Raw genomic sequence first — 57671 nt, 5'->3', positions numbered from 1 at the left:
TGGTGGAGATCAAACTCGTAAAGATAAACTTCTAAACAAGCAAAAAGCCGGTAAGAAGAGAATGAAAGATGTTGGTAAAGTTTCTATTCCTCAAGAGGCATTTATGACAGTATTAGATTTAAATAAGGGAAAAGGTTAAAAATAACAATATTTTTTAACCTTTTTATATTTTTTTTGCAATTTTTGAAAATATTTTTCTATAATTTATTGAAAACGTTTACTGCATATTGTGATAAGTGTATCATTAGTACTATATTAAATATTAATTAATACATGGGGGTATTAAATTATGAAATTGAAGTATTTTTTAGCTGTAGCTATTGCAGCACCAGCAATTTTTGTAACAACATCTGTAAGCGCTGATTCTGTTGATAATGATTCAGCGGCAACACAAGCCACAACGATTGATTCAACAACCAATCAACCATCAACAACTCAAGGTAACGTAGTTGTTTCAACTGGTGATGGTTCATATATTTTAGGTGATAATAGTAGTGCACAAGCTTCTACTGCTGCTTCTACAAGTACAATTGCAGAAACAGAAACTAGTCCAACTACATATTTTGTAGTAGCTCCTGAATATACAGTTTGGGATAAGCCATATGATTCAACAGCAAAGGCAGTTGCTTCATTAAAGGATTATGCTAAAACAAAATTCACAGGATTTGGTGAAGCTACTGGTCCTAATGGTAATAAATATATTCACATAACAAATAACGATAATATAACTGGTTGGGTTTACTCTGGAGCAGTAACATCTACTGATCCAGCAGCACCAGCAGCTCCAACAACAACTGATAAAATAATCAACACTGCAAAGAAAGTTACTGACGTTAACAACTCTGTATCAGGAGCCTTAGACTCAGTAGTAAAGGGTGTTGATTCTGCTCAAGCAGTTGTTCAAGAACCAGGAAAAGTTATTACAAGTGCTATCAAGACACCACTTGATAATATAACATCTATTAACTCAAGTATTTCTGGAACAATTGATAGTATCTCAAAAACAAATACATCAGTAACTTCTGGCATTTCAGGAGCTATTAACGGTGTAACATCTATCAATAATTCAGTTGTATCTGGTGCAACAAGTGTAATTGATGGTGGAACAAAAATTATTAATAGTGCAACTGGACTTGTAGGAGCACTTACTCCTAATTTATCTGGAATCGGCTCAGGTATAACTTCAGGAATTAGTACTATAGGAAAAATAATTTCGGGTTTAGCAGGACTTGGAGCATAAAAAAAATAACCCATTAAGGGTTATTTTTTTTATGAAGAAAAACCATTTATATGTTTAGATTTAAAATTCCAAGCATCTTGAATTATTTTTTCAATATTTTCATTTTGAGGTTGCCAACCTAAAATTTTTCTTGCATTAATACTATCTGCAATAAGGGTACTTGGATCGCCAGGTCTTCTATCACCGATATTTGATTTTATATCCATTCCAGTAACTTTTCCAGCAGCTTCTAAAATTTCTTTATTAGAAAATCCATTTTGTGAACCCAGATTGAAGATTTTACTATTATTGCCATCTATAAGATATTCCATAGCTAATCTGTGAGCTGATGCTAAATCCATAACATGAACGTAATCGCGTACATTTGTACCATCTTTAGTATCATAGTCGTCACCAAAAATAGTAATTTCATCACGTTGGCCAGCTGCAACTTGTAAGATGATTGGGATTAGATGTGTTTCCGGTCCGTGATCTTCACCGATTGAACCATCTTCTTTAGCACCGGCAACATTAAAGTATCTAAGAGCTACAAATTTGATACCATAAGCAATATCTGACCATTTCATAATTTTTTCCATGGCTAACTTACTTTCGCCGTATGGATTTGTTGGCTCAGTTGGATCAGATTCTTTGATAGGAATTTGCTTTGGTTCACCATATGTTGCTGCAGTTGAAGAGAAAATGATTCTCTTAACATCAAAATCTCTCATGACTTCTAGCAATGAAATCATACCAGCAACATTATTATCAAAATATTTAAGTGGATCTTTCATTGATTCAGGTACAATAGAGAAAGCAGCAAAATGAATTACATCGGTAATATTTTCCTCTTGAAAAACTCTATTTAGGAAAACTTTATCACGAATGTCGCCTTGATAAAATTTTGCTTTATTATTTATTGCTTCTTTATGACCGGTTTCTAGGTTGTCAGCTACTACTACATCGTAATCGTTATCACATAAGTGATCTACAGTGTGTGAGCCAACATATCCGGCACCACCTAAGACAAGAATACTCATAATTTACCTCCGTTATTGTATAATTTTATTATAATGTTATTACAAGAATAAAGTTAGCACCTTTAAGCAACCTTAAATTATCGAAAATTGAATTAAATTATACCAGAAAATCTATTATAGTATTATAAATAAGTAGGTGAATTAAATGAGAAAATTTTTTACAATACTGGTAACTACAATCGTATTAGTATTCGCATTAATACTTATTTTTAATGCGCCTGTAAAACAGTATCTAGTTGAGCAAATGTCCAATAGAGAGATGAATTCTCTTTCAAAAGAACAGATTGCTAAAAATGAGAAGAAAAGTGGCGAGTTTGATTTTTCAAAAGTAAAACCACTAACAGCTGCTCAAGTTGCTAAAGCAAGTGTCTCTGGTGAAGTTACAACAATTGGTAAACTTGCAGTACCTTCAGTTGGTATGAAGTTACCCATCGTCAAGGGAATGGGTGACGCTGAACTTTCAGCTGGTGGTGGAACCATGAAGGAAGATCAAAAAATGGGGAAATCTAATTATGCCTTAGCAGGTCACTACATGACAAAAGATGGTGCATTATTTTCTCCGCTTGAAAAAGCACAAATCGGTGATTTAATCTATATAACTGATATGAAAAAAGTTTATGCATATAAAATTGATTATAAACAGAAAGTAGCTCCGACAGCTGTATACTTGTTGAATGATACTAAGGGAACACCGATCATAACAATGATAACCTGTGCCGATGGAGGATCAAATAGGTGGGCAGTTCAGGGTAAGTTAGTCTCTAAGGAAAAAGCAACAGATAAAAATTTAGAACTATTTAAAAAATAAGTCATTCGGCTTATTTTTTTTTAATTTATATTGATATAATGGGTACCAGTAGGTGATAAATTGATAAATAAAGTATGGAAAAAAAGAAAAGAATTATCATCAAATGATATAGATGATTTTTCTCAAAAATTTCAACAAAATAAAATTGTATCCGAATTATTACTAGAGAGAGATTTTAATAATCCTGAAGTAATAACTGAATTTCTTAATCCAGATATTAATGGATTACAAGATCCTTTTGGTCTTAATGATATGGATAAAGCATTAGAGTTAATTGATGATGCAGTAGAAAATCAAAAAAAGGTTGTTATATATGGTGATTATGATGCCGATGGAGTAACAAGTACATCGATTATGTATCTCACATTGAAAAAGATGGGATTAACACCAGAATTCTATATTCCAGACAGATTTCAAGATGGTTATGGTCCAAATTTAGAAGCATACAAAAGAATTGTTGAACGTGGTGTAGATTTATTAATTACCGTTGACAATGGTGTTAGTGGAAAAGAAGAAATTAAATTTTTGAAAGATCAGGGTGTATCTGTACTAATTTCAGATCATCATGATTTACCAGACGAATTACCAGAAGCAGACGCCATTGTTCATCCTCGTATTCCTGGATTTGAATATGTTTGTCCTAATTTATCAGGAGCCGGAGTTGCATTTAAGATTGCTGATGCCATTTTAGGAGAAGAAGCAATAGAGTTAATTGATTTGGCAGCAATAGGAACAGTCGCTGATTCCGTTGATCTTTCAGGGGAAAACAGAATCATAGTTGCTAATGGACTAAAACAACTTCAAAAGAGCACCAACTTGGGAATTAGTACTCTTGTTAAAAGCATGAAAATAAAGCCCAGTGACATTGATGAGGAAACAATAGGTTTTCAAATTGCACCTAGAATAAATGCTTTGGGAAGAGTAGAAAATGCTAGTTCAGCAGTGGAATTGTTCACCACAAGTGATGCAAATTTTTCTAAAGAATTAGCAGATGAAACAGAAGAAGTAAATACTCGAAGACAAGATCTAGTTGAAATTGCTTATAATGCATCTTTAAATCAAATTGATGACCAAATTGATAATCCAGTATTAGTACTACATGGAGATGATTGGCATCAAGGCATACTAGGAATTGTAGCAAGTAGGGTTGTTGAACTCACTAATAAACCTACATTAGTAATGTCACTTGATAAAAATGAAAATCTATACAAAGGTTCTGGAAGAAGTCCAGAGGGATTTAATTTATTTGAAGCAATGAATAAATATCGCAAACTGTTATCTAGTTTTGGAGGTCATTCTCAGGCCTGTGGATTTTCCATTGATATTGATAATTTAGAAGAATTTCAGGACAAAATACAAGCAGAAGTTGCTAATCAAAAATTTGATGTTACTGCTGATCTTGAGAAAATTTATGATTTAGAGTTACCTGTTAATCAACTAACTTTAGAAATCATAGAATCAATTTCAAAGTTAGCACCTTTTGGATATGGAAATCCAAAGCCTGTCATTCAGTTGAAAAATGTAACAATTGATCAACCCCAAGCAATTGGTAAAGATAAGAGTCATATTAAATTTTTTGCAAAGCAGAATGGTCATCAAGTTGGCTCGATTGGATTTAAAATGTTTAAAGAGGTTCAAGAAATATCTAATCAATCTTGTGACGTATATGGCACTTTAGGAATTAATGAGTGGGCAGGTAAAAAAAATCTGCAGTTAATGGTTCAAGGTGTCGAAGTTTCTCAATCAGGAATTAAGATAAAAAATCTCAAAGAAACATATATAGACTATCGTAATAAACAGTTATCTAAGCCATTGTTAGAACACTTTGATTCAATTGTTTTCTTCAATGACGTATATCTAGAATCCGCAAAGAAAAATTCCATTGATGTTAATTTAGCTAAATACGATCAAGATTTCAGTGATCAAAATATTTTAATATATGATCGTCCACATGATCTTGACTTGTTGAAACATTTTGTAGAAAACAATAATACTTCACATACTGCATTGTATTTCCATACTGATTTGATTCAAAGATATGCTAAACCAGATGAGATAAAGATGAAAGAGTTACTTAAGTATATCTACACACACGAAAGAATAAATACAGCTTCACTAGACGAATTAGCAAAGTATTTAAAAATTGAAAAGAATAATTTAGATTTTTATTTAAATGTGTTTTTTGAATTAGATTTTGTTAGAATAGAAGATGGTTTTGTTGAAAAAGCAAATTCTTCCAAACAGAGAAGTCTCCAAGAATCGCAGGCATTTTTAAAACGATTAAAGAGAAATGATGTTGAAAAAATATTAATTGAATCTAATTTTGATGATCTATTAGTTTGGTTATCTGATTATGATTGTCATTGTTAAATTGAATGGAGAAATTTGATGACTATTGACTTTAAGAAATATGTTGCCAACGTTCCAGACTTTCCGGAACCAGGAGTATTATTTCGTGATATTTCACCACTAATGCTAGATGGTGAAGCGTACGCTGCAGCTACAGAAGAAATTGTTAAATACGCAAAAGAACGTGGAGCAGAGTTAATTGCTGGTCCAGAAGCACGTGGGTTTATTGTGGGATGTCCCGTGGCAAATAGTATGGGCGTAGGCTTTGCCCCGGCAAGAAAAAAAGGGAAACTACCTAGAGAAACAGTATCTGTTACATATGATTTAGAATATGGACAGGGATCACTGTATATGCAAACTGATGCTATTAAACCAGGACAAAAGGTTTTAGTAGTAGATGATTTGATGGCAACAGGTGGTACATTAGCTGCAACTATCAAGTTGATTGAAAAACTGGGCGGTGAAGTAGTTGGTACAGCCTTTATGATAGAATTAATGGACCTACATGGCCGCGATAAAATTAAAGACTATGATATGTTTACATTGATGAAATACTAAAATGTCGCAAGGCATTTTTATGGAAGATTGGCAGAGTGGTAATGCAGCGGATTCGAAATCCGCCGAGCGAATATACGTATTCGTGCGCAGGTTCAAATCCTGTATCTTCCTTATAAACTATAAAAAAGTACTATAGCTGTAGGGGCTACGGTACTTTTTTATTTCTGTGACTACATTTTATATTTTATCTAAAGCATTAAGTATTTTTTATCACTATTCTCAGTAGCGTGTTCATATATATTCATTGTGACATTAACGTTTGAATGACCCAGACGTTTTTGAAAATCTTTAGGGGTAATAACACTACTAGCCCTAGGTGGTGCATTAGGATTGGTCTATGAAACATCACAGACTGAAAGCAACAAGGCAGATACTTCAAGTTGGCAACCAACAGATGAACAAGTAAATAACAAAGGAAAAGAGGACTAACCAATGGATTTAAATACAATCAATAAAACATATGCTCTAACAAGCAATCAAAGTGATAGTAGAATTGCAGAAAACGTTTTATTATCCTACATGAGTCTGGTAATGACTCAGATAGAAAGAACGAACGAGCTGTTAAAAATGAAGCCTCTTACATGTATGATAATTTTGGTAATGCATATACAACTCATTTCGTTGGTGCTTATGATACGAAAGAAAAGATTTATCAAATTGGAGAACCTGGCTATGTATTTTGGGGAGCATTAAATGCTAATTCATACGCACTGGTTCAAATTGAGTTTGCACGTTCTACTAGTCCAGAAACTTTTAAAATTGCTTATTGAGCATATATTAATTTAGCTAGATATTACGCTAATTTATATGGTATTCCATTAACTTTAGACCAAGGAGGGGTTAATACTCCAGGTATTAAAATTCATTCATGGGTCACTAAAAACTTTGGTGGAGATCACGTTGATCCATATCCATACTTCGCGGAAATGGGAATTACTAAAGATCCAATAGCAAAAGACTTAATGAATGGAGTTGGATGAACAAGTGGCAAAAGAAAATACAGTAAATAATATAGTTAAAGTAACAAATAATCATTTTAAAGCATTTACTACATATGATAAAAACGGTAATCCTAACATGGGTACAGATATCACACCTAGCTCAGAATGGGTATCAAATTCCATTGTGGCACTTACAAATGAAAACTTGCCATTCTATCAAATAGCTACTAATATCTTTATTCCTCAAAAGATTACTAATTTTAAAGATGTTTTAGTGATTAATTTACCTAAATCAGAGCATGCACACACTGTTAATGACTTAGGTGAAAAAACAGAGGATAAAGTGGATAATTAACTAGTAGGTGGTTCTTCATGGAAACATGATGGTACTCTATATCCAATGAAGAATTGAGTACTAGCGTATAAGATTGCTTCTAATTTATATTTACCTGTTCAGTTTACTCAAGGTTCTGGGTATACAGGAAAATAAAATATATTAAAGCTGGAATATAGAAATTAATTATAATTAATGTTAGAGTTTTATATGCGATCCCCCCGGTCGCATGTTAAATCCCTATACATATTTGTATATAAATAAACCCTTACTCAAATCGAGTAGGGGCTTTTTTATTTAAATGTAACAAATATTTAATTTGATATAATCTATAAAAAAGGGCACAATGCAGGTGTTACATAAGGAGGATATTAACATGAAAAAATCTTTTAAGATATTACTTGCAGGATTTGCAATTATTATGCCATCAGTAGGCGCTTTCGGCTTAATGACACCGACAGTTGCTAATGCCGATATTACAGGATCAGAAATAGACCCAGGATTTTCTAGACCAACTATTAGTAATCCTAGTATCGATATTCCTACTGTAGATAAAGATTGGGTCAATGTACCTATTACATCAGTTGTTATTGTTAAAGATGGTCTTTCAGCATCAGTATTTGACTATAATGGTCATGCGATTGGAGAAGTTGCTCCACAAAATACTGCATGGTTTACAGATCAACAACATACAAATCAAAATGATGGAAAAGTGTATTACAGAATAGCTACAGATAAGTATATTCTTGCCGATCAGGTCAATATATAATAGCTATGATTTTTGATAAATATAAAAGAGCCTCTACTAATTAGGTTTAGTAGGGGCTTTTTAAATTATATTATATACTTTTATTGATGTAGGAATGAAATAAGAAATGGAGGAATAAATAAAATATAATCGAATATAATATGAGCTATTATACCACCCCAGAGTGAATCTGCTCGTTTCCATGCATAGTTGAATGGTATTCTAGTTAAACCAATTACAATGATACATTGATAAATATTCCAATTGTAAGTAGGTAAGTGAATTAATCCGAAAATAACTCCTGTGATAATCGATGTAATAAAGAAAGTTTTGTTATAATTTAAATTCGAATTTTTTTTAAGCATATAAATGATTATTGGAATTGTAAGAGCAGCAATGACTAATTCTTCACCAATTAAGGAAATCCATACAGTAGAAATAGTATAAAGTTTATCTTGTAATTGTCCTTTTAAAAGTATATCTGCTATAGAGTTTTCGTTTGAAGTATTATTTAGAACTATTTCGCCAAATTTAGATGTACCTATGGACAAAAGAAATGATAGAATTATCATTCCTAAAATAAATAACCAACTTCCATTTAAAGGTTTTCTCAGTAAGTTTTTCAATCCATTTTTACCAAACATTAAATATAGAGATAAACCACCAGAAATTGGTAACCACAAAAAATCTAATGGTAATTCAAATGTTAGACCAAGAAATCCTATTATTAATATAATTGGGGTTAAAAGAACACCACGTTTTGATATAACTTTATTAAATATTAAATTTTCCATTTATTTCCACCCTAATAGTTATCTTAAAATATTTGCTTCAACATTTGACATGTTAACGTATAGTTCCCCTTTATATCTTAAAAGTGTAGTACCATCACTCATCGTTACTTTAACATCTGAATAGTGAAAAATATTATCGGGATTAATTATCATCAACGGACTTATTCCACTAAGAGTTTGTACATCAGTAGGTTTTGATATTATATATAAAAAATTACCCGTTTGAATGTTTGTCACATGTGGAATAATATTTTGATTTGAATTAGATTTCTGAATTTCCGCCATAGGGATAGTATCAGCATTAGCAATTGTTGGAGTGAAAATTCCAAAAGCCGATAATGGTAGAACTAAACTGGCTAGTATATTTGTAATATTTTTTTTCATAATAAATATCCTCCTGAATAAGTTAAGTTTACCATAGTAAAATATATTTGAATATATATCATAATTATGTAAAATGGCTTAATATTTTTTATTTCAAATGGTATTTAAAGATAAAATAAAATTGCATATAAAAAAACGATTGAAGGGGAAATACTGATGAAAGTGTTATGTTTTTTAAGTTCACATAAGAAAAATGGTATAACTGGAACTGCTTTAAAAATATTATTATCTAATTTATCTGAAAATTGTAAATATGAGGTGATTTATCTAGATGATTATAAAATAGAACCTAATAAGAAAAACGAAAGCAGTATCGTACTTGAAGAATTGTATTCTAAAATGAAAAAAGCTGATGCTTATGTATTTGCTGCTCCGACATATTGGAGAGAACTATCAGGACTTATGAAACATTTTTTTGATTGTTTAAGGCCAAAAATAGTTCATTTTAAAAACAATGGTGATACAATTCCTGGAGATTTAAAAGGAAAAAAATATTTAAGTATTGTATCTTGCTATACCAGCAGTTTAGAAAATTTTTTCACAGGAGTAACAGATGATAGTTTTAAAACTATCGATCGAGTGATGAGTGCCGCTGGAACAGTAAAAATTGGTGAAGTTGTAATTACTAATACGTTTAAAAGAAAAACAATATCTAATAACAAAATTAAAATACTTAAAAAATATAGCAGAAAAATAGACTCAAAAAAGAAAAGGATAAATAATACAATGAAAAGATATATCCAATTATTTTTTATGATTTCAGTTATGTCATTAATTACAATGGCTATTCAAAAATTCTTTAGTAATATATTAAGTACTCAAAATTTTTGGATAAATTATTTAAGTTTCACTATTATTTTCTTTATTTTACTCTCGTTAATTTTACATTTTTTCACCTTTGTTAAGCATCGAAGAAGATAGAGCTTGATAGTTATTTAGTTAGAAATGTAATAGATAAGAACAATGCAAATGTTTTTACAAGCGGTAGAACAATTGAAGAAACTGTGAATAAATTTAAGACTTTATAATTAAAAGAGCCTCTACCTTAATTGGTAGAGGCTTTTTAGTTAAATTTAAAAAATATTCAATTTGATTAATCCAAAAAAGAGAACATAATGTGTGTTATAAAAGGAGATTTTAATTATGCTAAATATTGTTTATTTGTTAGACGGAAATGTTAAAAATGTAGCTGAGTATAAAAGTACCGATCAATTTGTAGCGAATCAACAGTTAGAAGTACCAGACTTTGAAGATTCATTAAAAATATTAAAAGTATCAATTGATGGTAAAACAGTCGATCTAGTTGATTCTACGATATCTGGACTATACAATTACTTAATAGAAACAAAATAATAGATATTATGATATATGAAATCCCTTTACCTTAATTGGTAGGGGCTTTTTTATATATTATAAAATGACTACAATTTGACTACATTTAACTTAGGTCTTTTGAACTTATTTGAGTAATGTAACTATATAGCGTATTAATAATTTACTGAAAGCTCAATTAATTTGTGCGTTTTGAGGTGTTATGATTTGTTTTGAGATTAACCAACAGGAAACCTGTATCTTCCATAATTTAAATGTTCATATACCTGTATAAATGGTATGTGACCTTTTTTTATTAAAAAAAATGATTATAAATTAAATTAATCTAATAATAAAAATTAAAATATAATTAATAATAAATATATATTATGAAAAAATTTAATTTTTTACATAAATACTGTTAAATTAACGATTATATTGTGGTAATATAACATCAACATAAAAAGAAACATCTGAATTTATTAAAAAAACTAATATAAGTTTTAATTCTTTTATATCATAAAAAGTAAAATTTTTTTTGAAAACAGAATATATTGATGTTATTTTTGTGAATCTGTAGAGCAAAAAGGTGGGGTTCCTTATGGGCTGGGTTTTTATTGGATTCATAATTCTATTACTCTTTTGCATTGGGGTGCTAATAAATAAGAGTGGAAGAGAATCACAGTTGATCTATCAAGATCGTAAGAAAGCTATAAAGAAGAAAAGATTCGAATACAGACTTCCTAAGTCACAATTAGTTATATTTTCTATAGGGGAAAAAATAATAGATATAACTACATTTACTTTTATAGTTGGATGTTTAATATATCAAGTAATGAAGTTGTCTAGTGGATATTCATGGACTGGACCTTTTATTATAATTTCATTTGGATGGATGGCATTTATCATTCTTTCTGCATGTTTGAACGTGGAGTACAAAGGTAATATACCGGACTTAAAGAAAGTTGTTATTATTCCCGTATATAATGAAGATCCAAAAATTGTTTCTGAAGTTTTAGATAGTATTATAAATCAAACCGTTCCGGTAGATTACATCGCTGTAATGGAAGATGGTTCTGATTTACAAAATAATGTTTCTGAATTAGTTAAGCAAAAGGCCCGTGAAGCTAACGTTAATATTTACTACAAATATATTGAAAATTCAGGCAAACGTGTAGCACAGTCGCATGCATTTAAGCGTTTTATGAACTATGCAGATGTTTTCATTACTATAGATAGTGACACTATCCTAAAAGAAGATGCGATAGAAAAGGGGATTCTACCATTTAACGATGACCGTGTAATGTCAGTTGGTGGAACATTATTGAATTACAATAGTACTAATTTTTTAACTAAGGTTACTGGACTGGGTTTTGTCTCGTCATTTACAAATGGACGTTCAGCTTGGTCTAAATGGAAGGCAGTTGCAGTTAATTGCGGAGGCCTAGCATTTTATCGAAAAGATGTAATTAATCAATTTTTAGATGATTATTTAAATCAAGAAATATTTGGAGAAAAAGTCAATTTTGGTGATGATCGCATGCTTACTCAATATGCATCACTATTGGGAGACACAGTTTTTCAAGAGTCATCAATTGGCTATACAATGTTACCCGAAAAGTTTAGTCATTTGACTCGTCAACGTGTTAGATGGTGGAAAAGCTTCTGGTGGGGCGGAGTCTGGTTATTAAAAAATCAGAAAATTTCTGAACCTGTCTGGTGGTTAACACTTACACAATATATTTCTTTTGTTCTTTATTCTGTGATTTTGCCTTTTGTTTTAATTATATTTCCAGTTTTAAATCAAAAGATACCTTTTGAAGTAGTATTTTACGTAATTATTTTATCTTATGTAAGAAGCATTAGAACTTTAAAAACTAATCCTTTGAATATGACTAAAACTAGACAATTTTTAGAATTTTTAATATTGGCACCATTGAGCACAATCATAAACTTTTATTTATGTTCAATGCTTCAAGTATATTCACTTTTAACACTAAGACAGTCAAAAAATTGGGGAACTCGTCAAAGTGTCGAACTAACTTTAGATCCAAATGGGGGAAATTAACATGGCACATAAAGTAGCTATTATTGGGTTAGGATATGTTGGATTAGCAAATGCATTAGCACTATCTCTAAAAAATGAAATTATTGGTTTTGATATTGATCAAGAAAAGATGAATTTATTAAAAAATGAAGTCTCAACACTGAAGGAATCTAGAGCTGTTGAAATCATTAAGAATAATGATAATTTAACTTTCACAGATCAATTTGTAGATACTATAGATACAGATTTTATGATTATTTCTACACCAACAAATTTTGATGTTGCAACAAGTGCATTTGATACACAATCAATTGAAGATACAATTGATAATGCATTGGAAATGAATTATCAAGGAACTTTTATTATAAAGTCGACTGTTCCAGTTGGTTTTACAGAAAAATTAAAGAAATCAAAGAATATAGAAAATATTCTTATGGTTCCGGAATTTTTAACAGAAAATCATCCAGTTTTTGATATTTTTAATACTTCACGAGTTATTGTGGGTGGGAAAGATAAGGAGTTATCAGAAGAAGTGGCAGAAATGTTCGTAGAAATCTCAGAAAAATCTCCATCAAAATTGGTTGGATTTTCTGAAGCAGAATCTATTAAACTATTTTCTAATGGATACTTAGCTATGCGAGTTGCATATTTTAACGAAATTGATTCCTTTGCAATGGCAAATGGTTTGGATTCTGAAGCATTGATAGATGGTATTTCGTTAGATCCGAGAATTGGTGAAGGGTACAATAATCCATCATTTGGATATGGTGGCTACTGTTTGCCTAAAGATACAGCACAGATGCGCATGGAATTCAAAGGAATTGAAAGTCCTCTAGTGGACAGCATTGTTGAATCAAACCATGACCGTAAAATTTTTATATCACAAGAAATTAAAAGTAAGAATTTACAAAAAGTTGGTTTTTACCGTCTAATCATGAAAAGTGGATCTGATAATTTCAGATCTGCAGCAATTATAGATATTTTGAATCAGGTTTCCAAAGATGTTGAAACAATAAATATCTATGAACCAATGATGACAGAAAAACAAATGTCTCTTCTTCCTGAAAATATTGTAATGATAGACGATTTGGAGAAATTCAAATCAGATTCTGAATTAATTGTTGCTAACAGAATTGATAATCATATAAAAGATATAGAAGCTAAGATATTTACAAGAGACATTTTTCATGTTAATTAAAGAGATCGTAAGATCTCTTTTTTGATTAAAATATTAAATAAAAAAAGCTAAGTGGATTATTTCCACTTAGCTTTTTATTTTAAATAATTTTTTGCAATTAATTTATAAATTTCAATGAAATCAAAATAATCTTTTTCTTCCATAAATTCATTTATTTGGTGTGCTGTTTCATTTCCAGGACCTAAAACAACAACATGAAGATTAGGATTTTCTTTGAAGAATTGAGATGCGTCTGTTCCACCTGGTGCACCTACAAGTAGTATATCTTCATTAAGAACTTCTTTTGCTGCAGATCTTACTTCAGCTAGAAATTCAGAATCTAGTGTTGTTTTAACTGGCCAGTTGCTACTTTGAATGATAAGTTCAAGATTCATTTTGGGATCAGAAGAATTAAGATCATCAACAATTTTTTGAAGTCCTGCAATTATTTTGTCATTATCATATTCTGGAATTGTTCTGATTTTTCCTTTTAATGTAGCAATATCAGGAATTGTATTTCTTTGGTCACCAGCATCAAATATCGTAACAGAAGGGGAATTATTACCTAAAATATCATCATTATATTCAATAATTTTATTAAAATACTCTTTTTCTTTATTGTAGAAAGTAACCAAGTTATCAATAGCATTGATTCCTAATTGAGGCATTGAGCTATGCGCAGAACGTCCATGGGAGATAACATCGTAATCAAGAGATCCTTTGTGTGCACAAAAAGCAGAGTGACGGCCATAGTCAGTTGGATTAGGTTGGGGAACTTCTAAAAGTCCACTTTGAATAAGCTTATGAATGGTTTCTATACTTGAAGCATTACTTGGCTCACCAACTATTAAAGCATCTAAATCGTTAGCAAATCCTTCTTTAGCCAATTGTTTTGAACCAATTTCTCCTAGTTCTTCACCAACAGTTGCAATAAACTTGATATTGCCATGAAAATCTTCGTCTTCGTGGCCAGTGAATCCAAGGATTTTTCCGTTACCCTTTGTTATAGAAGCAATAAGATTAAATCTGTTTTCATCAACTTTATCATATTCTGATTCAATTCCATGTTTCTCAAATAGTTCTTTTAGGTAATCAGCGACGGCTTTTTCATTTCCATTAACCGTTTTTATCCGAAGAACATCATCCAATATGTTTAATTTTTCTGACTGATCCATTATCTTTCCTTCAAATATTTATATTCCATATTTTAGTATTAATTAAAATTATTGCAAAAGTTTTATTCTGGTTGATCTACTGCAAAATCTCCAAATTCGCCATCTACTGATTTTGCTAAATCTTGAGGATTGATCAAAACAGAAAATCCAACTTTACCAGCCGATACTATTATTTTGTCAGCTGCTTTTGCATTATCATCAAAATAGATGGGATAATTATGTAAAGACCTAATTCCTACAGGACTATTTGCACCATGTTCAAAACCACTTGTTTTAATCAAATTCTTTAAAGGAACCATGCCAACTTTTTTATTTCCTGATATTTGGGCTAATTTTTTATAACTTAAGTGCATGTCTAATGGAATGACACCTACAATAGGTCCTGTTTTATTTCCTGTTAAAACTAATGTTTTATAAATTTTGTATCCGTCTTGCATAGACTTATCAGTAACACCATCAATCGTTTGAAACTCAAGTGGTGTATATTCAATGTTTTGTTTATCTAATATTTTTTCAACTAAGGTTTTAGAAATTTTTTTATTTTTTTTACTCATAGATTAACAATGCTCCTCTTTTCTTTTATAATAATAACATTAGATAAAAATTGAGGTAATAATCATGGGTCTATTTAATAAAAAGAAAAAAACCAGACTGGGTAATACCCAAAATGATTTTAGTAAGATGACTCAAGCATTCAAGAAGGATCCTGCAAAACTCCAAAAGGCACAAGAGTTATTTAAGGATAATAAAGATCTTCGCAAAAAATCAACGAAATATACGGATAAGAAATAACCTATCTATCATTAAGATAGGTTATTTCTTTATCAAAAAACTTAAACATTATTTTCACTTTATGATTGATATAAGAATTTTATATAGATATAATTAATATATAAATAACTTAAGAATAGAGGTGTTGATAATTATGATGACAATAAAAAATGAAAAACAAATTATTGACGCAAATATCTTCCTTGAAAGATTTTTGACATATAGAGATATATTTTCAGAGTACTTTAAAACAATTAAAGTAATAGACAGTGGTGAAGCTCTGACTTATGAAAATTATCAAAGGCTAGAAGACAATTATATTTGGAATGTAAAAAAACTTATGATTTTTTCAAGTTCATTTATACACAAATATAATCTAAAAGGATCAGATATTGCTAATAATTTAAATGAATATTTTGTGGTATTAATTGACGGTATGCAAGGTATCAACTTTGAAAGAAACACTGTTAATTATGAGCAAATAGAAGAATCAAAAAAACTAATAGAAGAAAAATCTATTAAATTTAGAGAATCTTTTAGTTTAATTCTTCAATAAAGACGTGAATACGTCTTTTTTTTGTTGTGCTTTTTTAGTAATCTATTAATAACACAAAAGGGGATGTTAATATGATTTGGAAAAAGATTAGCGTTCATATTCCTAAAGAATTTAATTATGAAATTATTACAAACATCTTTGAAGAATGCGGTGCAAATGGTACAGAATTTGTAGATTCAAATGTAGACTTTAATGAAGTTAATACATATTTTGAAGAACAAAATTTTGATAATAATTTTGTAGATAATTTAAAAGGAAAGATACAGGATTTGAAAAAGTATCAATTTTCAGTAGATGATATTAAAATTCTAGTATCAGATATGGACGATGCTGAATGGAAAGATTCATGGAAAGAGTATTATCATCCAGTACAAGTAAGCAGATTCTTGACTATTGTACCTAGTTGGATTGATTACCAACCAATTGATGAAAAAGAGAGCACTATTTTAATCAACCCTGGGGAATCATTTGGAGCGGGTACTCACCCTACAACATTTACATCTCTACAGGCACTTGAAACAATATTGGGTAATTCTCATTCATTATTCGATGTAGGTACGGGAACAGGTATTTTGGCAATCTATGCCAAAATGCTCGGAGTAAAGGATATAACTGCATTGGACATAGAAGATAATGCAATTGAAATGACCAAAAAGAATATTTCACTTAATCCAGATTGTAATGATATAAAGGTTTTGAAGAATTCTTTATTAGATGGAATTGATGAAACAGCTGATGTAATTGTAGCTAACATTTTGTACAACATATTAGAAATCTTCATTCCAGATATCGATAGCCATCTAAATGAAAATGGTTATGTAATTTTGTCCGGAATAATTATAGAAAAAGAGCAGTGGATTACTGATTTGATGAGTGAGCAAGGTTTTGTTGTATTAGAGAGCTTGCATTTAAATGGATGGACAACGTTAATTTGTCGCAGAAAAATAGAGATAGAGGCAGAAGATGGAGCAATACTTCGTTAATAATATTATAAATAGCAATCGGTACACAGTTGACGATAAGGATCTGTTCAAACATATTGCGGTAGTACTTAGACATCAAACGGGTGATGAACTATTTTTAGTAGATCAATCTAAAGCATTATTTAAAGCTATTATTGATCAGATCGATGTAGATGGAAAACAAATTATATTTGATGTTGAGAAAGATAATAGACCATCTACTGAAATGCCTGTAGACTTGATTGTTGCTTGTTCTTTATCTAAAAAAGACAAAGTAGAGTGGATTGCTCAAAAATCGACTGAATTAGGTGCAAAAAAAATAATATTATTCTCCTCAAAGTATTCAATTATGAATTGGAAGAGTAATATAGTAGAAAAGAAAATATCTAGAATAAATGAAATTGTAAAAAATGCTGCACAACAGTCCAAACGAAGAATAATTCCTGAAGTTATTTATTACTCTTCTATGAAAGATCTTTTAAAAGAATCTGCTGAAAGTAAAATTGTGGCATATGAAGAGTCAGCTAAAGATGGTGAACAATCTTTGATGGCCAAAGAATTAGCAAAAAAACCAACCTCAATAATAGGGGTTTTCGGTCCAGAAGGTGGTTTTGCACCTGAGGAAATAGATTTCCTCAAAGAAAGTGGATACACGGCTGCTGGTTTAGGACCACGTATCATGAGGGCAGAAACAGCACCAATGTACTTCTTATCTGCAATTTCTTTTAACTACGAATTACAACAATTAGGAGATAATTAGAATGAAAGATTTATATAACCGTCTAAGTAAGTCAAAAACTGTATATATGTTTTTAACAGCATTAATATTGGTTTTTATTTTGCCATTAATATTTACAGTATTTCATATCTCACAATCTGACCGTATTATATGGTTATTCTTTATTGTAAATATAATTTTTTCAGGCTTCACTGGATGGTTTGCTCATAAATATGAATTATCATTTTATAATCTAATTATTTTCCCACTAATATTTATTATTAGTGTCTTCATACAACATGGTCAATATGGTTATTATTTAGCAGGTATTTATTTAGTCATAAGTCTTTTGATTTATTTTGTATTTAATCAGAACAAAAATTAAATGAATGGGAAGTTTAATTTATGAAAAAAATAGACGATTATACACCCGAACAGGTTCTAGATATATGTAAAAAATATATGAATGAAGAGCATGTAGCGTTTGTTGATAAAGCATACAATTTTGCTGCGTATGTTCATAAAGAACAAAAAAGAGCTTCTGGTATTCCATATATAGTTCATCCAACTCAAGTTGCCGAAATACTGGCATCTTTGAAAATGGACCCATATACAGTTGCTGCAGGGTATTTACACGATGTTGTTGAAGATACAAATATAACACTTGGGGATGTTGAAGAACTATTTGGTGAGCAAGTAGCCACTATTGTTGATGGTGTAACAAAAATAAGTAAATTTAAATATAGCTCTCATCAAGAAGAATTAGCAGAAAATCATCGAAAAATGTTGCTAGCAACTTCCAAGGATTTGCGAGTTATCATGGTTAAACTGGCTGATAGATTGCACAATATGAGAACATTAAAAGCACTAAGACCAGATAAGCAAAGACGTATTGCAACCGAGACAATGGAAATATACGCTCCATTAGCTGATAGATTAGGTATTAGTAAAATTAAGTGGGAGCTTGAAGATTTATCACTTCTATATATAAATCCGCAACAATATTATCGAATTGTTCATCTGATGAACAGCAAGCGTGATCAACGTGAAGAATATATTGAAGAAGCTATAGATTTCATTAAGGGCGCTGTTAACGAATTAGGTATGAATTACGAAATCTATGGTCGACCTAAACATATATATTCAATCTATAAAAAAATGGTTGATAAACACAAGCAGTTTTCCGAATTGTATGATTTATTAGCTATAAGAATAATGGTTGATTCTGTGAAAGATTGTTATGCCATTTTAGGTTCAATTCACTCAAAATGGAAACCAATTCCGGGAAGATTTAAAGATTACATTGCCGTGCCTAAAGCCAATGGTTATCAGTCTTTGCATACCACAATTATCGGACCAGGTGGACAACCTTTAGAAGTACAAATTAGAACATTTCAAATGCACGAAGTTGCTGAATATGGTGTGGCAGCACACTGGGCTTATAAAGAAGGTAACTTTGAGGGTGCAAGTATTGATGAAAATGAACAAAAAATAGATCTATTTAGAGAAATCATTGAACTTCAAGAAAATTCGGAAAATGCTTCAGATTTTATGAGCTCTGTTAAAGGCGAAATATTTAACGATCGAGTTTACGTATTTACACCTCAAGGAGAAGTTGTTGAACTTTCAAAAGGCTCTGTTCCTCTAGATTTTGCATATCATGTTCATACTGAAGTTGGTAATCATACTGTTGGTGCAAAAGTTAATGGTCGTATGGTTCCACTGAATTATCAACTTAAAAACGGCGATATCATAGAGATGATGACTAGCAATAATGCAAGTCCAAGTCGTGACTGGATTAATACAGCTTACACATCACGTGCTAAAAATAAAATTAAACGTTACTTTAGAATCAAAGATCGAGAAAACAATATAGAACTAGGTAAGTCTTCATTAGAAAATGAAATTAAAGAAAAGAATCTTTCTAAAAGATATCTTGATAAAAGTCATTTAGACTCAGCAATGAAAATCTTTAATTTCACAGATATAGATGAACTCTACAATGCTATCGGTTATGGAGAACTTTCTGTTACTAACGTTATTCATAAAATAGTAAGTGAAGATCCAGAAAATAAAAAAGCTGCTGAACAAAAAGAGATTGATGAGAGAAGAATTTCTGAAGAAGAAACTTCTACAGCACAAACACCTAAAAAGGAATTCTCATCAACCAAAACTCCAGAATCTAACAAAGATTCAAGCATTAATGTGCAGGGTGTAGACAATTTGCTTACACGATTAGCTAAATGTTGTAACCCCATACCTGGTGATGAAATTGTTGGTTACATCACTAAGGGTAGAGGACTAACAATTCATCGTGCTGATTGTCCCAACATGCAAACAGAAGATGCAAAAAAGAGACATATGGCAGTAAGTTGGGATAATGTTACAACTGATAAGAGATATCTGGTCGAATTAGATATTTATGCATTCAACCGAAATGGCTTGTTGAACGATATTCTACAAGTTATTAATTCAACAACTAATACTTTGAATAACATCAATGGTCGTTTGGACACCAATAAAACTGCGGTTGTTCATGTGGTTGTTGGTGTGAATAATAAAGATCACTTAGATACTCTAATATCAAAAATTAAAATTATTCCAGACGTATATGAAATAAAGAGGACTGTAGATTAATGAAAGTAGTTATACAGAGAGTTAAATCTGCTAGTGTCTCAGTTGATAACAAAGTCCTTGGTCAGATAGATCAGGGGCTTTGTTTGTTGGTGGGATTCACAGATGATGATAATCAAGAAACAATCGAATACATTGCAAGAAAAATAGTCAATATGCGAATTTTTCAAGATCATGATAATAAAATGAATAATTCATTAATAACTGAAAATGGCAAAATCTTATCTATCTCTCAATTTACTTTACTAGCAGACACCAGACATGGTAATCGTCCTAGCTTTACTGAAGCAGGTAATTTTGAAAATTCAAAAGAATTGTACAATCGATTTAATGAAGAGTTAAGAAAATATGATATTAAAGTTGAAGAGGGAGAATTCGGAGCAGATATGCAAGTGTCAATTCTGAATGATGGACCTGTTACTATAATTTTGGAGAAATAATAATGCAATCAGCAATTGTTTGGGATTTTGATGGTACCCTTGCCGATAGTTATCCGGGAATGGTAAAAGCAACACAGTATTCATTGAAAAAAAACTTTGGAATAAATATTAGAGAATCAGATATAAAGTCAGAAGTAATAAAAACCTCAATCAGGGATTATGTCTCAAATTTACTTTTAGATGAAAATAAAGTTGCTGAATTTTATAAAGACTATCGTATTCAGGAAAAAAGCTTTCAAAATTTAATTAGATTATATCCAGATACTATTGAAACTCTAGATTATTTTAAAAAGGAAAATATTACTCAATTTATCTTCACACATAGAGATAAATCAATTTTTGAAGTTACAAAAAAATTAGGTATTGATGATTACTTTGAAGAAATAGTTAGTGTTTCAGATCATCACATTAGAAAACCAGATCCTGAAATGTTAAATTATTTGATTTCAAAATATGATATTCCAAGTCAAAAGCTATGGGTAATAGGGGATAGAAAAGTAGATATTGATTTTGGCAATTCTGTTAATGCAAAGACGATTCTAATTAGAAATAATGAGAAAACTAATTCTAACTATCAATTAAAAAATTTAACTGAAATAATGAGCATAATAAAAAAAGACACATTATAAATGTGTCTTTTTTTATTTGAAATATTGTTTTAATCCAGCAACAACATCACTGGCAATTTTTTCTTTGTAAGAATCTGATTTTATTTTTTTATAATCAGATTTTGTATTTATGTATCCTAACTCTAGTAAAACAGCTGGTTGGCTATTGTAATGTAAGACATAAAGATCTTTTTGTTTAACACCCTTATTGTCAATTGGTAATGTATTAAGTTGATTATCAATTGAAGTTGCTAGGTTTTTGTCTTTATCTGCATAGTAATAAGTAGTTACACCAGAACCATCATTGTTTGATTCACTAGAATCAAAGTGCAAACTTATAAAAGCATCAGCGTTTTCTTTACTTGAAAGACGAGCTCTATCACCAAGTGTCTTAGAATCATCACCTGATCTAGTTAAAATTACACGGGCACCAGTTTTTTCTAGTTCTTTTTTAATTGCCTTGGCATAGGCAAGGGTATATGTTTTTTCGTACTTACCATTTTCTGATTCAGCACCAACGTCATCGCCACCGTGACCAGCATCTATTACAATTGTTGATTCTGAGATTGTGGATGCAGCGGTTTTAACAGCACTTTTTGAACCGGAAATTGTTACTACCCAACTAGCAACATAACCAACAGATCCATCAGAATCTCTCACTTGATACCAGTCACCATCTTTACCTAAGTAATCAAATGTTTTTCCCACTTGAACAGTCTTCACTATTCGTCCAGAAGAATTAGGATCAATTCTTAATTTTGTATTTGCCTGAGTTACAGTAACAGTTTTTATATTAGAATTACTATTAGAAGATTTTTTATTATTACTTGAGCTCGAATGAGTCGAATCTGTTGTTTCAGAAGTATTTTCTATGAACTCACTCTTAACCCATGCAGCAGTACCTTTATATAGAATTTGTGTCCAATCAGATTCTTGGTATAGGATAGCAACTTTTGTAGATTGGTTAGCAGTTCCTAAAACATCGCTGGAGGCACTGGCAGACTTGAAGATAGTTGTGTTAGGCACTTTAATAATACCGACTTTATTAGTTGTTGAACTAACGTCAGTATTGTCTAGCAACCAACTGGCCACCCAACCAATCTTATCTCCAGCTAATCTAACTTGATACCATTTATTCTTTTCTGAAATAATTGTTAACTTGTCACCCTTTTTTACTTGTGCCATATTTGAATAGGATAGACCTGGTCCAACACGGACATTCACAGAATCTGATCCGACAACTACAGTATTAGCATTGGCAAGTACTACAGTTGAAACACTAGACACTAAAAGTAAGATAATAATAATGATAAACAATCTATATTTTTTAATTAATTTTACAATCTCTTCCATATGTTATATTTCCTTTAGGATTGCTTCTTAATATTAATAATACTATATTTTTCATAAAATTATTCACTGTAAATAAAAGATTTTATTCAATACTTGACAATCCTGATTAATTTAACTAAATTTAAATATATAAATACCGACAAATCAACTTACAGAGAATCTGATATTGGTGAAAACAGATAGTTGAAACTTGTGATGATTTTAAAGCGTATGACAGGCGTTAACTGTAGAAAAAAACTAGGTGGTACCGTGCAACTGCACCCTTGTCCTTTTATTTGGCAAGGGTGTTTTTTTGTGTGGTTATTAAAGGAGAACATAACATGAGATATCAAAAACCAAAGGGTACTATGGATATTTTACCTTCAGAATCTTATAAATGGGAATATGTTGAACAGGTAGCTAATGATATTTTTTTAAATTATAGATTTTCAGAAATAAGAACACCAATTTTTGAATCATACGAAGTATTTGAAAGATCTTCTGGGGATACATCAGATATAGTTTCAAAGGAAATGTATGATTTTTATGACAAGGGTGATCGCCACGTTGCTCTAAGACCTGAAGGTACAGCAGGCGTAGTTAGAGCATTTGTAGAGAACAAGTTGTATGGACCTGAAAATACTAAGCCTTACAAAGTTTGGTATAAGGGACCTATGTTTAGATATGAAAGACCTCAATCAGGTCGTCAACGTCAATTTCATCAATTAGGTGTGGAAGCATTTGGTTCTGATGCACCAGAGCTAGACGCAGAAATTATTTTAATGGGAATTCAATTTTTAAATAAACTAGGGATAAAAGATATTAAAGTATCTCTTAATTCTTTAGGCGATCCTCAATCCAGACAAGACTATCATGAAGCACTTGTTTCTTACTTTACTCCATTTAAGGATCAACTAAGTGATGACTCTAAAGTTCGTTTAGAAAAAAATCCTTTGAGAATTTTAGATAGTAAAGATAAAAACGACAAAGAGATAGTTAAAAATGCTCCTTCAATTTTGGATTATCTAAATGAAGAATCTAAAAACAGATTTGAATATCTTCAAGAACTATTAAAAGAAATGGATATTAAATTTGAAGTTGATTCTACAATGGTTCGAGGGCTAGACTACTATAACCACACGATATTTGAATTTATAACAAATGATGAAGCCTTTGGTAATAAAGAAATTACTATCTTGGCAGGTGGTCGCTATAATGGTCTTGTTGAAGAGCTCGGAGGACCTGAAACATCAGGAATTGGTTTTGGATTAGGAATGGAACGTTTGATGCTTCTACTTAAAGAAGAAAATATTCCTTCTCCATCACAGTTAGATGTTTACATAGTTACAATTGGAGAAGTTGCTAATAAGGCATCTGTCAAAATTTTAAAAAATTTAAGAGATAATAATATCTCTGCTGACAAAGACTATCTTGATAGAAAAGTTAAGGCACAATTCAAGACAGCAAATAATTTAAATGCTAGATACACTACTACAATTGGTGATGAAGAAATTGCCAACGACCTAGTGAATTTGAAAGACATGCAGTCAGGTGAAGAAATTAAAGTTTCAATATCCAATTTAGTAAAACAAATTAAGGGAGAGTAAATATGAAGACACGAACAGATTATTGTGGAAATATTACCGAAAAATACATTAATCAACAAATTACATTAAATGGTTGGGTACAAAAAAGACGTAATCTTGGAGGACTAATCTTTGTGGATCTCCGTGATCACAAGGGTATTGTACAACTAGTGTTCAATGACGAGCATGAAGAAGCATTGGCAATTGCTGATCAGTTGCGTTCTGAATATGTTATAAGTGTTGATGGAACAGTTCAGATGCGCGAAGAGAATAACCAAAATGATAATTTTCCATCAGGAAAAATTGAAGTAATTGTAGAAAATATTGAAATATTAAATAAATCAAAAAATACACCTTTCGAAATATTAGACGATATTGAAAGCTCAGAAGAAACTAAGTTAAAATATCGTTATCTTGATTTAAGACGTCCTGAAATGCAAAAGGCAATCAGAACAAGAGCTCAAATCAAGCATTCTGTCCACGAGTATTTATATGAAAATAACTTTATAGATATTGAGACACCTAATTTAACAAAATCTACACCAGAAGGTGCTAGAGATTATCTTGTTCCATCTCGTGTTTATCCAGGAAGTTTTTATGCACTACCACAATCTCCACAACTATTTAAACAACTACTGATGGTAGGTGGTTTTGATAGATATTATCAAATTGCACATTGCTTCCGTGATGAAGATTTACGTGGTGATCGTCAACCAGAATTTACACAAATAGATATGGAAACAAGTTTCATGTCAGCTGAAGAAATTCAAACCATGACTGAAGGCTTGATTGCCAAAGTTATGAAAGACGAAAAGGGAATCGACGTCAAACTACCATTCCCAAGATTACAGTATGATGATGCAATGGCAAGATATGGATCTGATAAACCAGATATTAGATTTGATATGGAATTGCAAGAACTAAATGATGTTTTTAAAGATAGCGAATTTAAAGTATTTAAAGGTGCTATTGATAATGACGGACAAGTTAAAGCAATTGTTGTAAAAAATAATGCTGACAAGTATTCAAGAAAGAATATCGAAGCTTATCAAGAACATATCAAACAATTTGGAGCTAAAGGTTTAGCATGGGCTAAGTTTAATGACGATGAATTATCAGGACCAGTTGCTAAATTTATAAAAGATCAAGAATCAGAACTTGTAGATCGTCTTGGTTTAGAGAATAATGACTTAATTCTATTTGTTGCTGACAGAGCTAAGGTAGTCGCTGATTCCTTAGGTTACCTTCGAACAGCAATTGCAAAAGAACTTGAACTATATGACAAAAACGAGTTTGCATTTGTTTGGGTCGTCAACTGGCCATTGTTTGAATATGATGAAGGTATCCAAAGATGGACTGCTGCCCATCATCCTTTCACTATGCCTAACGAGGAAGATGTACATTACTTAGACGAGGATCCTCATAAAGCGTATTCTCAAAGTTATGATATTGTTCTTAATGGTTATGAGATTGGTGGAGGATCTATCAGAATTCATGACATGGAAATTCAAGAGAAGATGTTGAAGGCACTAGATTTCACGCCAGAAAGTGCTCATGAACAATTTGGATTCCTATTAGATGCCTTAGAATACGGATGTCCACCACATGGTGGCTTGGCAATCGGATTAGATAGATTTGCCATGTTACTTTCAGGAAAAGAAAACATTAGGGATGTTATTGCATTCCCTAAAAATTCTAATGCTACTGAACCAATGACGCATGCACCAATGGCTGTTGCAGAAGAACAATTGGTTGAATTAGGAATTGATGTTGTAAAAAATTAACTAATGTAAAAAGACATTCTATGTAGAATGTCTTTTTTTTAGAGCAAAAACATGGAAACCTCTACGATAGAGACTATACTTATTATTAAACTAATTTGGAGGTATCTTGTTTATGACAAAAAAATATGAAAAAAATCTTAAAAATCTTAGTGAAGAATCAATTAAGGTTACTCAAGATGCTGCAACTGAAAGAGCATTCACTGGAAAGTATGATGATTTTTATAAAAAAGGTATTTATGTTGATATTACAAGTGGTGAGCCTTTGTTCTCATCTGCAAAAAAATATGATGCAGGTTGCGGATGGCCTTCATTTAGCCAACCAATTGGAAAACTAGTTGAAAAGAGGGATTCTTCATTTGGTATGGAACGTACTGAAGTTAGAAGTGGTGACGCTGATTCTCATTTGGGTCATGTCTTTACTGATGGTCCACAAGATGATGGGGGATTGAGATATTGTATTAATTCTGCAGCACTGAAATTTATTCCTTATGAAGAGATGGATGAAAAAGGTTATTCAGAATATAAAAAATACGTTGACGAGGGAGAGTGACAAATTATGAAAGAAGATACAGCAATATTTGCAGGAGGATGTTTTTGGTGTATGGTACATCCTTTTGATCAGCAACCAGGTATAATTTCAGTAAGATCTGGCTATACAGGTGGTCATGTAGAAAATCCCACATACGAAGAAGTTTCTACAGAAAAAACAGGACATACTGAAGCTGTAAAAATAACATTTGATTCAGATGTTATTTCGTATAAAGATTTAGTAGAAATATACTGGACAGTCACAGATCCAACAGACGCAGGTGGACAATTTCAAGATAGGGGAGATAGTTATAGACCTGTTATTTACTATAAAGACGAGGAGCAAAAAAATATTGCAGAAGCGTCAAAAAATAACTTAGTTAATTCAGGAAAATTTGACGAACCAATAGTTACACAAATTGAACCTGCAAAACCATTTTATGAAGCAGAAGAATATCATCAAGATTTTTACAAAAAGAATCCAGAAAGATATCAACTTGAAGAATCTGGTGGAAGAGAGTCATTTATAGAAAAACATTGGAAATAGTCTTATTTATTTTTAATTTTGTGATAATATAAACTACATAATTATCAAAGATACTTAAGGAGTATTAATTACCTATTATGGATGAAATCGATAAACTGATTACTAGACATCAAAACTTGTCAAAAATTTCAGTGGCAATAATTTATTCAATAACTGTTTCTATTGCTGTTAATATGTTTTGGTCACCAGGAGGAATCTATGGTTCAGGTATCACCGGTGCTGCTCAATTGATTTCAACCGTTACTTCAAAAGCACCTGTTCATTTGACAACAGGTGTTATGTTCTTTGCACTAAATGCTCCGTTGTTTATACTTTCTTGGCTTAAAATCGAACACAAATTTACGCTATTTACTGTATTTACAGTAGTCTGCGCCAGTTTAATGATGCACTGGGTACCATCTATGAAAATAACCGCTGACCCTATTATCTGCGCTATTTTTGGTGGGGTTGTCAACGGGTTTGGTACAGGTATGGCATTGAGAAACGGAATATCTACTGGTGGTATTGATATTCTTGGTATTATTTTACGTAAAAAAACTGGACGTAGTGTTGGTACGATTAATATGATGTTTAATATTGTCATTGTTGTACTAGCAGGTGCCTTGTTTGGTTGGGTTCACTCACTATATAGTGCTATCGGTATTTTTATTAATGGTCAAGTTATTGACTTCATTTATAATAAAGATGAAAAATTACAGGTTATGATTGTTACATCAAAGCCTAAAAAAGTCATTGCTGAGATTCAAAATGAAATGCGCCGTGGAATAACTATTGTTCATGATGTTGAAGGTGCTTATAAACATGAACAGAAAACTATTTTATTTACAGTTATATCAAGAAGTGAGCTAGGCGATTTAGAAACGGCCATGGATGATTCAGATCCAAATGCATTCGTAAGTGTTACAGATACAGTAAAAATTTTGGGTCGATTCTATCAAGCACATATCTATTAACAACAAATATATGGAGGAAATACAATGATAATTGGTTCCCATGTTTCAATGAAGGCTCCTAAGATGTTGGTAGGCTCTGCTGAAGAAGCAAAAAGCTATGAAGCTAACGCAATGATGATTTTTACTGGTCCACCACAGAATACTCGTAGAAAAGATATTTCAGAGATGAATATACCTGCGGGTAAAGAACTTATTGAAAAATATGGTATTGAACATGTTATAGGACATGCTCCATATATTGTTAATCTTGGAAATACTGTGAAACCAGAGAATTTACCATTTGCTATATCATTCATTCATGATGAAATTTTAAGAGCTGATGCACTAGGAATAGAGGCAATAAGTTTTCATCCAGGTGCTCATCTTGGAGAAGGTCCAGAAGTTGCATTAACTCAAATAGCAAAATCGTTAGATGAAGCAATTATTCCAGATCAAAAAGTTTCCATTGCAATAGAAACAATGGCTGGTAAGGGAACAGAAGTAGGAATTACTTTTGAACAGTTAGCTTCTATCTTAGATCAAAGTAAAAATAGTGATAAATTATCAATCACTTTAGATACTTGCCATATCAATGATGCAGGTTACGATGTTGTTAATGATTTTGATGGTGTCTTAAATGAGTTTGATAAAATAATTGGTTTAGATAAACTTTCAGTCGTTCATTTAAATGATTCTAAAAATGAACAAGGATCTCATAAGGATCGTCATGAAAACATCGGTTTTGGTACTATAGGCTTTGACGTACTAAATTATGTTGCTCATCATCCTCAACTAGAGGACATTCCTAAGATTATGGAAACTCCTTATGTAAAAGCAGACGAGAATGACAAAAAAGGGTTAGCTCCATACAAATTAGAAATTGATATGTTACGAAATCAAAAATTCAATCCTAATATGAAATCAGATTTATTTAAATAAAAAAAACCGACCTTATAGGCCGGTTTTTTTGAATCCATTTATATTTAATTGTTCCATAATCAAAGCAGCTGTTTCTTCTATAGATCTATCTGCAACATTTATTACAGGGCAGCCAATTTTTTCATAAATTCCATTTGAATAATCTAATTCTTTTTGAATTTCACTTTCATCTGAGTAGACAGTATCAGGATTCAATCCATATGCAATCATTCTTTGTTTTCTTATTTTCATCAAAACATTCATATCATTAGTCAAACCAATGATTCTTTTAGGGTCGACTTCCCAGATTTCTTTTGGAAGTTCAGAACTTGGAACCAATGGCAAATTGGCAACTTTAATATTTTGATTAGCTAAGTAAAGTGATAGGGGACTCTTTGAAGTTCTTGAAATTCCAAGTAATACAAGATCAGCCTCAAGCAATCCTTTAGGATTTTTACCATCATCATTATTAACAGTAAATTCCATAGCAGAAATTTTATCAAAGTAATCGTCATTCAATCTGTGAGTCAATCCCTTAACTCTAAGTGGTTCTTCATCCATTTTTTCTGCAACTGCATTAACAATTGGATTTAGAATATCAAAACATATTAAGTTTTCTTTCTTACAGAAAGAGTCAATTTGTTCATAGAATTCTTTTGAAATTATTGTATGAAGAACTATCGCATCTTTTTCTTTTGCAGAAGCCAAAATAGCATCAATCTTTTCTTTTGTAGTTACAAATGGATATTTAGTATAATTTACCTCTAAGTTAGTAAATTGTGCAAGAGCTGCATGGGCTACACTGTCAGCAGTTTCACCCGCAGAGTCTGAAATTACAAAAATATTTGCTTGTTTAGTCATAATACCTCTCCTTATTGTAAAAAAATGTTTGAACATTAACTTCTTTTTGATATAATAACATATGAACTGTTATACAAGTAATACAGTTACGTTTAAAATCGGAAGGAGGGATATCAAATGGCCAAAACTATCGTTCATGAAAATGAATCGCTTGATGATGCTCTTCGTCGTTTCAAACGTTCTGTTTCAAAGAGTGGTACTCTTCAAGAATACAGAAAACGTGAGTTCTACGAAAAACCAAGTGTTAAAAGAAAGCTTAAATCAGAGGCAGCTCGTAAGAGAAACAAGAAGCGCCGTTAATTAATTAGGTTAGAACATGTTTTATTATATGTTTTAACCTTTTTTTATACATGAAAACAAGTCAGATATGATATTATGGCATTAATAAATGGGAGGTATGGTAATTGACAGAAAATCTTGAACAATCAAATGACTCAATTTTTATTGATAAATCTCAAGATCCAGTTAGCATATTTGGGGTTAATGATAGTAACCTAAAATTGATAGAAGATGATTTAAAAGTAACAATTAATGCTTTCGGAGACGAGATCAAAATTTCTGGAAGTGAAAATAATGTTGTCATTACAAAGGAATTATTAAGAATATTATTAAAACTTACTGGTAATGGCATTACCATTGGTGCACCTGACGTTGTCAGTGGTCTAAAAATGGCAGAAAAAGGTACATTAGAGTATTTTGAAGATTTATACAAAGAGGAGTTAATTAGAGATTTTGCTGGTAGACCCATCAGAGTTAGAAATTTTGGTCAAAGACAATATATTAATGCCATAAATCATAATGACATAACTTTTGGAATTGGTCCTGCTGGTACTGGTAAAACATATTTAGCTGTAGTCATGGCAGTTTCTGCTTTAAAAGCTGGTAAAGTTAAACGTATAGTTTTAACTAGACCCGCTGTCGAAGCAGGTGAGAGCTTAGGATTTCTTCCTGGTGACTTAAAGGAAAAAGTAGATCCCTACTTACGACCAATTTACGATGCTCTATATGCTATTTTAGGTAAAGAACATACTGAGAGATTAATGGAACGCGGCGTAATAGAAATTGCACCTTTAGCTTATATGCGTGGACGTACATTAGATGAATCGTTTGTTATCTTGGATGAAGCACAAAATACTACCCGTGAACAAATGAAAATGTTTTTGACACGTTTGGGATTTGGCTCAACAATGATTGTAAACGGAGATATTTCTCAAATTGATTTACCAAGAAACGCAAAAAGTGGATTAGTACAGGTTCGTAGCATTCTAAAAAATCTCCCACATATTAAATTCGTTGAATTTACATCATCAGATGTTGTTAGACATCCGGTTGTGGCAGAAATTATAGATGCTTATGAAGAAGAGGAATAGCATGGAATTAGAAATCTTTAACGATGATAACCTTGTAGATCAAACTAGAGTCGACTGGATTGAAGAGCTAGTTCAATTCGCATCAAATAAACTTAACTTAAAAGATAATACTGAACTTTCAATTCATGTAGTTTCAGTTGAAGAAATTCACGAAATAAATAAAAAATACCGTAATGTAGATAGACCAACAGATGTGATCAGCTTTGCAATCAACGATGGTGATGAGGGGCTTGATTTTATTGAGAGTCAAATACCTGATCTACCAATTGATTTAGGTGATTTATTTATAAGTACAGATATTGTAGCGGAACATGCAGAAGAATATGAGCATTCATTTGATAGAGAATTTGGATATACTATTGTTCATGGTATTCTCCATCTAAATGGGTACGATCATATTGAATCGTCTGAAGAAGAAGAGATGATAGGTCTTCAGGAAACAATACTAAGTGACTTTGGTTTAAAAAAATAAAAACTATACTGAGGTTTATTCATTATGAATATTAACGAAAAAGAATTATTTGATAAAGCAATTAAGGCAATGGACAACGCATATGCACCTTACTCAAACTACAAAGTTGGTGCAGCAATTGTATGTGATGATGGCAATATTTATACTGGAGCTAATGTAGAAAATGCTTCATATGGTCTAACTAATTGTGCAGAGAGAACTGCAATATTTAAGGCAGTTTCAGAAGGTGCCAAAAAAGTAAAAGCAATCATTATTGTAAACAAGACTGATCAAATGACTAAGCCTTGTGGAGCTTGCCGACAAGTTATGACAGAGTTTATGGACGCTGACGGACAAGTATTTTTATCAAATAATAAGAATGATTTCGAAGAATATCGTTTTGATCAAATAATGCCTTTAGTATTTGACAGTAAGGAATTAAATTAATGGAAAACAAATTTCGTTCAGGTTTTGTTGCAATTGTAGGTCGACCAAATGTTGGAAAATCAACATTTATGAATCGTATTTTAAAGGAAGAAGTAGCAATTACTTCACCTAAAGCACAAACAACAAGAAACAAGATACAAGGTATCTATACTGATGATGATCGTCAGATTATTTTCTTAGATACTCCTGGTATCCATAAGCCAAAAAATGATCTAGATCAGTATATGGATAAAGCAGCTTTATCCGCCCTTAAAGAAGTAGAAGTGGTTTTGTTTATGACTGAAGCAGGACAAAGTGTTGGCCCTGGAGACAAATTTATTATGGAGGAGCTTAGAAATATTAAAGCTCCAGTATTTTTGGTACTAAATAAAATTGATTTAATTAGTCCTGATGAAATTCCAGCTCAAATTATGGAATATAGTGATATTTTAGAATTTGCTGAAGTTGTACCAATATCTGCCACATTAGGTAATAATGTGGACGAATTAATAGATTCACTAACAAAGTACTTACCAGAAGGTCCAAAATTTTATGATGATGATCAAATAACTGATCATCCTGAGTATTTTATTGTCGGGGAACTTATTAGAGAAAAAATCCTAAAAGAGACCCATGATGAGATACCTCATTCTGTTGCAGTTGTTGTTGAACAAATGAATCAACGTACAGAAAAGGGCAAACTTCAGGTAGAAGCTACTATCTATGTTGAACGCGAAACTCAGAAACGTATCGTAATTGGAAAGCAAGCTAGCATGCTTAAAAACATTGGAATTGGCTCTAGAATTAAGATTGAGCATCTTCTAGGTGAAAAAATAAACTTACAGTTATGGGTTAAAGTTAAGAAAAATTGGCGTGATGATCCACTATTCTTAACAAGAGCAGGTTATTCACTAAAGGATATTAATTAATGAACAAAAATAATTCTAGTTTTTTTGGCATTATAACTAGAAGAGCAAAATATCAAGATAGCAGTGCAATTTTAACTGTACTGACTAAGGACTATGGTTTTAAAAGTATTTTAGCTAGAGGAGTTCAAAAACCAAACTCCAAATTATCTGGTGCTGTGATTCCATTTACTTATGCAGATTATTCAGGCTTAATAAAAGAAGATGGATTTTCATATATTAATTCAGCAATAAACGTGAAACAGTTTGAAAATATTATTAATGATATTGAATTGAGTTCCTATGCTACATTTATTTTTGATTTAACAAGATCAGCATTTTTTGATGAACCATTAGGTATAGATTGGTATACAAAAATTTTTAAAACAATTAGTCTGATTAATAAAGGCTATGATCCACAAATAGTGACAAATTTAATACAAATACAAATTTTTGAAATATTTGGTGTTGAACCCAATGTGAATTCTTGTGTTATTGGTAATGAAACTGAAGGGCCGTTTGATTTTTCAACAGTACATGGCGGAATAATTTGCCATAAGCACTTTGATGATGATCCCAATAGGTTACACATACCTTCAAATATTGTTGAATTAATAAGAAAATTGAGTACAACAAGTTTGGATAATATTTCTGATATACATGTTAAAGAATCTGAAAAACTACTTTTGCAACATGCTATAGATTCTATTCATGTTGACCTTGTTGGAGAATTTCCAAAAAGTAAAAAATATTTAGATGATTTAAAAAAATGGAATATTTAAATATTGACAACTTTATTCATGGTGTTAATATTAAATATATATAAATACAGTGATGCGGAATTAGTGAGAACCGCAATTTTTTATGGCGAAACTAGTTATATATTTCAGTTAAATATAAAAGAGCAGGGGAAACCCTGAATTAGGGTGGAACCGCGATTAGTCGTCCCTTACAGATTAAATATAATTCTGTAAGAGGCGACTTTTTTGTCTTTTACAAATAAGGAGAAAATATGTCAAAGAAACTAACAGTTCAAGAATTGATTTTGACACTTCAAGAATTTTGGAGTCAAAAAGGTTGCATGCTTATGCAAGCATATGACACTGAAAAAGGTGCTGGAACAATGAGTCCTTATACATTTTTAAGAGCCATCGGACCAGAACCTTGGAATGCTGCTTATGTTGAACCATCAAGAAGACCAGCTGATGGTCGATATGGTGATAATCCCAATCGTCTGTATCAACATCATCAATTTCAAGTTGTTATGAAACCTGCACCTGAAAATATTCAAGAATTTTATTTAGATTCACTTCGTGCGTTGGGCATTGAACCATTGGAACATGATATTCGATTTGTTGAGGACAACTGGGAGAATCCTTCAATGGGTTGTGCCGGTGTTGGTTGGGAAGTTTGGCTAGACGGTATGGAAGTTACTCAATTTACATACTTCCAACAAGTTGGTGGACTTCAATGTTCTCCTGTAACATCAGAAATAACATATGGTGTTGAAAGATTAGCTTCTTATATTCAAGATGTAAACGACGTCTACTCACTAGAGTGGGGAGATGGTGTTTTATATGGAGATATCTTCAAAGAACCAGAATACGAACATTCTAAATATTCATTTGAAGAAAGCAATCAAGATATGCTATTTGACTTCTTTGATAAATATGAAGCAGAAGCAAATCGATTGATGGATTTAGGTTTAGTTCATCCTGCTTACGATTATATTCTTAAATGTAGTCACACATTTAACCTATTGGATGCCCGTGGAGCTGTTTCAGTAACTGAGAGAGCTGCTTTCTTATCACGTATTAGACGTATGGCACATAAGGTTGCTCAAGCATTCGTAGATGAACGTGAAAAACGTGGATTCCCACTATTAAATCATGCAGCAAAGGAGACTAAAAATGCCTAAAAACTATCTATTAGAAATTGGCTTAGAAGAAATGCCAGCACATGTTGTTACTAATAGTGTTAATCAACTTGCCGAAAAAGCAGAAAAATATTTAAAAGAAAATCGTATTTCATTTAATAGTATTGAGAAATACTCTACACCTAGAAGATTGTCAGTAATCATTAAGGATATTGCGGACAAACAAGAAGATATTGATTTAAAAGCTAAAGGACCATCTAAAAAAATTGCTCTAGATGCTGATGAAAACTGGACAAAGGCTGCTATTGGATTTGCTAAGGGTCAAGATTTGAGTGAAGATGACATCTTTTTTGAAGAACTAAAGGGTGAAGAATACGCATATATACAAAAGCATGAAACTGGAAAATCATCCAAAGACGTTTTGGAAGGATTAACAGAAGTTATTAAGTCAATAACTTTCCCAACAAGAATGCACTGGGGTTCATTCGATTTTGAATACATTCGACCAATTCATTGGATTGTTTCACTTTTAGACAGTGATGTAGTAAATCTTGAAATCTTGGATGTTGTATCCGGAAGAAATACTCGTGGACACAGATTCTTAGGAAAAGATATTGAAATTGAGTCTGCAGATACATATGTAGAACAATTAAAAAACGACTTTGTTTTCGTAGACGCAAATGAAAGAAAACAAATTATTGTTGACCAAATTAATAAAATTGCTAAAGACAACAATTGGAATGTCGACCTAGATAAAGGACTTCTTGAAGAAGTAAATAATTTAGTAGAATATCCAACAGCATTTAGTGGAAAATTTGATCCAAAATATTTAGAAATACCTGAAGAAGTTTTAATAACTTCTATGAAAGATAATCAAAGATATTTCTATGCTCGAGATAGTAATGGTAATCTTGTTCCTGATTTTATCTCAGTTAGAAATGGTAACTCAGAACACTTAGAAAATGTCATTCGTGGAAATGAAAAAGTTCTTGTAGCAAGACTAGAAGACGCTGATTTCTTCTTCAAAGAAGATCAGAAAAAATCTATCAATGATTATGTTGAGAAATTAAAAACTGTTAATTTTCATGTAAAAATTGGTACATTATATGAAAAAATGATGCAAGTACATCAAATAGCTAGTTATTTAGCAGATGAATTTGGATTATCAGCCACAGAAAAAAATGACTTACTTCGTGCCAGTGATATCTACAAATTTGATCTTGTTACCAATATGGTCGATGAATTCCCAGAACTACAAGGAATCATGGGTGAAAAATATGCTAATTTAATGGGTGAAAACGCACAAGTAGCAAAAGCTATCAGAGAACACTACATGCCAATTTCTGCAGACGGTGATTTACCTGATTCAAAAGTTGGCTCAGTTCTAGCTTTGTCCGATAAATTAGACACAATGATTACATTCTTTGCAGTCGATCTAATTCCGAGTGGATCTAATGATCCATATGCTATTAGAAGACAAGCAGCAGGAATTGTCAGAATTCTAAAAGAAAATAATTGGTCTCTAGACTTTAATGAATTACAAATTTATCTCCAAGATAATTTAGATGTTCCTGCTTCATTGGACTTAAACAAAAATTCAAAAGAGTTAGATGATTTTATTACAGATAGAGTAAAGCAATATCTACATGGTGAAAAGATTCGTACAGATATTATTGAAGCAGTAACATCTAATGATGTTGTTGATCCTGTTGCGATGATTGATGTAGCTCATATACTACAAAATCATTCAAATGATGATGATTTCAAGGAAATTATTGAATCACTAAGTAGAATTGTAAATCTTGCTCAAAAAGCAGAGTTTGATTTTAACAATGAGCTTAGCGTTGATGATAACTACTTTGAAAATCCTTCCGAATCAGAATTACGTAATGGTATTTCTAATATTAAATTTGATGAAATGACTTCTGAAGAATTGTATACACAGTTAGCAAATCTTAAAAATACCATTCAATTGTATTTTGATGAAAATATGATTATGGCTGACGATGATAATGTAAAAAACAATCGTCTAACACAACTAGTTATTGCAGACAATATAATTGCAAAACTAGGGGATCTATCTAAAATAGTCACTAAGTAGATATTGGTAGCACATTGTTTGTTATATAATATAATATGTGTTATATTATATGTCCTTGTTCTACTCTAAATAGATTGGAGGTAGCTAAATTGGCAAATAGAATACCACAAGAATTTATTGATGAAGTTACCTCCAAGACGGATATAGTTGATGTTATAGGTCGTTATGTTCAGTTAAAAAAAGCTGGAAAAAATTTATTTGGACTATGTCCATTTCATGAAGAAAAAACTGCTTCATTCTCTGTTGCTGAGGATAAGCAGATTTTTCATTGTTTCAGTTGTGGCCGTGGAGGCAATGTCTTTAAGTTTATTATGGAAATGGAAAATAAATCATTTCCTGAGGCAGTTATAGAAGTTGCAAATTTATCTAATATACCTGTTCCAGATTCGTACACTCCATCTGCTTCAAATAATTACGAGAATTCTGATAGTAGGACTCTTATCCAGATGTACAAAGAAGTTACACAGCTATACAATCATATTTTAATGAAGACCGAGAATGGTTCTAATGCTTTAAAATATCTAAATAATCGTGATATAGACAATAATCAAATTGAAAAATTTTCTCTAGGATATGCTCCAAATAATTCGAGTTTGCTAGTACTCTTTTTCAAAGATAAAGATATCTCTGATGATATTTTAAAGAAATCTGGTTTGTTTGTAGAAAATGATAGTGGAGAACTATTTGATAGATTCAGAGACAGGATTATGGTTCCAATAACCGATGAATCAGGCAACGTTGTAGCCTTTTCAGGAAGAATTTTAGATAAGGAAGATAACACTGCTAAATATTTGAATAGTCCTGAGACACCTATATTTAATAAGAGTAAAATTTTATTCAATTTAAGCAATGCTAAAAGAGCAGTCAGAGAGACCAATAGTGTTATTCTATTTGAAGGTTTTATGGATGTTCTTAGTGCTGATCGTGCAGGCATTTCAAATGGTGTAGCATCTATGGGTACAAGCTTAACTGACGATCAATTATATACTTTGAGTAGGATAACAAAGCAGATAAATATTTGTTACGATGGCGATAATGCTGGAGTTGAAGCCACTTATAGAGCTCTTTCTCATTTAAATGATAATCGATTTAACTTTGGCGTAATCTCTATACCTGGTCAAAAAGATCCAGATGAATATATCAGAGAAAACGGATCTCAAAGTTTTAAAAATCTTGTTAATAATGCTATTCAAACTCCAATTGCTTTCAATCTAAGCTATTTGAAAAGAAATTATAATTTGGATAACGAGCGAGATCAATTGGAATATTTAAATAAAGCATTAGGTGAGATTGCCAAACTGAACTCTCCAGTGGAGATTGATATTTATTTATCTAAGGTATCCGAAGAATTGAATATATCTGTCAACTCAGTAAAAAAGGAGTTCGACAGCTATAGACGAAGGCAAGAGATACGAAAGCCCGCAAACAACTATAAAAATGTTAAACTTAAAGAGTTAGAAGAATTAACTGCTAAAGTGCCAACTAAGTTTGATAAAATTGAGAAATCCGAATTGAGTTTGATGTATTGGGCAATTAAGCATACTGATATTAGACTTTCACTTAAAGGAAACGATTTTACATTTTTACATGATAAATATCAACAACTATTTAATTCTTTAATTGAATATCAGTCTGGACAGAATGTGGACGATATTTCCATTTCTGAATTTATGAACTACATTGATGATAATCAGCGTAATTTACTAGCACAAATAGAAATGATGCGTATGCCTGATTCCTATTCTGAACAGGAGATTGCAGATTATATAAATAATGTTCAAAATTCCAGCTTAGAAAGTCAATATCAAGAACTAGAAGAACAACTGAAACAAGCTACATTAGTTGGAAATATTGCATTACAGTTAGAAATAACTCAAAAATTAATTAAAGTGAAACAACAATTGACTAATCGATAGTTAATTGGCGGAGGATATCCATATATGGCAAAGAAAAATACATCTACTGTAAGAGAAATTACAAATGACGAAGTAGCAACAGCAACTAAAAAGGTCATTAAAGATTATAAAAAGGCCGGAGAACTTTCAGAAGAAGATCTTAATGCTGAACTAATAGCACCATTCAAACTGGAAGAAGAAGATATTTCTATAGTTGTCGAAAACATTGAAGATCAAGGTATCAGTGTTGTTGATGCTGAAGGAAATCCAAGTTCCTATGCTCTTAAAAAAGAAGAAGACACTGCAGAAGATACAAAGAAAAATACAGAAATAACTGATATTAAGGTTAATGATCCTGTAAGAATGTATCTTAAAGAAATTGGTCGTGTATCACTTCTTACTGCTCAAGAAGAAGTTGATCTAGCTTTAAAAATTGAACAAGGTGACGAAGAAGCCAAACAACAATTGGCTGAAGCTAACCTTCGTTTGGTTGTTTCTATTGCCAAAAGATATGTTGGTCGTGGAATGCAATTTCTTGATTTAATTCAAGAAGGTAACATGGGATTAATGAAAGCTGTCGAAAAATTTGACTACAGACTTGGATTTAAATTCTCAACGTATGCAACTTGGTGGATTAGACAGGCGATTACTCGTGCTATCGCTGATCAAGCTAGAACTATTCGTATTCCAGTACATATGGTTGAAACTATTAATAAATTAATTCGTATTCAAAGACAATTACTTCAAGATTTAGGTCGTGAACCTCTACCAGAAGAAATTGGTGCTGAAATGGATATGCCAACTGCCAAAGTTCGTGATATCCTAAAAATTGCTCAAGAACCTGTTTCTCTTGAAACACCTATCGGTGAAGAGGACGATTCTCATCTTGGCGATTTTATTGAAGATTCTGACGCAACAAGTCCAGAAGATCACGCTTCATATGAATTACTTAAAGAACAGTTAGAAAGTGTACTAGACACACTTACAGATCGTGAAGAGAATGTGCTTAGATTACGATTTGGACTTGATGATGGACGTACAAGAACTCTTGAAGAAGTAGGCTCAGTATTTGGCGTAACTCGTGAAAGAATCCGTCAGATCGAAGCTAAAGCTCTAAGAAAGTTAAGACATCCATCAAGATCTAAACAACTAAAAGATTTTCTTGAATAATAAATGAAAAGCCTAATGTTCGGTATCATTTTTGATATCAAAACATCAGGTTTTTTTCATTTATATAAACATTAATTTCGAAAATACTGTTTTATTTTATAAAATTTGATTTACAATATTAGCTATATAGTTTTAGGAGGATATTATGCTAGATCGCACAGTATATGATAAAGTTTTTGAAAAATCATTCACAATACCAGTTAGAGTAGTTTACTGGGATGGAAGTGAAAAGCAATATGGACCAAGTGATACACCAGAAATTACAATTAAGTTTAATACCAAAGTTGCAATTTCTGATTTACTTAAACATGCAACATTGACACTTGGTGAAGCTTATATGGACAGAAAAATAGAAATTGAAGGTTCACTTCAAAAACTTATTAATTCTGCATACCGAATGTCTGATAGTTTTATGTCTAGCATTAATCTTAAAAGATTTGTTCCTAAGTTTAGTCATACAAAAGAAGGCAACAAAAAAGAGATTCAAGAACATTACGATATAGGAAATGATTTCTACAAAATGTGGCTTGATGATACCATGACTTATTCTTGTGCTTACTTTAGAACACCTGAAGACACATTGGAACAAGCTCAATGGAATAAAGTACATCATATTTTAAATAAACTTAACTCTAAACCAGGTGAAACATTCCTAGATATTGGTTGTGGTTGGGGAACTATGATGCTCACAGCTGCTAAGGAATACGGTTTAAAAGCTACAGGTGTGACATTGAGTCAAGAACAATTTGATTTTGTTAATAACCGTATAAAAGAAGAAGGTCTAGAAGATCAAATGACCGTTATTCTAGAAGATTACCGAGATCTTGATCAAAAATTTGATCATATCGTATCTGTTGGTATGTTTGAACACGTTGGTAAAGAAAATCTTGGCGGATACTTTGAAAAAATCAAAGAATTACTTGTTCCAAATGGAACAGCTCTAATTCATGGTATTACAGGTCAACATTACGGATTAGGAGTTGATCCTTGGTTAGTTAAGTATATTTTCCCAGGTGGATATATTCCTGATTTGAAGGAAAATATCGGCCATATCATGGATGCAAAATTACAACTAGATGATATTGAACCATTACGTAGACATTATCAAAAGACTGTTGAAATCTGGTACGATAACTTTAATAAAGTTAGAGATCAGGTCAAAGATATGTATGGAGACAGATTTGTTCGTATGTGGGATTTATATTTACAAGGATGTGCTGCTTCATTTGAAAGTGGAAACATCGACGTAATTCAATTCCTAATTACAAACGGACCTAGCGGCTCAGCATTACCTATGACTCGTGAATACATGACAGACGCTGATCGTAAAACATCAAACTAAAATAGGTGAGATTAGATGGAACTTTTATCGAATAGATTGAAAGCTGTATATGACATGGTTGATCCAGAATCACGTGTTGCTGATATTGGTTCAGACCATGCCTACATTCCTATAGAATTAGTCCAAAATAATATTATCGATTTTGCCATAGCTGGTGAAGTTGTAGAAGGGCCTATGAATATTTCAAAGCAACACGTTGAAAATTTTGGTCTTTCTAATAAAATCCAAGTGCGTCTAGGCAATGGCTTAGACGTTATTTTGGGTCCAGATTTAATTGATACAGTTATTATTGCCGGTATGGGTGGGATTTTAATTGAAAATATTTTATCTAAGTCCACATCAGAACAATTAGAAAATGTTAAAAATTTGATACTTCAACCAAATATTGGCGAACCATTAGTAAGAAAATGGTTATCTGATAATAATTTTGAAATCATTGATGAGAATATTATCAATGAAGACAATCATACATACGAAATCATAAAAGCTAAAAAAATTAAAAGTCCTAAAATTTTAAGTGAGTCAGAGTTACTAATGGGACCAATATTAAGTAAGACTAAAAAAGAAGCATTCATTGCAAAATGGAGTCGTAAGTTAGAAAGTTATGAAAAATCACTAAAAAATATACAAAGAGCCAAAAATATTGATCAAGATAAAGTAAACCAAATAACTAATAATATCGAGCTAGTTAAAGAGGTACTTAAATAATGACAAATGTTAATGATGTAATAACACAAATGGAAATTTTTGCACCTTTAGAATTGCGAGAAGAAGGGGATCCTACTGGATTTCAAATTGGAGATAAGAATGCTCCTATACGAAAAGTAATGACTACCTTAGATGTTAGACCACTAGTTGTTGAAGAAGCTATTGAAAACAACGTAGATTTGATAGTTTCACATCATCCAATAATGTTCAGATCGGCAAAGAATCTAGATCTTTCAAATCCACAAAATAAAATGTACAGCGATATTTTGTCAAACAATATTTCTGTATATTCTTCACATACAAATACTGATAACGCTGACGGTGGAATGAATGATTGGCTTATGGAGCAATTGGGATTTAAAAACATTCAAAAATTTCGTCCGGGTAGTAATCTAGGAAGATTTGCAGAACTAGATCAAGCTACTACAATTGAAGAATTTGCTAATAAAGTGGCCAAAAGTTTTAAGGTACCCAACTTACGGTATATAAAATCTGAAATTCCTAATTCTGTTAAAAAAGTTGCACTGATAGGTGGAGATGCCGGCAAGTTTTATCCTGATGTATTGGAATCAGGAGCAGATACTTTCATAACTGGTGATGTTTATTATCATACTGCACAAGATATGCAGTCACTTGGATTAAATGTGATTGATCCGGGACACAATATTGAAAAAATATTTATAGATAAAATAGCCGATAAATTAGGGCAGTGGAATTCAATAAATAATTGGAATATAGAAGTAATTAGGTCTAAAGTTATAACAGAACCATATAATTTTTTATAAGGAGAAATAAAATGACAAATAAATACGAAAAACTTATCCCTAGATTTTTAGGATATGTTAAACAAAATACAAGATCAGACGAAAATTCTACTACAATTCCTTCAACAGAAAGACAAACAGTTTTTTTGAAAAAACTAGAATCTGAATTAGAAGAGATTGGTATGAGTGATGTTAAAATCAATCCTAATAATTCTTACCTTACTGCTGAATTACCATCAAATCTTGATTATGACGTACCTGCTTTGGGTTTGATTTCACATATTGATACCGCTGATTTTAATTCAGAAAATATTAACCCTAAAATCGTAGAGAATTACGATGGTAAAAGTATTATTAAACTAGATGATGAAGGTCAATATACACTTGATCCAGCTGTTTTCCCATCATTAAAAAAATATGAAGGAAAAACTCTAATTACAACAAGTGGTGATACTCTACTTGGTTCAGATGATAAATCTGGTGTAAGTGAAATTATCACTGCTATGGAATATCTGATTGCTAATCCTGAAATTAAACACGGAAAAATCAAAATTGGGCTAGGTCCTGATGAAGAAATTGGTACCGGTGCTGATAAGTTTGATACTGCTGACTTTGGAGCAGACTTTGCTTATACAGTTGATGGTGGCCCAGTTGGACAACTAGAATATGAGACTTTCAATGCTGCAGCTTTAAAGGTAAGCATTACTGGTAAAAATGTTCACCCTAGTGAAGCAAAAAACATTATGATTAACGCTGTGCAAGTAGGTGTTGATTTCCAAAACGCTCTTCCAAGTGACGAGGTTCCTGAAAAAACAGACGGTCGTCAAGGATTCTTCCATCTGTTGGAATTTAATGGAACTGTTGATTCAGCAACAATGTCATATATTATTCGTGATTTTGAACGAGACGGATTAGAAGAACGTAAAAATAAAATCATTGCTATTACCGATGAATTAAATAAGAAATATGGCAAAGATACTGTCAAAATTGATATGAAAGATCAGTACTACAATATGATCGATATTATTAAAGATCACATGGATGTGGTTGAAATTGCCGAGAAAGCTATGAAAAATCTTGGTATAGCACCAGATGAAGCCGCAGTTCGTGGTGGTACTGATGGATCAAAAATTTCCTTTATGGGATTGCCAACACCAAATTTATTTGCAGGTGGAGAAAATATGCATGGTAGATTTGAATATGTGGCAATTGAATCAATGGAATCTGCAATGGATGTAATTTTTGAAATAATAAAATTGAACAATGAAAATAAAAAATAAATCAGATTTTGAAGATGTAACAGAGTATTGGAAAATACACATAGGCAAAAACTTTAGTGATTTGAAACTGCTTGAGATAAAATAAAATTAAATAAAAAGGAGGATATATTATGCCATTAGTACACATTGATCTTGTGGAAGGTCGTAGCGATGAACAACTTAGAAATCTTGTCAAAGAAGTTACAGAGGCTATTTCTAGAACAGCTGATGTTCCTGCAGAAAGAGTTCACATTGTTCTAAATGAAATGTCAAAGAACAACTACTCAGTTGGTGGAACTTTAAAGAGTGACGAAAAATAAAAAAACACCCAATTGGGTGTTTTTTTTATGGATGTAATCTGATGTATTCCAAAATTATTTTTTGTTCATCTTCAGATACTGAGCTAGAACCTGCTTTTAAATTATGAATTCTTTCTACAGGAAGATGACTTTCAAATGCTAATTGTGCATCAGTCATATTCTTTTCACGTTCATATTTAATAATTGTTTCAGATAGATCATTTAATTGATTACTCATAAGTAAAATTCCTCCGAATTTTTAAAATAGTGACAATCTATTTAGTGGCCAGTAGCGTAGTTTAACTTCGCCCACAATTGATTTTTTATCAATGAATCCAATAATACGGCTATCTTTTGAAACGGTACGATGATCACCCATAACAAAATATGTGCCCTTTGGAACTTGATTTGTTTTTTCAATATCTTTTCGCTCGCTAGCACTGTATCTTTCTTTCCAAGAGCTAGAAGATTTGGCTAACTGACTGAGTGTGAAATCATATGTATATCCATAACCTTTACCATAATACAAATTGGTATCTGGTTCTGTTAACTTATTACCGGCATCTAGGAAGTCTTCTTTATATTCTTTGCCGTTAACATACATTTTGTTATTCTTTGAAACAATCTTGTCTCCTGGTAAACCAATAATACGCTTGATATAAAATGAACCGGGTTCATCTGGTGCTTTCAGTACAACAACGTCACCGCGTTGAAGGTTTGAATGTCTAACGGTGATAACGCGTTCGTTATCTTCAAACGTAGGTTGCATAGAAGGTCCAGAAACTTTATCATTAGATATTACATAAGTAAATAACAAAAATAGAGCTGCTACCATTACAATAGTGTAAATTGCTGTTTGAACCCAAAATGCTAAAGTAGTTTCTTCTTTAACAGGTTTTGAATTATCATTTTTTTTAGCCATTAATTCCACCTCATCTTTATACATAAAATTTTACACTTTTTATTAAATAAATAAAATCTAAATGTGTATAAACTTTTTTTAAGATTTTAGAATTAAGATCCAATCCACTAACTGAAAATTCACTAAGGATATTTCACACATGAAAAATGAATATATAGAAAAACTAAATGAAGTCAAAAATTTCTTCCCGGATAGTAGTATTATAGATGGTCGTATTGAAAAAATAGATAACATATTTGACGCATTAAGTAACGATTTATTACCTAAAGAAAATATTTCAGGTATTGAGCTATCTGAAGATGAAATAACTAGTTTATTTCAGGTTGCGTTAGAGGGAGATTTAAATGATTTTGAAGTTAAGGTTAACTCTTTAGAGGAATTCGACCATCAATTAGGAGAATTAAGGACAGAACTACAAAATAATTTTGGTTATTGGGCTAATATCACAGAAGATTTTATGGAAGAATTTGTTAAACAGTATCCTAATGAGATTTTTTTGGAACTAATGGCGGGGAATGGTTATATTTCTAGCGCCATCAATAGATTAGGTGGGACTGCTATCTGTACAGACAATCTCAGTTGGTCCAAGGAAAGCGAAACTGGAAGAAAACAGTATACCAATATTGAAGAATTAGATGCATTAAATGCTATTGAGAAATATCATAATCAAGTATCGACGATTATTTTAGCTTGGAGTCCTGATCGAGAAGAGATTGATTATGATATATTAGAGTTAGTTAGAAAATATCAATTACAGTTTTTAGTTATCGGTGAAAAAAATGGTGCAACCAATAGTGCTAAATTTTGGAGTAATGCACAATTAATTGATGATCCTAAAATTAAAAAAATAAATAAATCCTATTCTAACTATGACATAGTACATGACAGACTATATTTGGTAGAATAATGTAAGGTTTTAATGATGAAAAAAATTATTTCTAGTATCTTAATTCTTTTAGTAACAATTTTGATAGGAGTAGTCATATCAAACAGTGACTCTATAACCTATAATACTTCAATGAATAAATTTGGAATGAGTGAAAATGCTACTGTTTTAACCACAAAATCCAAAAAATCAATCAATACTGTTGTTAAAAATTTAAGTAAAAAAGATCTACCTAATTATCAAATTATTTTCTTTGAAAAAGACAATCCTGATTTGGCATTTATATATGCTAATAAAAAAATCACAAAAGTTCCAACAATCAGTGGTAGATATTTTTCTATAAATGATTTTGATTCACAGATACCTTTTGCTGTTCAGGGTAATAACGCAGCTATTAAGTCATACAAGCCCCAATCTGAAAGTTATATTAAATTTCATGACAATTATATTTCTGTAATTGGAAAAATTGGTTTTAGCGGGGCAGAATTATTAAATCAACAAACACTGATTTCAATTTCTCCAAATCAAAAGAGCAGTCATATTAAGTTAAAAAACGTTGTTACTGTAGTAGATGGAGCAGCTCTTGCAACACCTAGCTCATTTAAGAGTATCAAAAAAGAAATGAAAGTTTCTTCAACACATAGGTATGTTCCACAAACTAGAGATTTTAGGCAAGTAACCTCACCAGATAATAATAAATACAAGATATTCGTAATATTATTGTTGTTAGCACTGATTTTCATTGATGTATACGTTCTTGTTCCATTAAGATATGATATGAAAAAAGCCACTTTCAAAGGTGACTTGAAAAACAATTATCGAAATGGACTACTTTTAAGATACTTCCTCTACACAATAATTCCTATAGTCATTGGTTATTCGTTTATTGTGTTTACAAACAATATCGTTATTGTAAGTCATACATTATTTAATCGTGTAGTCCTAATCTCGATGATTATTACTGCATTTATTGGTATCTTCCAAATTTATTACATTAGACGCAGGAGTTAATTGATGGAATTAAATTTACCTCAAGAGTTTAAATTAAAATATAAAAGTCTACTAGGAGATCGAGCTAGTAGGCTTTTTGATGCTATGGAATTAGAATCAAGTAATGCCTTTAGACTTAACCCATTAAAAGAAAATTATGAGAACGTATCTATAAGCATGAAATCACCAATTGAATATTCAAAATTAGGCTTTTTCGGAGATATTGACGGAAATTCTATTGATCATTTGGCAGGATACTTATATTCCCAAGAACCTAGTGCAATGTTTGCAGCCGAAGTGGTTAATCCGTCTGATGAGAAAGTTTTGGACTTATGTGCGGCACCTGGAAGCAAATCAACTCATTTGGCCTCTAAAATGATGGGACAAGGGCTATTAGTCTCCAATGAGATAAATGACAAGCGAGCACGTATTTTGTCTTCTAATATAGAAAGAATGGGCATATCGAATACAGTTGTAACTAGCAATTCGCCTAAAGATTTTGAAAAATCATTTAGTGAGTACTTTGATAAAATTTTAGTTGATGCACCTTGTTCTGGAGAAGGTATGTTTCGTAAAGATCCTGAATCAGTAAAATTCTGGTCTCAAGAATATGTTGAACAATGTGCAAACAGACAAAAAAACATTTTGAATAGTGCCTATAAATTACTAAAAGTTGGTGGCACGTTAGTATACTCTACATGTACGTTTGCACCAGAAGAGAACGAACAAAATATTGCCTATATGCTTGAAAAGTATCCCGATCTAGAAATCTCAGAAATAGAACATTTTTCAGGTATGGAAGATGGAAGACCAGAGTGGGAGAATGATAATACCTTACTCAAAAAAACGGTCAGAATGTTTCCTGATGAGTTTGACGGTGAAGGTCATTTTATCTGCAAATTGATCAAATCTGGTGATAATGAAGCTAAAAAAACTCGCATCAAAGAAATTAATAATAATTTAAAAAAAGAAGATTTAAAATTATTCAGAGATTTTGAACAACAAAATTTAACTGACAAGATATCTGAAACTAATCTGCTAAAATTAAATAACTATCTAATTAATGCAGCTAGTTTAGATAATAGATTTAAGGATCTCCATGTACTTAGAAACGGTTTGAAACTAGGCGAGTTCAAAAAAAATAGACTGGAACCAGATATCGCTTGGATATTAGGAATTCAGTCTACACTGTTAAATAGTGTTTATAATTTGAATGAAGTGGAGTTTGAAAAATATCTCCACGGTGAAGCACTTAAAATCGAAGAAAACTTTGATAATAAGTGGATTGGTTTAAAATATCAGGATAAACTTTTCAGCTGGGGAAGATATAGCAATAACCAAATAAAAAATGTCTATCCTAAAGGATTAAGAAGATAGATCAATATTTCTCTGTTTCATATATGAAACTAGGCTTTCATCGAAGACGATGGGAGCTTTTTTTATTTCCAAAATATTTTTTGCACCAAATGCTGCCATAAGTATTTCTAATTCTTGACAGAAATGTTCAAAGAACAATTTGGTTTCTTCTAACGAATACTTTTGCAAGTGGTGTAATGCCAATCCTGAAATACCTACAGCTGACGCACCTAATCTCAATGATTTAATAACATCTAAAGGAGCCTTTATCCCACCTGAAGCAAGAATATTTACAGAAGATTCAGCAATTTTTGAAGATTCCAATAAAGATTCTACAGTAGATAATGCAAAATTATCCAGGTAAGTTAGATCAAATTCATGATTCCTAGCACTTTCTATTTCAGCAAAATTGGTACCACCGAATCCAGAAATATCGATATTTTTAACACCAATATTGATTAGTCTTTCCATATCATTGGACGTCATACCAAATCCAACTTCTTTGATTATTACAGGTACACCAATATTATTAACTATTTTTGAAATATTATCCAACCAGTAAAATTCACGGTCTCCTTCAGGCATAGCTAGTTCTTGCAAGGTATTGATATGAATTTGAAGAGCATTGGCATCAACAAGATCAACTGCTTGTTTAGCCTGTTCTAGATTATATTTACCAGATATATTAGCAATAACAAAACCGGCAGGATTTTTTTTTCTTAATATTCTAAAAGTAGGTGCAGTATCAGGAATTCTAAAGTAAACCCCCATAGAGCCGCTAGATACAGGAATATTAAACTCTTTAGCTATTTCAGCTAATTCTCCATTAAATCTCTCTGACTGTTTTGAACCACCAGTTATGGCATTGAAATAAATGGGTAGGGAAGAATTGAAACCCAAAAAATTTGTAGACAGATCTATATCTTCCATCGATAATTCAGGTAATGCATTGTGTAGCAATCTTACTGAATCAAAATCTGCCATTGAATTATCATCATAAAATTTTTCAGCTAAAAATAAATGTTCAACTTTTCTTTGAATTTGTTCATCTTGTTTTGGCATAGTTGATTACTTCTCCAATACCCAGATTTAGGATAACAATTCCTTCTGATTCCCATTCTTTTTTTATATCGTTTAAATTTTGATTATTATCTTTTTCTACAAATGCTATGCCACAATCACCACCGCCAGCACCGGAAATCTTAGCAGATGCATGATTTTCCTCTGAAATATCACATAATTTCCTTAGTAGTGGAGTTTCTATTTCTACAACACTTTGTTCAGCCAGTTTATTCAAAAGTACACGATTAAAAGAAATGTATTCTTTTATCTTATCTATATTCGATTCCTTGAATCCTTGAATAACATTCAGAACACAAGCTTTAGTATCAGAAAGAAATTTTTGATACTGCTGTTGTTTATCTAATTTAAATTTATCCATTAATTTAAGCATTTTACCTGTTGAAGCAGGTTTGCCAGTCCATCCAACCAAAAAATCTAAATTAGAAGGTAAACTCAGATATTCAATATTTAAATCTTTCCAAGGTTGATTGATAACTTCAGATATTGTTTGACACTCGCTCAATAGATTATTTACTTCTTTTTTATCAGGGGAGGTATAGGCAATTATTCCTCCATAGGTGCTTGATGCAATATCACCAAAACTTCCATTTCCTTGAACTGATATATGGATAAGAGAGGCAAGTTTATATATTTGTAGGTTGGATAGGGATAATTCATATAATTCATTTAAAGCTCTAACGGTTGCTACTGTAACTGCGGCAGAACTTCCTAAACCAAATTTTTTACCATCGATATTATTTAATTCACTGTCAATTCGCAGGTTATAGTATTTTAGTTTTTTACCGTTTTCTAATACAATTTTTTCTACTATATCCATAGCAGATTTTATATATTCACCATCTAATTCTTCACTAAATATAATTTGATCATTTTCATCGCGATTCCAGGAAACATAGGAATCACTCAATATATCTGAAAAGATTCTGCCTTCTCCAGATTTTTCCTCAATATCTATTCTTAAATATTTATTTACTGATGTAATTACTGAAGGATATCCGTTTTCAACAACTGAATATTCTCCAGAAATATATAATTTACCAGGTGCTTTCACTGAATACATGAATCATTGCCTCTCAATCAATATCTCTTAATCCTTGTCCAATTTTTGCTTGAACTGTTTTTGCTGATTCAACGTTATTTTTAATATATTCATCTACAATATCAATATTATTTTTATCAGTTATTATTTTAACATTAGGACCTGCATCAATTGTACAATATGCAAGAATTCCGCTTGTTCTAAGTTTTTTAACTAATTCTATTACTCTTAATGTATTTCCAGAAAAATATGTAAATGTTGGGTTTGAAGATATCGTTAATGCATGCATAGACATTGCATTGTGTTCTGAAATTTCACCAATCTTTTGAATATCGTTGGCTAAAATAGCAGATTTAATTTCTTCAAGATTTCGATTTACTAGATTTTTCCACTCACCATAGAAGGGTGAAGTTGCAGCAGATAGTCTCATACCCTGAGTAGAAGAAATATCTTTTTTATTTTCATTTAAAATAACGGATAAGATCATCAAGTCAGTCTTTGGATTCTCATCAATAGGTATAGCAAAAGAAGTTTGGTTGCTATTTCCAGCTTGCCATTCTACAAAACCACCATAAATAGATCTACTTGCTGAACCTGAACCGTTTCTTGCTAAAATAGATAATTCTTTTTGGTTCAGACCTAAATTTAAATTACTATTCAAAGCACCGGCTAATGCAGCGTAACCAGATGCAGATGAAGCAAAACCAGCAGAAGTAGGAACATGATTTTCTGAAATGATTTTAAGATGATTATCAAAACCGTATTCATTACGGACAAAGTCTAAATATTTTGAAATGCGTGTATTGTCAACAATTTGTCCATCTAGTATAAACTGATCATACTCACTATCGATGATTTCCACTGTAGTATCAGTATAGAATTTGTCCAATGTTAGAGAAAGGCTACCTGTATATGGAATTTTATATTGTTCGTCTGCTTTTCCCCAATATTTGATTAGCGCAATATTAGTATAAGCACGTGATGTTTTAGTCAATATCAGTTTCCTCTTCGTATATTGAAAGTGGCTGAATCCAAGTTTGGTAAGCATTAGCTAGTTGTAATTCATTTCTAATTTTTTGGGCACTACGTAAATCACTAGCAAGACAGATAATACATCCGCCTTTACCTCCACCGGTGATTTTACTACCTAAAGATCCACCTTTATTTGCTGCCTCAATAAGTCTGTCAGTTTCAGTACTACCTAAGTCTAGTTGGGACAACAACAAATTAGCGGAATTAAATGTTTTTCCTAACTCTGCTAAATTATTAGATTTTAAAGCTTCATATGCTTCTAAAGTATAATCACCAAGTTTTTCTAAAATAGGTGCTATGGTTTCTTCATCTTTATTGTACATATCTCTAACTTCAGCAACAGTTTGTTTAGTCTTACCTTTAACTCCTGAATCAGCAATTATGATAAATCCTGATGATGAGAAACTAAATCTTTCTACAGGTTTGTCTTTGCTAAACAAAATTGATTCATCAGAAATAACTGTAACACCATCTAATCCACTAGCTTTACCGTGATTAACAGTTTCTGAATCATTAATATATGAAAGCTGTTCAGAATTTTTCAATTCCACTTTAAAGAAATCAAAAAAAGCGTCAACAATAGCTGCAGAAATAGCTGCAGAAGAACCAAGTCCTCGCTCTATAGGCAAACTGCTATCTATAGTAATCGTATAGGATAAATTATTATGATTTAATTTTTCATCAAGTTGATTTATCAAAACTTTTATTCCTGAAAGTGTTTCCGGAATATCTTTTAGCGTACCTGCGTAATATCTTGAAGAGATATATTTCTCACTACTTTGTTTAATTTGTACTATCACGGGAATGCTTAGCAAGGGTAGGGCAATTGCTGGATAACCGTAGACAACTGCATGTTCACCCATAATAATTATCTTACCGTGACTTTTTCCTGTTCCAATAAGCACACTAACACCTCTGTTCTAATAATTACTATTTTAAACATCTGTAGATCTTATTTCCATACCTAAACACGATTAGATATATATGTGATAAAATTTTTTTAGGAGATTAAAATATGACATTAAATTTCATTCTTGGCAAGAACAAAGTTGATCATCATCAAAAAATTCAAGAATTGTTTGAAAATGATTATCAAAAAAATCCTAAAAATCAATTCTTCTTTTTAGTTCCAAATCATATCAAATTCGAATCTGAAATTGAGTGGCTGAACAGATTTGGTCAAATAACTGGGAACAGTGATATTGTAGCTGCAAATAATGTACAAGTATTCTCTATTTCTAGGCTTATTTGGTATCTATTGAGGGATACTGATCTCTTAGATAAGGAAAGTATCACAACTACCAAATCAGCAATGATCCTTAGAAATATTGTTAACTCTAATCAAAGTAAGTTGAAATTATTTTCGGGTATGGTTAACAAACAGGGATTTATCTCTGATCTTGTCAGCCAATTTGATGAATTGATTTCTGGTGCAATTGAGCCAGATGATTTAGATTTAATAGAAAATGATCAATCAAACAAAAATAAAATTGCTGAACTAAAACTTATCTATGAGCAATATGTTCAAGAAATGTCACAGTTTGAAACAAATAGCAGTCGTATTGATGAACTAATTGAGTATCTGAATACAAATGACTGTAAAAATATGAATTTTTATATTTCAGATTTTTCTTCATTTACTGCTACTGAATACAAATTAATCGAAGCACTTATTACTAACGGAAACAGTATTAATGTCTCATTGATAATGGATGAGCCAGCGATTGAATTACCAGAAAAAACAGACTATTTTTACCGTGTTAAAAAAACCTTCAATCAACTTTTCCAAGTAGCTAAAAATAATAAAATACCATTCCACAGTCTTTTTGCTGATAAGTCTAGAATAAACGGTGATATAGAAAGATTAGAGGATTTTTGGTTAGATTCCAATGCTCCAACCCCAATTAGTAAACCGGAATCTCTAGAAAATGATAATTCAGTTCAAATTTGGAAGGCATCTGATAAACAAACAGAAATCTCCATAGTCAGTACTTATATCAGACAACTTGTTGCAACCCAGGATTATCGATACAAGGATTTTTTAATAGTTACTAGAGACTTATCACAATATGAATCATTTATTGATTCCTTGCTAGAAAATAATCAGATACCTTACTATATCGACATTCAAAGTAAAATGGCAAATCATCCCTTAAAGAAAATGGTAGATCTTCTTTTTGAAATCATGTCTAACAATTTCAGAAGTTCAGATATAATTGCACTTTTAAGGACAGAATTATTAATACCAGAAGATCAATTCGAATCTGAAGAAGAATATCGTCTAGCAGTAGATTTACTAGAAAATTATGTTATTGCAAATGGTATAAACTTCAAAAATTCTTGGCTTGGAGAGGACTTAGTTAATCCAGATATTGAAGATAAAAATTTAACAAAAGAGTTCATACTAATAAATTCGCTTAAAAAATTTATAAGTGATATTTTCAATGAATTGATTAACTATTTAGATAACTCTAAAAACAATCTAGAAGCTATCTCTAATTTGTATAGTTTTTTAGAGGAAAAAAATGTTTTTTCGACTCTTAAACAATGGTCTATAAATAGCATCGAAAAAAATGATCTTAGAGCCGCAGATAAGATTGATCAAGTCGTCAATAAATTCAATAGTATTTTAGATGAATTCATTGATGTATTTGGTGACGAAAAATTTGATTATAAATTATTAATTCAAGTTTTAGATTCTGGTTTTGAAACTGCAAATTATTCTCAAATTCCTAGTACCTTAGACGCTGTGAGTGTTTCAGAAATAGGAATGGTACAGCCTCTAAATAGAAAAATTATTATTGTAATTGGTTCAACTAGTAACAATATGCCTGGTGCAACCACAACTAAAACTATCCTAAATAATGAAGAGAGGGTATCTTTAACAAATAACTTAAACGATGACTACAAGTATCTACGTGAAGATGATGAGATTATCAATAACAGTGAGCCATACCTGCATGGATTAATTTTCTCATCAGCAAAAGAACGTATTATCTTTACTTACCCTAATATAACCGAAGATGATAACTCCGACGAAGTGTCTAGTTATGTGCAAAGAATACAGAATCATTTCAATCTAACTAAGCAAAGTTTTGAAATTAATCCAAATCCTTCAACAAAAGTAGAGGGAGAAATTCTTCGATATGTTGGCTCAGATATTTCTACTTTGAATTTTTTAACGAGAGCATCAAGAACCGCACTAGATAATAGGGAAGACCTTTCAAGTGGCTGGAAATATATCAGAGATTCACTGGTAGAAAATATTAAAGAAAGAGCACAAATCACACTATCGTCTCTCGATTATCGTAATATACCAGATAACCTAAGTCCTCAATTAGTTGAAGATTTGTATGGTAAAAAAATTGATGTATCCGTCTCAAGGCTTCAGACATTTTACGAGAATGAATATGAGTATTTCTTAAAATACGGATTGAAATTAAACCCTAGAACTGTTTATGAAGTTAGTCCCATGCAAATAGGGAATCTTTTCCATGGAGTATTGGACGGATTTGTTAAAAAAATATCCCAAGAAAATATTGATATTCGTGATCTATCAAATACCCAATTAAATAAATTGGTAGACGAGTTATTCATTAATAACTTAAACCAGAGTGAATTTAATATTCTACGATCATCTCGAAGAATGAACTATATTGCTCAAAAAATTAAAAACACACTATTAACAACAATTTACAGAACTCAAAATCAGTTTAAAAAATTATCTTCCAATCCCAAAAGTTCTGAAGTTACTTTTGGATTATTAAACAAACTTCAAGATATAAAGGGACTCACTATACCAATTGATGATCTCCATGTTATTAATGTTCGTGGGAAAATTGATCGAATTGACGAAATGATTTTTGATGACAAATCATACTTAACGGTTATTGATTACAAATCAAGTACCCGTGATTTCTTATACAAAAAATTTATGTCTGGTTTAAATTTACAATTAACTACCTATCTACAAAGTGTTCAAGATAACTTGCCACTATTAGCTTCAAAAACAACCGCCGAAGTTGCAGGAGGTTTCTATGAACATATTCAAAATCCCATAATTAGCTATGATGAAAGTAAAAATAATGACTCTGAAATAGAAAAGAAATTTAAACTAAAAGGTTTAATTTTAAATGACGAAACTCTACTGGAAAGTTACCAACCAAATTTATCTGGTAGATCTGATATTTTACCTATAAATAAAACCAAAACTGGAATTAAAATTGCTAAAAATTCTTCTGTAAATTCTGAAGAATTAAATTTAATTTTGAGATACAACACTAATCTAATTAAAGAAGCCGGGAAAAAGATCTATTCAGGTCAATTAAACTTGAACCCTTATCGGGATGGTACAGAGCAAACGGCTCTTCAATACAGTGACTACAAACCAATTATGGTCTTTGATGCCATGTTACAAGAGAACAATTACAATGATATTCAAAGCTATGATAAAGAAACAGCACTTCAAAAAATAAAAGAAGACTTAGGAGAGGACTAACTGATGCCAAAATGGACAGAAGATCAAGAAAAAGCCATATATCATACTGGTCATGACATTTTAGTTTCAGCTGCTGCCGGATCAGGTAAAACGACGATTCTGATTGAAAGAATTGTTGAATTACTCAAAAACGGTTCAAGTATTGACAGTCTTTTAGTCTCTACTTTTACTAAAGCTGCTGCTAATGAAATGAAGGAACGATTAGAAGTAAGGTTGAAAGAGTTAACAAGAGAACCAGAACTTAATCCTGATCTAAAGAAACATTTGCAATCACAGATCTATAAAATTCCTATGGCTAATATCAGCACACTTCATTCTTTCTTTAACACAATAATTGAAAAATTTTATTACGTTATTAATTTAGATCCATCATTGCAATTGATTACTGATGATACACAGATTCAGATGCTTAAAGATCAAGCTATTGAAAATGTTTTTTCTGATTACTACGAAAAAGATGATAGTGATTTCTTAAATGTTGTTGACAACTTTTCAAATGATCGTTCCGATGAAGGATTAATTACCTTAATAGATCAACTGTATAATTTTGCAATAACTAATACGGATACTGAAAAATGGCTTAACAGTTTGTCATCTTTCTATAATTTAGAGGATCCGTTTGAAACCAGTGACTTTTATAAATATACTCTGATACCAAATTTAAAATTAAATATTTCAAGTTTAATTGATGAGTTAACTGAGATTTATTACTTATCACAAGAGGATCTTTTATCATCCGCATATACAGAAGCAGTCTCCTCAGCACTGAATGATTTAAAGCAAGTTTATTCAGAAATTGAAGAAAAATCATTTGATGAGATTAGAGATTATTTCCAAAATTTCAAAATGGCATCTGCTAAAAGAATTTCTAAAGAGGACAAAGAAGGGGAAGACCCAACTCTAGTTGAAGCATTAAAAGAACAAATAAAATCTTGGAAAGACTCTTTAAAAAAGATTAGTGAAAACTATTTCTCAATGGACGCCAAATTATTAACTAGTGTAAGTAATAGTTCCGCTAATATTATTGCCAAACTAGTTGAGATAGAAATTAAGTTTATTAATGAGTATAAATCACTAAAATTAGCCAATGATTTGATGGATTTTAATGACTTAGAACATTACGCATACGACATCTTAAATACTGAAATTGATGGAGAAAATATAGCTCAAGACTACTATCAAAATAAATTCTCTGAAATCATGTTAGATGAGTATCAAGATGTAAATGCTATGCAAG

Annotated in this window: 59 protein-coding genes and 1 tRNA gene (2 of these 60 only partly in view); 47 read left to right on the top strand and 13 right to left on the bottom strand. The window is 31.4% G+C overall.

Annotation, left to right across the window (positions count from 1 at the left end; translation table 11 throughout):
• Both lepA and CS873_RS05380 read left to right on the top strand, forming a co-directional pair.
• On the top strand, window positions 1-139 hold the 3' portion of the coding sequence (gene lepA, locus CS873_RS05385) for a translation elongation factor 4 (protein WP_099974851.1). Its footprint begins 1697 nt before the window's first position; the window shows 139 of its 1836 coding nt (coding positions 1698-1836); its start codon lies beyond the left edge, outside the window; the stop codon is at window positions 137-139.
• A gap of 150 nt (window positions 140-289) precedes the next feature.
• Window positions 290-1240 carry a GW dipeptide domain-containing protein gene (locus tag CS873_RS05380; RefSeq protein ID WP_099974850.1) on the top strand — a complete coding sequence of 317 codons (951 nt, stop codon included), beginning with the start codon at window positions 290-292 and terminating at the stop codon, window positions 1238-1240.
• 29 nt (window positions 1241-1269) lie between these two features.
• Here the strand turns inward: CS873_RS05380 and galE are convergent, their stop codons facing one another.
• A complete protein-coding gene (galE, locus tag CS873_RS05375; protein WP_099974849.1) occupies window positions 1270-2259 on the bottom strand; it encodes a UDP-glucose 4-epimerase GalE in 990 nt (329 codons plus the stop codon).
• A 145-nt stretch (window positions 2260-2404) separates the two neighbouring features.
• Here galE and CS873_RS05370 point away from each other — a divergent pair, with 145 nt between their 5' ends.
• The 7 genes from CS873_RS05370 to CS873_RS05340 all read left to right on the top strand — a co-directional run bounded on the left by CS873_RS05370 (window position 2405) and on the right by CS873_RS05340 (window position 8018).
• Window positions 2405-3067 carry a class A sortase gene (locus tag CS873_RS05370; RefSeq protein ID WP_099974848.1) on the top strand — a complete coding sequence of 221 codons (663 nt, stop codon included), beginning with the start codon at window positions 2405-2407 and terminating at the stop codon, window positions 3065-3067.
• 60 nt (window positions 3068-3127) lie between these two features.
• The gene (recJ, locus tag CS873_RS05365; protein WP_099974847.1) at window positions 3128-5437 is read left to right on the top strand and encodes a single-stranded-DNA-specific exonuclease RecJ; all 2310 of its coding nucleotides are present in this window, start codon (window positions 3128-3130) and stop codon (window positions 5435-5437) included.
• A gap of 18 nt (window positions 5438-5455) precedes the next feature.
• Window positions 5456-5974, top strand: coding sequence for an adenine phosphoribosyltransferase (locus CS873_RS05360; RefSeq protein ID WP_099974846.1), 519 nt, complete (start codon window positions 5456-5458; stop codon window positions 5972-5974).
• 21 nt (window positions 5975-5995) lie between these two features.
• Window positions 5996-6085, top strand: a tRNA-Ser gene (locus CS873_RS05355).
• 470 nt (window positions 6086-6555) lie between these two features.
• On the top strand, window positions 6556-6744 hold the full coding sequence (locus CS873_RS05350) for a hypothetical protein (protein WP_099974845.1): 189 nt from the start codon (window positions 6556-6558) through the stop codon (window positions 6742-6744).
• A 214-nt stretch (window positions 6745-6958) separates the two neighbouring features.
• Window positions 6959-7270, top strand: a complete 312-nt coding sequence (locus CS873_RS05345; RefSeq protein WP_138108139.1) for a hypothetical protein — start codon at window positions 6959-6961, stop codon at window positions 7268-7270.
• 355 nt (window positions 7271-7625) lie between these two features.
• Window positions 7626-8018 (top strand): SLAP domain-containing protein, encoded by a 393-nt coding sequence (locus tag CS873_RS05340; RefSeq protein WP_099974843.1) that lies wholly within the window; start codon window positions 7626-7628, stop codon window positions 8016-8018.
• Window positions 8019-8098: 80 nt separating this feature from the next.
• Here CS873_RS05340 and CS873_RS05335 read toward each other — a convergent pair whose 3' ends face one another.
• A complete protein-coding gene (locus CS873_RS05335) occupies window positions 8099-8791 on the bottom strand; it encodes a CPBP family intramembrane glutamic endopeptidase (RefSeq protein ID WP_099974842.1) in 693 nt (230 codons plus the stop codon).
• 18 nt (window positions 8792-8809) lie between these two features.
• Complete coding sequence (locus CS873_RS05330; protein WP_099974841.1) at window positions 8810-9175, bottom strand: hypothetical protein; 366 nt, start codon at window positions 9173-9175, stop codon at window positions 8810-8812.
• A 156-nt stretch (window positions 9176-9331) separates the two neighbouring features.
• Between CS873_RS05330 and CS873_RS05325 the strand changes: the two genes are divergently transcribed.
• The 4 genes from CS873_RS05325 to CS873_RS05310 all read left to right on the top strand — a co-directional run bounded on the left by CS873_RS05325 (window position 9332) and on the right by CS873_RS05310 (window position 13731).
• Window positions 9332-10096, top strand: a complete 765-nt coding sequence (locus tag CS873_RS05325; protein WP_099974840.1) for a flavodoxin family protein — start codon at window positions 9332-9334, stop codon at window positions 10094-10096.
• A 222-nt stretch (window positions 10097-10318) separates the two neighbouring features.
• Window positions 10319-10528, top strand: a complete 210-nt coding sequence (locus tag CS873_RS05320) for a DUF4649 family protein (protein ID WP_099974839.1) — start codon at window positions 10319-10321, stop codon at window positions 10526-10528.
• A 559-nt stretch (window positions 10529-11087) separates the two neighbouring features.
• Complete coding sequence (locus tag CS873_RS05315; RefSeq protein ID WP_099974838.1) at window positions 11088-12554, top strand: glycosyltransferase; 1467 nt, start codon at window positions 11088-11090, stop codon at window positions 12552-12554.
• A 1-nt stretch (window position 12555) separates the two neighbouring features.
• The gene (locus tag CS873_RS05310; RefSeq protein ID WP_169922454.1) at window positions 12556-13731 is read left to right on the top strand and encodes a nucleotide sugar dehydrogenase; all 1176 of its coding nucleotides are present in this window, start codon (window positions 12556-12558) and stop codon (window positions 13729-13731) included.
• Window positions 13732-13805: 74 nt separating this feature from the next.
• Here the strand turns inward: CS873_RS05310 and CS873_RS05305 are convergent, their stop codons facing one another.
• Both CS873_RS05305 and CS873_RS05300 read right to left on the bottom strand, forming a co-directional pair.
• A complete protein-coding gene (locus tag CS873_RS05305) occupies window positions 13806-14885 on the bottom strand; it encodes a M20/M25/M40 family metallo-hydrolase (RefSeq protein WP_099974836.1) in 1080 nt (359 codons plus the stop codon).
• Between the two features lie 62 nt (window positions 14886-14947).
• Window positions 14948-15439, bottom strand: a complete 492-nt coding sequence (locus CS873_RS05300; RefSeq protein WP_099974835.1) for an aminoacyl-tRNA deacylase — start codon at window positions 15437-15439, stop codon at window positions 14948-14950.
• A gap of 64 nt (window positions 15440-15503) precedes the next feature.
• Here CS873_RS05300 and CS873_RS08130 point away from each other — a divergent pair, with 64 nt between their 5' ends.
• From CS873_RS08130 to CS873_RS05265, 8 genes are all read left to right on the top strand, one after another.
• Complete coding sequence (locus CS873_RS08130; protein WP_169922453.1) at window positions 15504-15677, top strand: hypothetical protein; 174 nt, start codon at window positions 15504-15506, stop codon at window positions 15675-15677.
• Between the two features lie 133 nt (window positions 15678-15810).
• Window positions 15811-16212: a hypothetical protein gene (locus CS873_RS05295; RefSeq protein WP_099974834.1), complete on the top strand. Its 402-nt coding sequence runs from the start codon at window positions 15811-15813 to the stop codon at window positions 16210-16212.
• Window positions 16213-16283: 71 nt separating this feature from the next.
• Window positions 16284-17195 (top strand): 50S ribosomal protein L11 methyltransferase, encoded by a 912-nt coding sequence (prmA, locus tag CS873_RS05290; protein ID WP_099974833.1) that lies wholly within the window; start codon window positions 16284-16286, stop codon window positions 17193-17195.
• On the top strand, window positions 17176-17934 hold the full coding sequence (locus CS873_RS05285; protein ID WP_099974832.1) for an RsmE family RNA methyltransferase: 759 nt from the start codon (window positions 17176-17178) through the stop codon (window positions 17932-17934). The genes prmA and CS873_RS05285 overlap by 20 nt, the downstream gene beginning before the upstream one ends.
• Window position 17935: 1 nt before the next feature.
• Window positions 17936-18277 (top strand): hypothetical protein, encoded by a 342-nt coding sequence (locus CS873_RS05280; RefSeq protein WP_099974831.1) that lies wholly within the window; start codon window positions 17936-17938, stop codon window positions 18275-18277.
• A 20-nt stretch (window positions 18278-18297) separates the two neighbouring features.
• Complete coding sequence (locus CS873_RS05275; protein WP_099974830.1) at window positions 18298-20529, top strand: RelA/SpoT family protein; 2232 nt, start codon at window positions 18298-18300, stop codon at window positions 20527-20529.
• A complete protein-coding gene (dtd, locus tag CS873_RS05270) occupies window positions 20529-20966 on the top strand; it encodes a D-aminoacyl-tRNA deacylase (RefSeq protein WP_099974829.1) in 438 nt (145 codons plus the stop codon). Before CS873_RS05275 ends, dtd begins: the two co-directional genes overlap by 1 nt.
• 2 nt (window positions 20967-20968) lie before the next feature.
• Entirely contained in the window at window positions 20969-21595 is a 627-nt protein-coding gene (locus CS873_RS05265; RefSeq protein WP_099974828.1) for an HAD-IA family hydrolase, read from the top strand.
• A 12-nt stretch (window positions 21596-21607) separates the two neighbouring features.
• Here the strand turns inward: CS873_RS05265 and CS873_RS05260 are convergent, their stop codons facing one another.
• Window positions 21608-22927, bottom strand: coding sequence for an N-acetylmuramoyl-L-alanine amidase family protein (locus tag CS873_RS05260; RefSeq protein WP_099974827.1), 1320 nt, complete (start codon window positions 22925-22927; stop codon window positions 21608-21610).
• 320 nt (window positions 22928-23247) lie between these two features.
• Between CS873_RS05260 and hisS the strand changes: the two genes are divergently transcribed.
• The 6 genes from hisS to CS873_RS05230 all read left to right on the top strand — a co-directional run bounded on the left by hisS (window position 23248) and on the right by CS873_RS05230 (window position 29222).
• A complete protein-coding gene (gene hisS, locus CS873_RS05255) occupies window positions 23248-24513 on the top strand; it encodes a histidine--tRNA ligase (protein ID WP_099974826.1) in 1266 nt (421 codons plus the stop codon).
• Between the two features lie 2 nt (window positions 24514-24515).
• Window positions 24516-26276 carry an aspartate--tRNA ligase gene (gene aspS, locus CS873_RS05250; RefSeq protein ID WP_099974825.1) on the top strand — a complete coding sequence of 587 codons (1761 nt, stop codon included), beginning with the start codon at window positions 24516-24518 and terminating at the stop codon, window positions 26274-26276.
• A gap of 112 nt (window positions 26277-26388) precedes the next feature.
• A complete protein-coding gene (msrB, locus tag CS873_RS05245; RefSeq protein ID WP_099974824.1) occupies window positions 26389-26826 on the top strand; it encodes a peptide-methionine (R)-S-oxide reductase MsrB in 438 nt (145 codons plus the stop codon).
• A 6-nt stretch (window positions 26827-26832) separates the two neighbouring features.
• The gene (gene msrA / locus CS873_RS05240; protein ID WP_099974823.1) at window positions 26833-27351 is read left to right on the top strand and encodes a peptide-methionine (S)-S-oxide reductase MsrA; all 519 of its coding nucleotides are present in this window, start codon (window positions 26833-26835) and stop codon (window positions 27349-27351) included.
• A gap of 77 nt (window positions 27352-27428) precedes the next feature.
• A complete protein-coding gene (locus tag CS873_RS05235) occupies window positions 27429-28304 on the top strand; it encodes a YitT family protein (protein WP_099974822.1) in 876 nt (291 codons plus the stop codon).
• A 24-nt stretch (window positions 28305-28328) separates the two neighbouring features.
• Entirely contained in the window at window positions 28329-29222 is an 894-nt protein-coding gene (locus tag CS873_RS05230; RefSeq protein WP_099974821.1) for a deoxyribonuclease IV, read from the top strand.
• A gap of 12 nt (window positions 29223-29234) precedes the next feature.
• Here the strand turns inward: CS873_RS05230 and CS873_RS05225 are convergent, their stop codons facing one another.
• Window positions 29235-30062, bottom strand: coding sequence for a pyruvate, water dikinase regulatory protein (locus CS873_RS05225; protein WP_099974820.1), 828 nt, complete (start codon window positions 30060-30062; stop codon window positions 29235-29237).
• A gap of 117 nt (window positions 30063-30179) precedes the next feature.
• On the opposite strand from CS873_RS05225, the gene rpsU reads away from it, so the two are divergent.
• The 15 genes from rpsU (at window position 30180) to CS873_RS05150 (ending at window position 44649) form a co-directional block, all read left to right on the top strand.
• The gene (gene rpsU / locus CS873_RS05220; RefSeq protein WP_010623558.1) at window positions 30180-30362 is read left to right on the top strand and encodes a 30S ribosomal protein S21; all 183 of its coding nucleotides are present in this window, start codon (window positions 30180-30182) and stop codon (window positions 30360-30362) included.
• 104 nt (window positions 30363-30466) lie between these two features.
• On the top strand, window positions 30467-31432 hold the full coding sequence (locus tag CS873_RS05215; RefSeq protein WP_099974819.1) for a PhoH family protein: 966 nt from the start codon (window positions 30467-30469) through the stop codon (window positions 31430-31432).
• Between the two features lies 1 nt (window position 31433).
• On the top strand, window positions 31434-31904 hold the full coding sequence (gene ybeY / locus CS873_RS05210; RefSeq protein ID WP_099974818.1) for an rRNA maturation RNase YbeY: 471 nt from the start codon (window positions 31434-31436) through the stop codon (window positions 31902-31904).
• 24 nt (window positions 31905-31928) lie between these two features.
• On the top strand, window positions 31929-32330 hold the full coding sequence (locus tag CS873_RS05205) for a cytidine deaminase (RefSeq protein ID WP_099974817.1): 402 nt from the start codon (window positions 31929-31931) through the stop codon (window positions 32328-32330).
• Window positions 32330-33238: a GTPase Era gene (era, locus tag CS873_RS05200; RefSeq protein WP_099974816.1), complete on the top strand. Its 909-nt coding sequence runs from the start codon at window positions 32330-32332 to the stop codon at window positions 33236-33238. Before CS873_RS05205 ends, era begins: the two co-directional genes overlap by 1 nt.
• The gene (recO, locus tag CS873_RS05195) at window positions 33238-33996 is read left to right on the top strand and encodes a DNA repair protein RecO (RefSeq protein ID WP_099974815.1); all 759 of its coding nucleotides are present in this window, start codon (window positions 33238-33240) and stop codon (window positions 33994-33996) included. Before era ends, recO begins: the two co-directional genes overlap by 1 nt.
• A 230-nt stretch (window positions 33997-34226) precedes the next feature.
• Window positions 34227-35132, top strand: coding sequence for a glycine--tRNA ligase subunit alpha (glyQ, locus tag CS873_RS05190; RefSeq protein WP_099974814.1), 906 nt, complete (start codon window positions 34227-34229; stop codon window positions 35130-35132).
• Window positions 35125-37191, top strand: coding sequence for a glycine--tRNA ligase subunit beta (gene glyS, locus CS873_RS05185; RefSeq protein ID WP_099974813.1), 2067 nt, complete (start codon window positions 35125-35127; stop codon window positions 37189-37191). Before glyQ ends, glyS begins: the two co-directional genes overlap by 8 nt.
• An 89-nt stretch (window positions 37192-37280) precedes the next feature.
• The gene (gene dnaG / locus CS873_RS05180) at window positions 37281-39107 is read left to right on the top strand and encodes a DNA primase (RefSeq protein ID WP_099974812.1); all 1827 of its coding nucleotides are present in this window, start codon (window positions 37281-37283) and stop codon (window positions 39105-39107) included.
• A gap of 24 nt (window positions 39108-39131) precedes the next feature.
• Complete coding sequence (rpoD, locus tag CS873_RS05175) at window positions 39132-40256, top strand: RNA polymerase sigma factor RpoD (protein WP_099974811.1); 1125 nt, start codon at window positions 39132-39134, stop codon at window positions 40254-40256.
• Between the two features lie 145 nt (window positions 40257-40401).
• Window positions 40402-41598 (top strand): SAM-dependent methyltransferase, encoded by a 1197-nt coding sequence (locus tag CS873_RS05170; RefSeq protein ID WP_099974810.1) that lies wholly within the window; start codon window positions 40402-40404, stop codon window positions 41596-41598.
• A 15-nt stretch (window positions 41599-41613) separates the two neighbouring features.
• On the top strand, window positions 41614-42306 hold the full coding sequence (locus CS873_RS05165; RefSeq protein ID WP_099974809.1) for a tRNA (adenine(22)-N(1))-methyltransferase: 693 nt from the start codon (window positions 41614-41616) through the stop codon (window positions 42304-42306).
• Window positions 42306-43091 (top strand): Nif3-like dinuclear metal center hexameric protein, encoded by a 786-nt coding sequence (locus CS873_RS05160; RefSeq protein WP_099974808.1) that lies wholly within the window; start codon window positions 42306-42308, stop codon window positions 43089-43091. Before CS873_RS05165 ends, CS873_RS05160 begins: the two co-directional genes overlap by 1 nt.
• Before the next feature lie 11 nt (window positions 43092-43102).
• Window positions 43103-44350 carry a peptidase T gene (pepT, locus tag CS873_RS05155; RefSeq protein WP_099974807.1) on the top strand — a complete coding sequence of 416 codons (1248 nt, stop codon included), beginning with the start codon at window positions 43103-43105 and terminating at the stop codon, window positions 44348-44350.
• A gap of 110 nt (window positions 44351-44460) precedes the next feature.
• Complete coding sequence (locus CS873_RS05150; protein WP_099974806.1) at window positions 44461-44649, top strand: 2-hydroxymuconate tautomerase; 189 nt, start codon at window positions 44461-44463, stop codon at window positions 44647-44649.
• Between the two features lie 25 nt (window positions 44650-44674).
• Here the strand turns inward: CS873_RS05150 and CS873_RS05145 are convergent, their stop codons facing one another.
• Together CS873_RS05145 and lepB are read right to left on the bottom strand one after the other, a co-directional pair.
• Window positions 44675-44866, bottom strand: coding sequence for an LBP_cg2779 family protein (locus CS873_RS05145; protein ID WP_099974805.1), 192 nt, complete (start codon window positions 44864-44866; stop codon window positions 44675-44677).
• A 21-nt stretch (window positions 44867-44887) separates the two neighbouring features.
• Window positions 44888-45550, bottom strand: coding sequence for a signal peptidase I (gene lepB, locus CS873_RS05140; RefSeq protein ID WP_099974804.1), 663 nt, complete (start codon window positions 45548-45550; stop codon window positions 44888-44890).
• Window positions 45551-45689: 139 nt separating this feature from the next.
• Here lepB and CS873_RS05135 point away from each other — a divergent pair, with 139 nt between their 5' ends.
• From CS873_RS05135 to CS873_RS05125, 3 genes are read left to right on the top strand one after another with little or no spacing between them, the layout of a single operon-like run.
• Entirely contained in the window at window positions 45690-46457 is a 768-nt protein-coding gene (locus tag CS873_RS05135) for a hypothetical protein (protein WP_099974803.1), read from the top strand.
• Between the two features lie 12 nt (window positions 46458-46469).
• Window positions 46470-47447 carry a hypothetical protein gene (locus tag CS873_RS05130; RefSeq protein ID WP_245823047.1) on the top strand — a complete coding sequence of 326 codons (978 nt, stop codon included), beginning with the start codon at window positions 46470-46472 and terminating at the stop codon, window positions 47445-47447.
• A 3-nt stretch (window positions 47448-47450) separates the two neighbouring features.
• Window positions 47451-48803 carry an RsmB/NOP family class I SAM-dependent RNA methyltransferase gene (locus CS873_RS05125; RefSeq protein WP_099974801.1) on the top strand — a complete coding sequence of 451 codons (1353 nt, stop codon included), beginning with the start codon at window positions 47451-47453 and terminating at the stop codon, window positions 48801-48803.
• Here CS873_RS05125 and fni read toward each other — a convergent pair.
• The 4 genes from fni to mvk are packed head-to-tail and all read right to left on the bottom strand — an operon-like array spanning window position 48792 to window position 52841.
• On the bottom strand, window positions 48792-49844 hold the full coding sequence (fni, locus tag CS873_RS05120; RefSeq protein ID WP_099974800.1) for a type 2 isopentenyl-diphosphate Delta-isomerase: 1053 nt from the start codon (window positions 49842-49844) through the stop codon (window positions 48792-48794). The two genes, CS873_RS05125 and fni, sit on opposite strands and share 12 nt — an antisense overlap.
• Complete coding sequence (locus CS873_RS05115) at window positions 49828-50925, bottom strand: phosphomevalonate kinase (RefSeq protein WP_099974799.1); 1098 nt, start codon at window positions 50923-50925, stop codon at window positions 49828-49830. Before CS873_RS05115 ends, fni begins: the two co-directional genes overlap by 17 nt.
• 13 nt (window positions 50926-50938) lie before the next feature.
• On the bottom strand, window positions 50939-51898 hold the full coding sequence (gene mvaD / locus CS873_RS05110; protein ID WP_099974798.1) for a diphosphomevalonate decarboxylase: 960 nt from the start codon (window positions 51896-51898) through the stop codon (window positions 50939-50941).
• Window positions 51891-52841 (bottom strand): mevalonate kinase, encoded by a 951-nt coding sequence (mvk, locus tag CS873_RS05105; protein WP_099974797.1) that lies wholly within the window; start codon window positions 52839-52841, stop codon window positions 51891-51893. Before mvk ends, mvaD begins: the two co-directional genes overlap by 8 nt.
• 110 nt (window positions 52842-52951) lie before the next feature.
• Between mvk and CS873_RS05100 the strand changes: the two genes are divergently transcribed.
• Window positions 52952-56434, top strand: coding sequence for a PD-(D/E)XK nuclease family protein (locus CS873_RS05100; RefSeq protein ID WP_099974796.1), 3483 nt, complete (start codon window positions 52952-52954; stop codon window positions 56432-56434).
• Between the two features lie 3 nt (window positions 56435-56437).
• Window positions 56438-57671, top strand: partial view of a helicase-exonuclease AddAB subunit AddA gene (gene addA, locus CS873_RS05095; protein WP_099974795.1) — the 5' end (the start) only. 2363 nt of this gene lie beyond the right edge of the window; 1234 of the gene's 3597 nt are visible here — the first part of the coding sequence; its start codon is at window positions 56438-56440; the stop codon falls past the right edge of the window.

The sequence above is a fragment of the Companilactobacillus metriopterae genome, assembly GCF_002762335.1.
GTDB lineage: Bacteria > Bacillota > Bacilli > Lactobacillales > Lactobacillaceae > Companilactobacillus > Companilactobacillus metriopterae.
This window is presented reverse-complemented; position numbering and strand designations above follow the sequence as displayed.

What these genes read in the sequence shown, in the direction of transcription:
- CS873_RS05380 (WP_099974850.1), top strand. Translation starts at nt 290, where the DNA reads ATGAAATTGAAGTATTTTTTAGCTGTAGCTATTGCAGCACCAGCAATT.
- galE (WP_099974849.1), bottom strand. Translation starts at nt 2,259, where the DNA reads ATGAGTATTCTTGTCTTAGGTGGTGCCGGATATGTTGGCTCACACACT.
- CS873_RS05370 (WP_099974848.1), top strand. Translation starts at nt 2,405, where the DNA reads ATGAGAAAATTTTTTACAATACTGGTAACTACAATCGTATTAGTATTC.
- CS873_RS05360 (WP_099974846.1), top strand. Translation starts at nt 5,456, where the DNA reads ATGACTATTGACTTTAAGAAATATGTTGCCAACGTTCCAGACTTTCCG.
- CS873_RS05350 (WP_099974845.1), top strand. Translation starts at nt 6,556, where the DNA reads ATGTATGATAATTTTGGTAATGCATATACAACTCATTTCGTTGGTGCT.
- CS873_RS05340 (WP_099974843.1), top strand. Translation starts at nt 7,626, where the DNA reads ATGAAAAAATCTTTTAAGATATTACTTGCAGGATTTGCAATTATTATG.
- CS873_RS05335 (WP_099974842.1), bottom strand. Translation starts at nt 8,791, where the DNA reads ATGGAAAATTTAATATTTAATAAAGTTATATCAAAACGTGGTGTTCTT.
- CS873_RS05330 (WP_099974841.1), bottom strand. Translation starts at nt 9,175, where the DNA reads ATGAAAAAAAATATTACAAATATACTAGCCAGTTTAGTTCTACCATTA.
- CS873_RS05325 (WP_099974840.1), top strand. Translation starts at nt 9,332, where the DNA reads ATGAAAGTGTTATGTTTTTTAAGTTCACATAAGAAAAATGGTATAACT.
- CS873_RS05320 (WP_099974839.1), top strand. Translation starts at nt 10,319, where the DNA reads ATGCTAAATATTGTTTATTTGTTAGACGGAAATGTTAAAAATGTAGCT.
- CS873_RS05315 (WP_099974838.1), top strand. Translation starts at nt 11,088, where the DNA reads ATGGGCTGGGTTTTTATTGGATTCATAATTCTATTACTCTTTTGCATT.
- CS873_RS05310 (WP_169922454.1), top strand. Translation starts at nt 12,556, where the DNA reads ATGGCACATAAAGTAGCTATTATTGGGTTAGGATATGTTGGATTAGCA.
- CS873_RS05305 (WP_099974836.1), bottom strand. Translation starts at nt 14,885, where the DNA reads ATGGATCAGTCAGAAAAATTAAACATATTGGATGATGTTCTTCGGATA.
- CS873_RS05300 (WP_099974835.1), bottom strand. Translation starts at nt 15,439, where the DNA reads ATGAGTAAAAAAAATAAAAAAATTTCTAAAACCTTAGTTGAAAAAATA.
- CS873_RS08130 (WP_169922453.1), top strand. Translation starts at nt 15,504, where the DNA reads ATGGGTCTATTTAATAAAAAGAAAAAAACCAGACTGGGTAATACCCAA.
- CS873_RS05295 (WP_099974834.1), top strand. Translation starts at nt 15,811, where the DNA reads ATGATGACAATAAAAAATGAAAAACAAATTATTGACGCAAATATCTTC.
- prmA (WP_099974833.1), top strand. Translation starts at nt 16,284, where the DNA reads ATGATTTGGAAAAAGATTAGCGTTCATATTCCTAAAGAATTTAATTAT.
- CS873_RS05285 (WP_099974832.1), top strand. Translation starts at nt 17,176, where the DNA reads ATGGAGCAATACTTCGTTAATAATATTATAAATAGCAATCGGTACACA.
- CS873_RS05280 (WP_099974831.1), top strand. Translation starts at nt 17,936, where the DNA reads ATGAAAGATTTATATAACCGTCTAAGTAAGTCAAAAACTGTATATATG.
- CS873_RS05275 (WP_099974830.1), top strand. Translation starts at nt 18,298, where the DNA reads ATGAAAAAAATAGACGATTATACACCCGAACAGGTTCTAGATATATGT.
- dtd (WP_099974829.1), top strand. Translation starts at nt 20,529, where the DNA reads ATGAAAGTAGTTATACAGAGAGTTAAATCTGCTAGTGTCTCAGTTGAT.
- CS873_RS05265 (WP_099974828.1), top strand. Translation starts at nt 20,969, where the DNA reads ATGCAATCAGCAATTGTTTGGGATTTTGATGGTACCCTTGCCGATAGT.
- CS873_RS05260 (WP_099974827.1), bottom strand. Translation starts at nt 22,927, where the DNA reads ATGGAAGAGATTGTAAAATTAATTAAAAAATATAGATTGTTTATCATT.
- hisS (WP_099974826.1), top strand. Translation starts at nt 23,248, where the DNA reads ATGAGATATCAAAAACCAAAGGGTACTATGGATATTTTACCTTCAGAA.
- aspS (WP_099974825.1), top strand. Translation starts at nt 24,516, where the DNA reads ATGAAGACACGAACAGATTATTGTGGAAATATTACCGAAAAATACATT.
- msrB (WP_099974824.1), top strand. Translation starts at nt 26,389, where the DNA reads ATGACAAAAAAATATGAAAAAAATCTTAAAAATCTTAGTGAAGAATCA.
- msrA (WP_099974823.1), top strand. Translation starts at nt 26,833, where the DNA reads ATGAAAGAAGATACAGCAATATTTGCAGGAGGATGTTTTTGGTGTATG.
- CS873_RS05235 (WP_099974822.1), top strand. Translation starts at nt 27,429, where the DNA reads ATGGATGAAATCGATAAACTGATTACTAGACATCAAAACTTGTCAAAA.
- CS873_RS05230 (WP_099974821.1), top strand. Translation starts at nt 28,329, where the DNA reads ATGATAATTGGTTCCCATGTTTCAATGAAGGCTCCTAAGATGTTGGTA.
- CS873_RS05225 (WP_099974820.1), bottom strand. Translation starts at nt 30,062, where the DNA reads ATGACTAAACAAGCAAATATTTTTGTAATTTCAGACTCTGCGGGTGAA.
- rpsU (WP_010623558.1), top strand. Translation starts at nt 30,180, where the DNA reads ATGGCCAAAACTATCGTTCATGAAAATGAATCGCTTGATGATGCTCTT.
- ybeY (WP_099974818.1), top strand. Translation starts at nt 31,434, where the DNA reads ATGGAATTAGAAATCTTTAACGATGATAACCTTGTAGATCAAACTAGA.
- CS873_RS05205 (WP_099974817.1), top strand. Translation starts at nt 31,929, where the DNA reads ATGAATATTAACGAAAAAGAATTATTTGATAAAGCAATTAAGGCAATG.
- era (WP_099974816.1), top strand. Translation starts at nt 32,330, where the DNA reads ATGGAAAACAAATTTCGTTCAGGTTTTGTTGCAATTGTAGGTCGACCA.
- recO (WP_099974815.1), top strand. Translation starts at nt 33,238, where the DNA reads ATGAACAAAAATAATTCTAGTTTTTTTGGCATTATAACTAGAAGAGCA.
- glyQ (WP_099974814.1), top strand. Translation starts at nt 34,227, where the DNA reads ATGTCAAAGAAACTAACAGTTCAAGAATTGATTTTGACACTTCAAGAA.
- glyS (WP_099974813.1), top strand. Translation starts at nt 35,125, where the DNA reads ATGCCTAAAAACTATCTATTAGAAATTGGCTTAGAAGAAATGCCAGCA.
- rpoD (WP_099974811.1), top strand. Translation starts at nt 39,132, where the DNA reads ATGGCAAAGAAAAATACATCTACTGTAAGAGAAATTACAAATGACGAA.
- CS873_RS05170 (WP_099974810.1), top strand. Translation starts at nt 40,402, where the DNA reads ATGCTAGATCGCACAGTATATGATAAAGTTTTTGAAAAATCATTCACA.
- CS873_RS05165 (WP_099974809.1), top strand. Translation starts at nt 41,614, where the DNA reads ATGGAACTTTTATCGAATAGATTGAAAGCTGTATATGACATGGTTGAT.
- CS873_RS05160 (WP_099974808.1), top strand. Translation starts at nt 42,306, where the DNA reads ATGACAAATGTTAATGATGTAATAACACAAATGGAAATTTTTGCACCT.
- pepT (WP_099974807.1), top strand. Translation starts at nt 43,103, where the DNA reads ATGACAAATAAATACGAAAAACTTATCCCTAGATTTTTAGGATATGTT.
- CS873_RS05150 (WP_099974806.1), top strand. Translation starts at nt 44,461, where the DNA reads ATGCCATTAGTACACATTGATCTTGTGGAAGGTCGTAGCGATGAACAA.
- CS873_RS05145 (WP_099974805.1), bottom strand. Translation starts at nt 44,866, where the DNA reads ATGAGTAATCAATTAAATGATCTATCTGAAACAATTATTAAATATGAA.
- lepB (WP_099974804.1), bottom strand. Translation starts at nt 45,550, where the DNA reads ATGGCTAAAAAAAATGATAATTCAAAACCTGTTAAAGAAGAAACTACT.
- CS873_RS05135 (WP_099974803.1), top strand. Translation starts at nt 45,690, where the DNA reads ATGAAAAATGAATATATAGAAAAACTAAATGAAGTCAAAAATTTCTTC.
- CS873_RS05130 (WP_245823047.1), top strand. Translation starts at nt 46,470, where the DNA reads ATGATGAAAAAAATTATTTCTAGTATCTTAATTCTTTTAGTAACAATT.
- CS873_RS05125 (WP_099974801.1), top strand. Translation starts at nt 47,451, where the DNA reads ATGGAATTAAATTTACCTCAAGAGTTTAAATTAAAATATAAAAGTCTA.
- fni (WP_099974800.1), bottom strand. Translation starts at nt 49,844, where the DNA reads ATGCCAAAACAAGATGAACAAATTCAAAGAAAAGTTGAACATTTATTT.
- CS873_RS05115 (WP_099974799.1), bottom strand. Translation starts at nt 50,925, where the DNA reads ATGTATTCAGTGAAAGCACCTGGTAAATTATATATTTCTGGAGAATAT.
- CS873_RS05100 (WP_099974796.1), top strand. Translation starts at nt 52,952, where the DNA reads ATGACATTAAATTTCATTCTTGGCAAGAACAAAGTTGATCATCATCAA.